This window comes from Algoriphagus lacus (assembly GCF_003583985.1).
GTDB classification, from domain to species: Bacteria; Bacteroidota; Bacteroidia; order Cytophagales; family Cyclobacteriaceae; genus Algoriphagus; species Algoriphagus lacus.
Genome location: NZ_QXML01000013.1, coordinates 1 through 57,671, shown reverse-complemented (window position 1 = coordinate 57,671; position 57,671 = coordinate 1). Strand labels below are relative to the sequence as shown.

Annotated in this window: 37 protein-coding genes and 1 tRNA gene (1 of these 38 running past the window's edge); 23 read left to right on the top strand and 15 right to left on the bottom strand. The window is 45.4% G+C overall.

Translation table 11 applies throughout. From position 1 onward, the window contains the following. Both D0X99_RS18705 and D0X99_RS18700 read right to left on the bottom strand, forming a co-directional pair. On the bottom strand, nucleotides 1-206 hold the start of the coding sequence (locus D0X99_RS18705; RefSeq protein ID WP_119479394.1) for a response regulator. The gene continues 427 nt to the left of window position 1, outside the view; 206 of the gene's 633 nt are visible here — the first part of the coding sequence; its start codon is at nucleotides 204-206; its stop codon lies beyond the left edge, outside the window. Nucleotides 207-212: 6 nt separating this feature from the next. Then, nucleotides 213-1,976 carry a sensor histidine kinase gene (locus tag D0X99_RS18700; protein ID WP_119479393.1) on the bottom strand — a complete coding sequence of 588 codons (1,764 nt, stop codon included), beginning with the start codon at nucleotides 1,974-1,976 and terminating at the stop codon, nucleotides 213-215. Nucleotides 1,977-2,552: 576 nt separating this feature from the next. On the opposite strand from D0X99_RS18700, the gene D0X99_RS18695 reads away from it, so the two are divergent. Further along, a complete protein-coding gene (locus D0X99_RS18695) occupies nucleotides 2,553-4,076 on the top strand; it encodes an arylsulfatase (protein WP_119479392.1) in 1,524 nt (507 codons plus the stop codon). 183 nt (nucleotides 4,077-4,259) lie between these two features. Here the strand turns inward: D0X99_RS18695 and D0X99_RS18690 are convergent, their stop codons facing one another. Further along, entirely contained in the window at nucleotides 4,260-9,611 is a 5,352-nt protein-coding gene (locus tag D0X99_RS18690; RefSeq protein WP_119479391.1) for a CHAT domain-containing protein, read from the bottom strand. Nucleotides 9,612-9,925: 314 nt separating this feature from the next. Between D0X99_RS18690 and D0X99_RS18685 the strand changes: the two genes are divergently transcribed. After that, the gene (locus D0X99_RS18685; RefSeq protein WP_119479390.1) at nucleotides 9,926-10,723 is read left to right on the top strand and encodes a glycerophosphodiester phosphodiesterase; all 798 of its coding nucleotides are present in this window, start codon (nucleotides 9,926-9,928) and stop codon (nucleotides 10,721-10,723) included. Nucleotides 10,724-10,778: 55 nt separating this feature from the next. Here the strand turns inward: D0X99_RS18685 and fahA are convergent, their stop codons facing one another. After that, nucleotides 10,779-12,047: a fumarylacetoacetase gene (gene fahA, locus D0X99_RS18680; RefSeq protein WP_199708157.1), complete on the bottom strand. Its 1,269-nt coding sequence runs from the start codon at nucleotides 12,045-12,047 to the stop codon at nucleotides 10,779-10,781. 170 nt (nucleotides 12,048-12,217) lie between these two features. Between fahA and D0X99_RS18675 the strand changes: the two genes are divergently transcribed. Continuing rightward, a complete protein-coding gene (locus tag D0X99_RS18675; protein ID WP_119479389.1) occupies nucleotides 12,218-14,104 on the top strand; it encodes a CocE/NonD family hydrolase in 1,887 nt (628 codons plus the stop codon). A 215-nt stretch (nucleotides 14,105-14,319) separates the two neighbouring features. Then, the gene (locus tag D0X99_RS18670; protein WP_119479388.1) at nucleotides 14,320-16,953 is read left to right on the top strand and encodes a valine--tRNA ligase; all 2,634 of its coding nucleotides are present in this window, start codon (nucleotides 14,320-14,322) and stop codon (nucleotides 16,951-16,953) included. Between the two features lie 62 nt (nucleotides 16,954-17,015). Here D0X99_RS18670 and D0X99_RS18665 read toward each other — a convergent pair whose 3' ends face one another. From D0X99_RS18665 to D0X99_RS18650, 4 genes are all read right to left on the bottom strand, one after another. Beyond that, the gene (locus tag D0X99_RS18665) at nucleotides 17,016-17,819 is read right to left on the bottom strand and encodes a 3-keto-disaccharide hydrolase (protein ID WP_119479387.1); all 804 of its coding nucleotides are present in this window, start codon (nucleotides 17,817-17,819) and stop codon (nucleotides 17,016-17,018) included. A gap of 69 nt (nucleotides 17,820-17,888) precedes the next feature. Further along, nucleotides 17,889-18,944, bottom strand: a complete 1,056-nt coding sequence (locus D0X99_RS18660) for a M42 family metallopeptidase (protein WP_119479386.1) — start codon at nucleotides 18,942-18,944, stop codon at nucleotides 17,889-17,891. A gap of 98 nt (nucleotides 18,945-19,042) precedes the next feature. Then, nucleotides 19,043-19,486, bottom strand: coding sequence for a hypothetical protein (locus D0X99_RS18655; protein ID WP_158587735.1), 444 nt, complete (start codon nucleotides 19,484-19,486; stop codon nucleotides 19,043-19,045). Nucleotides 19,487-19,733: 247 nt separating this feature from the next. Then, nucleotides 19,734-21,617 (bottom strand): amidophosphoribosyltransferase, encoded by a 1,884-nt coding sequence (locus D0X99_RS18650; RefSeq protein ID WP_119479384.1) that lies wholly within the window; start codon nucleotides 21,615-21,617, stop codon nucleotides 19,734-19,736. Nucleotides 21,618-21,943: 326 nt separating this feature from the next. Here D0X99_RS18650 and D0X99_RS18645 point away from each other — a divergent pair, with 326 nt between their 5' ends. Both D0X99_RS18645 and D0X99_RS18640 read left to right on the top strand, forming a co-directional pair. Beyond that, nucleotides 21,944-22,261, top strand: coding sequence for a hypothetical protein (locus D0X99_RS18645; RefSeq protein WP_119479383.1), 318 nt, complete (start codon nucleotides 21,944-21,946; stop codon nucleotides 22,259-22,261). Between the two features lie 81 nt (nucleotides 22,262-22,342). Next, a complete protein-coding gene (locus D0X99_RS18640) occupies nucleotides 22,343-23,758 on the top strand; it encodes a sigma-54-dependent transcriptional regulator (protein WP_119479382.1) in 1,416 nt (471 codons plus the stop codon). A gap of 2 nt (nucleotides 23,759-23,760) precedes the next feature. On the opposite strand, the gene D0X99_RS18635 is transcribed toward D0X99_RS18640, so the two are convergent. From D0X99_RS18635 to lepA, 6 genes are all read right to left on the bottom strand, one after another. Next, nucleotides 23,761-26,253: an ATP-binding protein gene (locus D0X99_RS18635; protein ID WP_119479381.1), complete on the bottom strand. Its 2,493-nt coding sequence runs from the start codon at nucleotides 26,251-26,253 to the stop codon at nucleotides 23,761-23,763. A 46-nt stretch (nucleotides 26,254-26,299) separates the two neighbouring features. Then, the gene (locus tag D0X99_RS18630; protein WP_119479380.1) at nucleotides 26,300-26,842 is read right to left on the bottom strand and encodes a DsrE family protein; all 543 of its coding nucleotides are present in this window, start codon (nucleotides 26,840-26,842) and stop codon (nucleotides 26,300-26,302) included. 92 nt (nucleotides 26,843-26,934) lie between these two features. After that, a tRNA-Leu gene (locus D0X99_RS18625) sits at nucleotides 26,935-27,018 on the bottom strand. A 77-nt stretch (nucleotides 27,019-27,095) separates the two neighbouring features. Then, a complete protein-coding gene (folD, locus tag D0X99_RS18620) occupies nucleotides 27,096-27,977 on the bottom strand; it encodes a bifunctional methylenetetrahydrofolate dehydrogenase/methenyltetrahydrofolate cyclohydrolase FolD (protein WP_119479379.1) in 882 nt (293 codons plus the stop codon). Nucleotides 27,978-28,052: 75 nt separating this feature from the next. After that, the gene (locus D0X99_RS18615; protein ID WP_119479378.1) at nucleotides 28,053-28,412 is read right to left on the bottom strand and encodes a four helix bundle protein; all 360 of its coding nucleotides are present in this window, start codon (nucleotides 28,410-28,412) and stop codon (nucleotides 28,053-28,055) included. Nucleotides 28,413-28,466: 54 nt separating this feature from the next. Beyond that, nucleotides 28,467-30,254 carry a translation elongation factor 4 gene (lepA, locus tag D0X99_RS18610; RefSeq protein WP_199708155.1) on the bottom strand — a complete coding sequence of 596 codons (1,788 nt, stop codon included), beginning with the start codon at nucleotides 30,252-30,254 and terminating at the stop codon, nucleotides 28,467-28,469. Nucleotides 30,255-30,416: 162 nt separating this feature from the next. Here lepA and D0X99_RS18605 point away from each other — a divergent pair, with 162 nt between their 5' ends. The 16 genes from D0X99_RS18605 to D0X99_RS20630 all read left to right on the top strand — a co-directional run bounded on the left by D0X99_RS18605 (nucleotide 30,417) and on the right by D0X99_RS20630 (nucleotide 55,607). Next, nucleotides 30,417-30,956: a DUF4924 family protein gene (locus D0X99_RS18605; protein WP_119479377.1), complete on the top strand. Its 540-nt coding sequence runs from the start codon at nucleotides 30,417-30,419 to the stop codon at nucleotides 30,954-30,956. A 107-nt stretch (nucleotides 30,957-31,063) separates the two neighbouring features. Next, a complete protein-coding gene (locus tag D0X99_RS18600) occupies nucleotides 31,064-33,625 on the top strand; it encodes a cation-translocating P-type ATPase (RefSeq protein WP_119479376.1) in 2,562 nt (853 codons plus the stop codon). Nucleotides 33,626-33,724: 99 nt separating this feature from the next. Beyond that, nucleotides 33,725-34,102, top strand: a complete 378-nt coding sequence (locus tag D0X99_RS18595) for a GxxExxY protein (RefSeq protein WP_119479375.1) — start codon at nucleotides 33,725-33,727, stop codon at nucleotides 34,100-34,102. 518 nt (nucleotides 34,103-34,620) lie between these two features. Further along, a complete protein-coding gene (locus tag D0X99_RS18590; RefSeq protein WP_119479447.1) occupies nucleotides 34,621-35,922 on the top strand; it encodes an APC family permease in 1,302 nt (433 codons plus the stop codon). 230 nt (nucleotides 35,923-36,152) lie between these two features. Continuing rightward, nucleotides 36,153-37,025 carry a cation diffusion facilitator family transporter gene (locus tag D0X99_RS18580; protein WP_119479373.1) on the top strand — a complete coding sequence of 291 codons (873 nt, stop codon included), beginning with the start codon at nucleotides 36,153-36,155 and terminating at the stop codon, nucleotides 37,023-37,025. Between the two features lie 324 nt (nucleotides 37,026-37,349). Further along, nucleotides 37,350-38,489 (top strand): efflux RND transporter periplasmic adaptor subunit, encoded by a 1,140-nt coding sequence (locus tag D0X99_RS18575; RefSeq protein WP_119479372.1) that lies wholly within the window; start codon nucleotides 37,350-37,352, stop codon nucleotides 38,487-38,489. Nucleotides 38,490-38,525: 36 nt separating this feature from the next. Then, entirely contained in the window at nucleotides 38,526-41,690 is a 3,165-nt protein-coding gene (locus tag D0X99_RS18570; RefSeq protein WP_119479371.1) for an efflux RND transporter permease subunit, read from the top strand. Then, nucleotides 41,690-43,075, top strand: coding sequence for an efflux transporter outer membrane subunit (locus D0X99_RS18565; protein WP_119479370.1), 1,386 nt, complete (start codon nucleotides 41,690-41,692; stop codon nucleotides 43,073-43,075). Before D0X99_RS18570 ends, D0X99_RS18565 begins: the two co-directional genes overlap by 1 nt. Before the next feature lie 373 nt (nucleotides 43,076-43,448). Then, nucleotides 43,449-44,885 (top strand): DUF1254 domain-containing protein, encoded by a 1,437-nt coding sequence (locus D0X99_RS18560; RefSeq protein WP_199708153.1) that lies wholly within the window; start codon nucleotides 43,449-43,451, stop codon nucleotides 44,883-44,885. Nucleotides 44,886-45,573: 688 nt separating this feature from the next. Then, nucleotides 45,574-47,790 carry a helicase HerA domain-containing protein gene (locus D0X99_RS18555; protein ID WP_119479368.1) on the top strand — a complete coding sequence of 739 codons (2,217 nt, stop codon included), beginning with the start codon at nucleotides 45,574-45,576 and terminating at the stop codon, nucleotides 47,788-47,790. 190 nt (nucleotides 47,791-47,980) lie between these two features. Then, complete coding sequence (locus D0X99_RS18550) at nucleotides 47,981-49,435, top strand: class I SAM-dependent DNA methyltransferase (RefSeq protein WP_119479367.1); 1,455 nt, start codon at nucleotides 47,981-47,983, stop codon at nucleotides 49,433-49,435. Beyond that, nucleotides 49,432-50,631: a restriction endonuclease subunit S gene (locus D0X99_RS18545; RefSeq protein ID WP_119479366.1), complete on the top strand. Its 1,200-nt coding sequence runs from the start codon at nucleotides 49,432-49,434 to the stop codon at nucleotides 50,629-50,631. Before D0X99_RS18550 ends, D0X99_RS18545 begins: the two co-directional genes overlap by 4 nt. Then, nucleotides 50,628-52,058: a KAP family P-loop NTPase fold protein gene (locus tag D0X99_RS18540; RefSeq protein ID WP_119479365.1), complete on the top strand. Its 1,431-nt coding sequence runs from the start codon at nucleotides 50,628-50,630 to the stop codon at nucleotides 52,056-52,058. Before D0X99_RS18545 ends, D0X99_RS18540 begins: the two co-directional genes overlap by 4 nt. Nucleotides 52,059-52,063: 5 nt before the next feature. Next, on the top strand, nucleotides 52,064-52,642 hold the full coding sequence (locus D0X99_RS18535) for a four helix bundle suffix domain-containing protein (protein ID WP_119479364.1): 579 nt from the start codon (nucleotides 52,064-52,066) through the stop codon (nucleotides 52,640-52,642). An 80-nt stretch (nucleotides 52,643-52,722) separates the two neighbouring features. Next, entirely contained in the window at nucleotides 52,723-55,140 is a 2,418-nt protein-coding gene (hsdR, locus tag D0X99_RS18530; protein WP_119479446.1) for an EcoAI/FtnUII family type I restriction enzme subunit R, read from the top strand. A 299-nt stretch (nucleotides 55,141-55,439) separates the two neighbouring features. Next, nucleotides 55,440-55,607 (top strand): hypothetical protein, encoded by a 168-nt coding sequence (locus D0X99_RS20630; RefSeq protein ID WP_233553759.1) that lies wholly within the window; start codon nucleotides 55,440-55,442, stop codon nucleotides 55,605-55,607. A 123-nt stretch (nucleotides 55,608-55,730) separates the two neighbouring features. Here D0X99_RS20630 and D0X99_RS18520 read toward each other — a convergent pair whose 3' ends face one another. Beyond that, entirely contained in the window at nucleotides 55,731-56,138 is a 408-nt protein-coding gene (locus D0X99_RS18520) for a helix-turn-helix domain-containing protein (RefSeq protein ID WP_119479362.1), read from the bottom strand. Between the two features lie 1,239 nt (nucleotides 56,139-57,377). On the opposite strand from D0X99_RS18520, the gene D0X99_RS18515 reads away from it, so the two are divergent. Further along, complete coding sequence (locus D0X99_RS18515; protein WP_119479361.1) at nucleotides 57,378-57,638, top strand: hypothetical protein; 261 nt, start codon at nucleotides 57,378-57,380, stop codon at nucleotides 57,636-57,638. The last annotated feature ends 33 nt before the right edge of the window (nucleotides 57,639-57,671 follow it).

Below are 57,671 nucleotides of genomic sequence, written 5' to 3'. Positions count from 1 at the left end.
TCCATGGCTTCAAAGCCATTGAGAACCGGCATAGAAATATCCGTGAGAATTATGTCAGGCTTGGTTTTTTCAAATTCTTCCAGAAGTTCCATTCCATTACCTGCTTCCGCAACAATTTCAAAATTTTCATTTTTACCCAGGAGAGATTTAAACCCCTCGCGAATGAGGGGATGGTCATCGGCTAAAAGCAATTTTATTTTAGCCATAATGCCTCAGGTTGTGGGGATCGGGATATGTACTTCAATACTTGTTCCTTTACTTGATGAATGAATCTCAGTATATCCATCCAGCAAATTTGCTCGTTCGCGAATGTTTCTCAAACCTAATCCATCTTTTTTCAAAACTTCACTTTCAACGAATCCTCTTCCATTATCTTCCACTACCACATAAACTTCATCTTCCTTGTCCAGCACATGCAGACTTACTTTGGTGGCATGAGCATGTTTAACAATATTAGTAAGCGCTTCCTGAACAATGCGAAATAGCGCTATGCTCATTTCAAAAGTAAGTGAGCGATCGATGTCTTTGACATACTGGAAATCCACAGTAATTGAAGAATATTTTTTCACATGATCGCATAAACCCCTTAGGGCTGCTTCCAATCCATAATCAATCAGGGCGTGAGGCATAACATTGTAGGATATGCGCTTCACCTCGTTAACAGTGTTATTGATTTGATTTTTGATTTCTGCTTTCGACTCATTGTCTGCTTCCAAACTATCTACTTGCATTCGAATCACGGTAAGCATCTGGCCCACCCCGTCATGTAGTTCCTGAATGATACGCCGTCGCTCCTTTTCCTGCCCTTGCAACAGCGCTATTGCCTTCTCTCTTTCAAGCTTAGTTTCCTTTTCTCTCAATATCAGCAGTTCATCACGCATATGTAATAAAGCCTGGCCCAACATATCAAAGTCGCTAAGCGTTTTGAAAGATGTTTTAAAATTACCCGAGCCGATTTCCTGTGCAAAATCAGTGGTGCGCTTCAGGCCATCAGTCAGTTCGTTTATTGCTTTGGTGATTTGAATGATCTCATCCGTAGAGGATGTCAGTGGAGTTTGATTTGGAATTATCCCTTTCGATAAGGTGAAAACTATGTTTTTCAATTCTAGAATTGGTCTTGCTATAGCATTCGACAGGAAATAGGTAATCAAAACGATCAAGAGCAAAATAATCAATGTTATTCCAATAAGATAATTTCTCAGTTCAATAATGGGAGCCATGGCCTCATCAAAATCCATTTCTGAAATCAGCATCCAATCCAGCGTCGTGTTTTCAATCTGCCTTTGAACACTCAGCACTTTTTTACCACGATAGTCCGCAATGATATGATCCTTCGACAAACCCTGGAAAGCATTTCGGATTGACTCGGTATCCACTGATATCGTTAGAGGTGGGACATCTGGGAAGAACCTGGATGTGGACCGCAATCGATAATCCCCGGCGACAAAATACGATTCACCTGTGTTGCCCATTCCAGTATTCTCCAACAGAATATCCTGTATTTTTTGGAAATCTTCCTCAACCAATATGCTGCCGACTACCTGATTTTCATCAACGATTGGAATATAGTAATAGAGTAAAGTTTCCTTGGATTCAGAATAGGCAGATGCGTCTATAATTTGAAACAGATTTCCTTTTGTCCCCAAAAGCGATTCCAAAGATTCCTTCGAAAGTGGATAGAGGTTCTTTTCTTTTGTACTGAAAAGGGACTGGAAATTGGTATCGAGGAGGTAGAGATTTTTGAATTCATAAACTTTCAGCAATTCTGAGATTTCCCCAAATTCAGTATTGGTGGATTTGCTTTTATTTTGTGCATCCTGAGCGATGGACTGATAAATTCCCAGAAATTTGTGTTCCAATTCTAACGCCTGAAGATCATTATGTGACCTCCTGAAGTGTTCTTTGATGAGATCGTTTTTTAAGATATTGATGGATGAAAGCTGGTCGATGGTTCGTTGTATTAAAGCATCGCGCATGACGATGTAAAAGCCTGTGGATAAAACTACAAGGACAACCAGGCCAATAGCAGTGTGTGTAAGAAATAATTTAGACGAAATTTTAAGGCTTTTCACTGGGCTTCAAAGAGATTCAATTGTTCAATTTTTAGGCATTTGAAAAGATAGAATTTTAATGATAAGTATCCTAAACGATTCCTTTTCGCCAAAAACAGAGGCCGACACAGGCACTTTGATCCCGGAAGATTGAGATATCGGACAATGAAATAATTCCTAATCCCACCTGAACAAAGGCTAATTCATTGGCTAAAGTGAAAAACCTTAACAGTCGGACACGAATACCGCAAAACAATACAAATCACAAATTTCCATTTCCGTTGTAAAGTGCCTTTTTGTTTGTGGCCAAAAATTTACCGCTGCTGGATATGCTTTTCAGTCCTTTCATGTTTTGAGAATCCGCTATCCCGTCTTCAGCTTTCTTCAAATAAAATGAAGAGACTGCTTTAATAGCGATTTACTTGCAGGGAATAGTGACCCTTGCCGAAAAACCGGGGCATTTGTTTAACTTAAAAGTCAAACCTCCCTACCCTTTAGGCCATGGCTTATTCCGTTTTTACCGCGCTGCTTTGGTTTTTCTTTTCTGCCCTAAAAGAAAAACCAGCAGAAAAACCCAATATTATCCTCATCCTCGCCGATGACTTGGGCTGGTCAGACATTGGCTGCTATGGTAGTGAGGTAGAGACACCCAACCTGGACTGGTTGGCAGAAAATGGGATTCGCTTTACCCAGATGTACAATACTGCCAAATGCAATCCCTCAAGAGCAGCTTTACTCACGGGATTGTATGCCCAGCAAGTCGGGTATGAAGCCACCTATCTTCAGCCCCTCAAGAACGGGATTACTTTTGGGGAACTCCTCCAATCCGCAGGTTATCGAACGCTTTGGGCTGGTAAACATCACGGCGGCGATCATCCCATGGACAGGGGTTTTGACCGATATTTTGGACTGATGGAAGGAGCTTCCAATCATTTCAATCCAGGACCTCAGCGTCAAGGTGAGGCAAAACCCGCTCAAAAAAGACCAGACCGTCCCTTTTACGAAGATCGCACACTTTATCAGCCTTTCTCCGCCCCCCAAGGCTATTACTCCACGGATTATTTCACCAAGTATGCCCTCCAGTGGCTGGAAGAATACAAGAACGAGGAGAATCCTTTTTTCCTTTATTTGGCTTACACTGCTCCCCATGATCCCTTGATGGCCTGGCCCAAAGACATCGAAAAATACAAGGGCAAATATGATGAGGGCTATGAGGTTATCCGGCAAAAACGTTTTGAAAAGCAAAAAGAGCTGAGAATTATCGATGAAAACCAACCGCTGAGTGAAGCAACCCATGTCCCCTGGGCTTCTCTTTCTGATTCTCTCAAGAAAATTGAAGCGCAAAAGATGGAAGTATATGCGGCAATGATCGATCGAATGGATCAAAAAATCGGAGAAATCATCCAAAAACTTCGGGAATTGGGCAAATTGGAAAATACGGTTTTAATTTTTCTTTCTGATAATGGGGCTTCAGCGGAAATGGTGAATCTCCCCGGAGACGGAAAAATCGGGACTGTCGGACAATGGACTTCCCTGGGACAGGATTGGGCCAACGTGGGAAACACCCCACTTCGGCTTTATAAAAACTATTCGTTTGAGGGAGGAATCAAAACTCCTCTGATCATCTCCTGGCCCAAAGGCTTGGCACATCAGAATGAAGTCAATCCCTTCCCTTCACATCTGATCGATATTCTCCCGACACTTGCAGAATTAGCAGGTGCAGAATACCCAACCGAATTTAAGGGAAACCGGGTTCTTCCGACAGAAGGCCAAAGTCTACTGCCGGCGATTCGAGGCCAAAAATCTGTTCGGGAAAAACCCCTCTTTTGGGAATGGTCAGTTGGACGGGCAGTTCGCAAGGGAGACTGGAAACTGGTGACACATGGGAAGGATGCAGATTGGGAATTGTATAACCTAAATGAAGACCCATTTGAAACCCAAAATTTAGCTTCAACCCAGCCCGAAATGATCAAGGAATTGGCAGGCCTTTTTGAGGCTTGGAAAGTAAAAGTAAGTAAACCCTGAACCAGACCTCCGAAGTATCCGATGGGAAGCAACACCACCCTAATTGTCGTTTTAGTGATCCTGGCCGCCCATTTTCTGTTTGGAATCGGGTATTTGCTTTTCAAAATGTCCGGACCTTCTTCAGATAAAAAACAAAAAAGGGAAGAGTAAACCCTTCCCTTTGATTCGCAGTAGGACAAAATCCTATTTTTCAAATTGTTCAAAACCCAGCCTAAGCTTGCTGATTTTTTCCTTGAGTTTTTTGGCAGAAGGTTTTGAAGAAATCTCCAAAACCTTGAGCAAAATATCCAAATGCTCAAACTGTGTTTTCATATGGCCTTTTGCGCCTACCTGTCTGAATACCGTCAGAAAGTCTTCCAAAATCTCTCCGACATCCCCTTTGCCATCCTCCAAAATAAATCGGGCGAAAGCAAGATTGGCCAGGCCAAAAAACTGCCATGGATCTCCCTCTCCGGAACTTTTCTGCTTTTCATTTTTTTCACATTCCTCCAAAAGTCCCAAAAGCCTCTCCTTGGAATCCCCTAATCGCCCGCTCTTGGAAATATAGCTCTCCAGCTTGAGGAGTGAAATCCAATTGATCAGTGAATAATAGTCCAAGTTCCCCATGATCTCAGAAGCCTGGCGGTAGGCTTCCGTGGCACTTTTCAAAGTTATTTCAATTTCGGCTGTATTAGTTCTCGGTAAGACCATCAATCGGCGTTTGTAGGCACTTCCAAGCAGACTCTGACGCTCTGAAGTCACTCCGAAATTCAGAAGGCTTTTCAGTTTGGTTAAGGCCTGATCGATTTCTGCCAGAGCGATTTTCAGACTTTCCTGATCCTGACTGCTTTTGAAAAACACCTCTACGGCATGCTTGCAGGAGATATTGCACCATTTCTCCATGGATCTGAGTGAAAAGACTGCTTGCTCTGATCCAAAAAGCTGTTGGAAGTAAGTAATGGCTTTATCATAATCCCCGATTCTGGAATAGACCTCAGCAAAGTGCTCGGTGATTTTTTCGCTCCAGATGTCTTTTTTCTTCAGGGCAGATTCCAAACCTTCCAGGATTTGTAGCGCTGGAGTACGCTCGATTACTTTTGATACCAGCTGCTGTATCAGATTTTCCAACTCCAGTTCTGCTTCCTCTTTTACCAAGTAATCCCAGGTAGTTGCCGAGCCGTTGTCCGCCTGTGTAATCTGGTAAAAAGGATCCCCATAGCACTGATAAGCTCCCCAGGTATTGGTGTAAGCTTTTGAGGAAGTATGGATTTGCTTTCTGGCTTGCAGCACAGCCTCTCCAAATTTCACTCCCCTAAACATCTCCTGATAAAATCGCTGCGCAAAATCCAATGCCGCTTGGTCATCAACAGCCCATCCGGCTACCACCACCGCCTTTACACCGTTTCGAATCAGTTGCGTACCGATGTTTGCCGCCAGCTTATTTTTTTCCTGATTTTTGGCTGGGGAGTCAGTTTCTACCTTGCCCAAATAACAGCAGTTGACAAAGACCAATTCAGGAACTGTACTCATCTGGGCGATTTCCTGAACGGTAAGAAATGCATCCCGGCCTATCACCACTCCCGTGGATTCCTGTGAATCGGGATTAAATACCCCATGTGCCGCCAGATGGATGATTTTGTATTCACGGGAAAACAGCTCCAACAGGATTCGGGAAGGTGTGCTTTTTATCTGTTTCTTGACATCAAAACCCTTGCTTTGGAGAAAATCAGCAACCATGTTTCCCTCTTTTTCCGCTTGTGGCAATTGAGGCATAAATCCTTCCAAAATCGGGTCTCCGACTACCAGCACTTGGTTTCCGGACACCTTGGTGCTTGATTTCCGATAGCTTGGAGTAGCCATTTGACGGACCATTCCGGAGTTGATGGCAAGTGGATTGGCAATTAGGTCTTCCTGAAGCATTTCCCAAGGAAAAGATGCCGTCACCTCATCCACCACCCAGGAAATGTTGGGTTGGCGCTTGAGCTCCTCCTTGAAATCATACGGCACCAACAGCTCAAACATGGTCTTGGCAATCTCGGGTCTTGCACGGTTTTCCTCCGTCATTTCCTTGAGCAGGGTGTCAAGATTTTTGGTGTTGACTTTGAGAAATTCGACCTTTTGACTTGCTCCGGAGGTTGCAAGAGACATTTTAATTTCCAGCCGATGAGTCTGTTGATTTTCCTCCTGGGAGACGCTGATGCGAGTCCACCAGTCGGTTGAGTTTTCGTAGGGAATCCTCAATCTTCTTCCCGGCTTCAAACTCAGCCCTTTTCCGCTAAGACTTATCTTGAATTCCCCGCTTCGGTCATCCCTGAGACTGTTGACGGTTTTGATTAAGGCGAGCGCCTTATCTTGGTACAATTCGATGATTTCAATTTCCTCAATGGTCCTCAGTCTGCCTTTGTAAGTGGCTTTGATTTTGGCGTTGGCATGCTGGATACCCAACAAAATCGCCCGAATGGAAGAGTCACTGGATAGTCCTCCATAGGAATTGGCGATGGCAATGACCGATATTCCTATTAATTGAGGGTTTTCAACTTGAGATTCGGAAGCTTTGCGATTGAGAATGGTCAAATAGCGGGAAATCCCCTTTTCAACAGAATTCATCAGCTGGAAAGAAGAAAGCTGTCCCGGAACCCCCAATCCAATGAGAACTGCTCCCTGGAATCCCTGTTTTTTCTCCGGAAGGACGATTTGATTACTTCCGATCGGTCCGGGATAAAGCCCTAAATCCCGCAGTTTGGTGAGCTCTCCGTTCATCTGTCCATCGATGACCCGCTCGGAACCCAGGATCGCATCGAGTTCGAAATGCCCTGCCAAAACGGGATATTTTGCAAACTTCAGATCCCCATGGGAAACAGTCACTTTGATTGGAAGCTCTCCTTCCTCCTCGGATTGGGCTGAAATTCCCAAGAGAACGTTTTCAACGTTTTCTTCGCTGAGGTCAAAAATCTCCTCCATTTTTGGAGTCAGTTTTTGCTCTTGTTCACCTCTCAATTTGGGTAACTGATTGGCTAGGCTGGAGGCTTTTCCTGAGTCGAGGATTTCCTCGATCGCACCAAAAATGGAGAGCTGGTTGGACAATCCGCCGTGGGTGACATTGGCGTAATACAGCTGCTTGAGTTGATGAATCTGGGTAGGAATACCGGTCGCCCAAGTGACACTTTCATCTCCCTCCTGAGTACCAAAAAACCGGAGTTTGCCTTCCGAAATTTCAAAAGAGGAAATAGTCACTTTGTCTTTTCGGCTTTGACCGGCGATGTAGAAAACATTGGAGTAATCAATCGATTTGGACTTCTCCACCACCAGTGCCTGGTATTTTCCAAACTGCTCCAACAGCTCCTCGCTGGGAATCGGCCAATTTTTTTGACCAAAAGCCTCCCGCATTGCTTCCCAGGTGGTCCTTTTTGAAAAGTCAGGATCTTCTTCCCTAACCTTGATCGGAAGCAAATTCAATAAGCCCGGAAGTTGGGAAAAGACGCCAAGGAGGTCTGGGAGTGAGTTGGAAATATCAATTTTGGCGAGCAGCTTGATAATATCATCCTGTCCAAAGAGCACAAAAGGAATTCGAAATGATCCTCCCAACGGTGATCCTAAAAACAAAACCCTAAAGCCGGGTGCTGCATTTAATTTTTTCCAGGTCTCCTCGTGGTTGATGATAAAATCGCGGAAAAGAACCCCTCCCATGCTGTGGGCGAGGATTTTGATCGGCTGGCCAAAAGCCATGAGTGATTCGATTTTTTCCTTCAGAATGCCAGCACTATCTACCAGGGACATTCTCCAGTCAAAAGGGAACGTCACCACATCGTATGACTTGTCGAGGAAGTCGGCCAATTTCCCATAGGAAGTTTTGACAAGGGAATGCGCTTTGACCTGTGTATTGTTCTTGGGTTCGTTCTTGAGTCGGGTAAGCTGTCCGTTAAGAAAACGGGCATAATTGATCCAGATCATATCCTCATTGACCGTAAGATTGGAACCCATAATCCCCGGCATAAGAACAACAATTGGTCGCTTTCCTGTGACTTTGTCACGGAAGGTTTTTCCGCCTTCTACCCCAAAGACACCCCGATCCTGATCGGTACGCTTTGCAACATGCAGTGGCAAAAAGCCCGCCCGGGTGCTTGCGGATTTTTCCTGAAGACCCAGAAGGATTTTCTCCTGAATTTCCTGGGTCCCGAAATAGACGATATGATTGATTTTTTGCGATTTATCTATGAACACCGAGGTCTTCCCTTCCTGTCTTGGAGTGCCCCATTTCATGCTTTCAGTATCGACCACCAAGTCATTTTGACCACGGAAAAAGAGCTTTCCGGCCAAAACTACCAAGCCTCTGAACGTCATGCTCAACTCACTGCTTCCTCCAACGACATGAAGAAGACTGCTGACTTTGATTTCTGTACCCTGAAAATTGAGTGCTTTGATAAAGGGGGAGTCAGGGTTCATAGCCTCCAAACCCGGTAGCGCCTCGGGGTTGTTTTTGGAGGTCACTGCCGACATCACCAACTCGCGGAAAGCCTGAAAAGCAGGATTAACTGCCTGACCTGTGACCGTCGCGAGCAGATTGAATGAAATATTGAGAAAATAATCCACCCTTTTGGATGCCAAAGTGGTACCGTTTGCCGGACAGGCCACCCGCACCATGTTTCGGACGATGATTTTTTTGGACAGCATTTCCTGATGAATCTGGTCAATGACTTCCAGATCATCCGTCCTTTTTTCGGTAGTCAACACGCCGATTTCCGCAGGATCAAAACCGCGGTTGTCTGTGGCAAATCGCGCCAATATATCCCCTACCAACCCTCCCCTCGAATGCGTTACCACATCCAGTTCGATCTCTGAAGGGAGCTGCCTTACCAATTCCAGCACATTTTCCAGCGGACTGCAGGTGAGTGTCCGATGCTGAAAAGCCAGGACATTTCCCTCTCCGTAACTTTGAAAGACAGTTTTCCAGGATTGACTTCCCTCCTTATTGTTAAGCTCCGAAAATGATCCCGAGGTGGAGCTTCCGGTTCCATGCAGGAACAGAAGAGCCTTTTTCCCAATTGCTCTTTCTTCCTTTTTGCGGAGCTGGAAATTCTCAGTGCAATGCATCAAAAGCCCGGCACCTTCCTGCACAAAATCCGTAACCCCCTCGACTGTCAGTTGCTTGTTTTCAACTTTCTTGGCCAGAAATGAGACACCTATCTGAATGACGTCTTTTTTCTTTTTGAAGATGGAAAAAAGCTTGATACCTATTCGCTTGACCGCATTCCGATCGGTGGATTCGAGTTCAAGTGAATCAGGAAGGTAGAGTTCATTTTGATTTCCAGACCGGGTCAGCTTTTGGGGGAACAGCTCCTCCAAGGTGTCTTTGTCACCGATCCAGACGGTCTCATCACTTAGGCTGAGTTGAATGATATCTTCGTCTTTAAGCGTGATAGGCGCCACTTCAGGAACATCGCTACGGGTTGGACTTAGAACTTCGTAGGTTTGGACTTCTTCGAAAAAATCAAAGGAATCAGTGGCGTCTAGTTGGGAAGTGGGTCTTCCTCTGAATTTAATCTCAAGGTGGGCCATTACGGGAAAATTTTAAGAAAAAGGTGAACGACAGAATGGTGAAAAGCTGCTCCTAAAAATTCCAAAGAGTAACTGTTTCCAAACAAAAGATAACCAATCAGTAAAATGAAAAAAAATGAAATTGAAATTCACCTTGATCTGCGGTGAGCGAGAATTGAAAAATGGCTTCCTTTCGAACCTTTGAGTGTTTCATTTTCCGATGGCCAGGCTCCTTTGGAAACGAAAAGTCCAAGATGAATTTTTGATGAAATTTTACCCCAGCAGCCTGTCAATCCGGTCAAATTGGATAGTTTTATCTTCCCTAATTCAATGAAATGACAAGAAAATTCATGTACAAACTGGCACCGGGATTATTACTGCTACTTTTAAGCATGGTTAGTTCAATGGCCCAAAATTCCTTTCATTCCAATAAAGTCATCGCCCATCGCGGCGCTTGGAAAGCTCAAGGTCTACCCCAAAACTCCCTTTCATCACTTAAAGAAGCGGTAAGGTTAGGCTGTGAAGGATCGGAATTTGACGTGTGGATGACGGCAGATGAAATTTTGGTGGTCAATCATGATCATGATTTCCAGGGAATAGACATCGAAACCTCCACTTACGAGCGACTTCTGACTAAACAGCTTCCCAATGGAGAAAAAATCCCAACGCTAAAAGAATACCTCACCGAAGGCATGAAGCAAAATGGCACCAAGTTGATTTTGGAGTTTAAGCCATCCAGAATAAGCGTGGAGCGCAGCGAAAAAGTGGGGGAACTATCCGTGAAAACTGTCCAAGAACTAAAAGCTGAAAGATGGGTGGATTACATCACCTTCAGCTATGAGGGTGGCAAAAAAGCCATCGCCACTGATCCAAAAGTGAATGTCGCCTATCTGAACGGAGATAAAACTCCAGCTCAGCTCAAAGAGGATGGTTTTTTTGGGTTTGACTACAATATCCGGGTTCTGAAAAATAAGCCGGAGTGGATCACGGAAGCCCAGCAACTTGGACTGACCACCAACGCATGGACAGTCAACAACGAGGAGGACATGAGGTGGCTATTGGATTTGAAAGTGGATTTTATCACTACCGATGAACCGGAAAAGCTTCTTGAAATCCTGAAAACCAGAAACTGAACTATAATTCTCCAATAACAAAAAGGCCTCAAATTCAGAATTTGAGGCCTTTTTGTTATTTGGCTGGGAGAATTTGTCCGGTAACTTCCCCGAATCCTACCCGGATGCCGTCTTTTTCTGCAAATCCTTTCATGATGACCGTATCGCCATCCTGGATGAACTTTCGCTCTTCTCCATCTTCCAGTTTAACTGCTCGGGTACCTTTCCAGCTGAGCTCAAGCATAGATCCAAAAGAATCTTCCGTTGGCCCGGAAATGGTACCGGAGGCCATCATGTCTCCGACATTGATGTTGCAACCGTTGACCGTATGGTGCGCCAACTGCTGGGCAATATTCCAGTACATGTATTTGAAATTGGAAGCACAGACCTTGGAGGACTTTTTACCCTCAGGCTGAATAAACACCTCCAGATTGATGTCGAAACTGTGGGATTTCCTGCACTTCAGGTAAGGCAAAACCTCAGGCTCCTGCTTGGGGCCCTCTACCCGAAATGGCTCCATTGCTTCCAAAGTCACCACCCATGGAGAAATAGAGGAACCGAAATTTTTTCCCAAAAACGGTCCAAGCGGCACGTATTCCCAGTTTTGAATATCCCTGGCGGACCAATCGTTGAACAGAACAAATCCGAAAATATATTCCTCGGCATCCTCTGTAGACACATAATCTCCCAGCTTGGTCTGTTTGCCGGTGATAAAGGCAAGTTCGAGTTCAAAGTCCAATCTTCTACTAGGTCCAAACTCCGGCATTACCATATCCGGATCCTTGGATTGTCCCTTTGGACGATGAATCGGAGTTCCTGAAACTACAATGGAAGATGCTCTGCCATGATATCCCACCGGCAAATGTCTCCAGTTGGGGAGCAGGGCATTTTCCGGATCACGAAACATTTTGCCCACGTTGGTCGCGTGCTCGATGCTGCTGTAGAAGTCCGTATAATCTCCGATTTTCACCGGAAGAAGCATTTCTGCCTCTTTGCGGTTGACCATGACTTTTCCTCTCGAAGAATGATCCCGGAGTTCGCCGTTTTCAGCCAACAATAATTGCTGCACCCGCTCGCGGATCTTTTTGGTTTGGGTTTTTCCCAAAGCTATCAGCTCATTGAGGGAATCTCTAAGGAAAATTCCTTCTGGAAAAAAGAGATTTGAAAACAAGCCTTCCTGGTCCAAAACACTCAAATCGACGATTTTATCCCCGATGGCTACCCCGATTCTGGGACTGAGTTTTTTACTTTTGAAAATCCCAAAAGGCAAGTTATAAATCGTGAAATCGGAATTCTTTGGTACTTCTACCCAGGTACTCAGGGTGGGAATTGGGCTTACACTCATGTTCAAAAATTATTGAGTCGCAAATCTAGCCTTATCCGTCGAAAGGAAAAATCATATCCTCCTATCTCCTCCTTTGAACCCCACTTTTCTCACAAACCAACAACTTTTATTAAAAATCAAAACCGAATTAAATTTTGTAAGCTAACTTCCCATAGCAAACCCAATTTTCTATGCGATCAATTCTAAGAATTCTTGCCATTTTATTATTTCTGTCAGCTTCTCCCTTGGCTTTTTCCCAAGAGGAAAAACCTGTTTTGGTTCAGCTGGAGGAAGTAGCCATCGTGGACCAAAAAGTCATGATGCCAATGCGTGACGGAGTAAGACTAGCCACGGACATCTATCGGCCCAAAGGAGATCAAAAAGTACCGGTGGTCTTTTCCCGGACTCCCTACAATTTCAACACCTACGGAAACGGGGAAATGAATACCCGAACGCTGGAAACGGCGCTTTCCTGGGTCAAAAAAGGCTATGCCTATGTTGTGCAAAACGAACGGGGCAGATTCTTTTCCGAAGGAGATTGGGATATCTTAGGAACGCCCTTGACTGACAGTTACGATGCATTTGAGTGGATGTCCAAGCAGGCTTGGAGTAATGGTAAAATCGGTTTGTTAGGCTGCTCCTCCACAGCGGAATGGCAAATGGCCGCCGCTTCACTGAAGCATCCGGCACTGGCAGCTTTGGTCCCTCAGGGATACGGTGCGGGAGTTGGCCGGATTGGTCAATTTCAGGAGCAGGGCAACTGGTACCGAGGTGGAGCCGGACAGATGTTGTTTACCGCTTGGCTCTACAGCACTCAGCATGACCCAATGGCTCCAAAACTTCCCGAAGGAATTGCCCAAAAAGATCTGCTCAGACTGCAGCGATTTTACGACATGGCTCCGGAATACCCCCGGGTAGACTGGAAAGAAGGCCTTTCCCACCTTCCGGTAAAGGACATCATTAAAAATGCGAACGGACCGATGGGGATCTATGAGGAAATGATCACCCGAAAGCCCAACGATCCCAAGTGGTATCAGGGCGGATTGTACCACGACGACATGCCTTTTGATACTCCAAGTATGTGGTTTGTCTCATGGTACGACGTGTCCTCCAGCCCGAATATTGCGCTGTACAATCACGCCCGACAAAACGCCATCAGTCAGATGGCCCGTGAAAATCAATACCTGATCATTGCTCCGGTACTGCATTGCTCCTATACGCGTGCCAGTGAAAACACCATCATCGGCGAACGAAGTGTAGGCGATGCGAGATTGAACTATGACGAGATCATCACGGCATGGTTTGACCTCTGGCTGAAGGGAAAGGAAAACAGCACCATCTCCAATATGGCAAAAGTGACCTATTACACCATGGGGAGCAATCAGTGGCAAACCTCGGATGTATGGCCTCCTGCAGAAGCAGTGATGACGCCTTTCTTTTTGGATTCCGAAGGAAAAGCCAACACCCGAAACGGGGATGGAAAGCTGGTAGCCAAAGCGCCAAAAAAAGCCCATCAGGACACCTTCAAATACGATCCGATGAACCCCGTGAACTCCTACGGAGGTAACGTCTGCTGTACCGGTAATGCCGTGCAGGGTGGAGCCTTCGACCAAAGCGAAATGGAATTGAGGGATGATATTCTGGTCTACACCTCTGCACCGTTGGAAGAAGGGGTGGAAGTGTCCGGTTTTATAGAAAGTTACCTTTACCTCTCCTCTGACGTGAAAGACACCGACGTCACCATCAAGCTGATCGACGTGTACCCTGACGGAAAAGCCTACAACCTGGACGAGACCATCCAACGGGTTCGGTATCGCGAAGGCTACGATAAAGAAGTTTGGATGGAAAACGGAAAAGTCTACGAAATCAAAATGACCCCGATGAGCACATCCAACTACTTTGAAAAAGGCCACCGAATCCGCATCGAAGTGAGCAGCTCCAACTTCCCGCGCTTTGACCGAAACATGAATACAGGAGGAAACAATTACGACGAAACCGAAGGAAAAGTAGCGACGAACTCAATCCACCATGGTGGAAAAATGCAAAGCAGGATAGTTCTTCCGATGATCAAGAAATAAAAAAAACTTACCCATCAAAAAGGCCAGCAGCAATGTCGGTCTTTTTTTTGATCCTGAGTTTGACATGAAATCCTTGAATTGAGTTCTTCAAATTGACAAAAACAGGATTTCTGTGGGATGCAGGATTTGCGTTTTCTTAGGTGCAATTCACTTCCTGCACGGCCTTTTCCCCTTTTTTCTGCTATTTTTGCCCCTTCGAAAAAACATACGCACGCATGTCTATTGCCAGCAAATACGATCCGGCGTCTGCCGAGGCCAAATGGTACGCTTACTGGATGGAGCACAAGCTTTTCTCCTCCAAAATTGACCACAGCAAGGAACCTTACACCATAGTCATTCCTCCGCCAAACGTCACTGGCGTGCTCCACATGGGCCACATGCTGAACAATACCATCCAGGACGTACTTATCCGCCGTGCCCGAATGCAGGGAAAAAATGCCTGCTGGGTTCCAGGAACTGACCACGCTTCCATTGCCACCGAAACCAAGGTGGTCAACATGCTTAAAGAACAGGGAATTGACAAAAAATCCATCACCCGGGAGGAATTCCTTAAACATGCCTGGGAGTGGAAAGAAAAATACGGAGGCATCATCCTCGACCAACTGAAAAAACTCGGAGCTTCTTGCGATTGGGACCGGACGGCATTCACCATGGATCCCGGACTCAGCGATGCGGTGATCTCGGTTTTCGTGGATTTGCATAAAAAAGGCAAAATCTACCGCGGCATCCGCATGGTCAACTGGGATCCCAAAGGCCAAACTGCCCTTTCGGATGACGAGGTCATCATGAAGGAAATTGCTTCGAAACTCTACTACATCAAGTATAAAATCGAAGGGACTGAAGATCAATTCCTGACCATCGCAACCACCCGTCCGGAGACGATCATGGCCGACGTGGCCATCTGTATCAATCCTAACGATCCAAGATTTACCCACCTCAAAGGCAAAAAAGCGATCATTCCGCTGATCAACCGCCCCATCCCGATTATCGAGGATGACTACGTGGACATGGAGTTTGGAACAGGCTGCCTCAAAGTAACACCTGCCCACGACATCAATGACTACGAACTCGGGGTCAAACACAAGCTAGAGGTCATTGACATCCTCAATGACAACGGCACTTTGAATGAAAAAGCGCAAATCCTGGTCGGTGAGGATCGATTCATCGCCCGAAAGAAAATCGGAAAACTCCTTGATGAGGCCGGGCAACTAGAGAAAATCGAAGATTACAAATCCAACGTCGGACATTCCGAGCGTACCGATGCGGTGATCGAGCCCAAGCTTTCCCTGCAGTGGTTCCTCAAAATGGAAGACATTACCAAGCCGGCGTTGAGTTCAGTGATGGATGACGTGATCCAACTTCATCCGCCTAAATTCAAAAACATGTACCGGGCTTGGATGGAAAATGTGCGCGACTGGTGCATTTCCCGTCAGCTGTGGTGGGGACACCGGATTCCGGCCTTCTACCTACCCAACGGTGAATACGTGGTTGCAAAAACTGCAGAGGAAGCCTTGGCCCAGGCGAATTCCCAGTTCAACACCAATTTCACTCTTGCCGATCTGAAGCAGGATGAGGATGTGCTGGATACTTGGTTTAGCTCATGGTTGTGGCCGATATCGGTGTTTGATACGGATGTGTTCACTACCGGAAAGCCAAACGAGGAACTGAAGTACTACTACCCGACCAATGACTTGGTGACCGCTCCGGAGATTCTATTCTTCTGGGTTGCCCGAATGATCATTGCGGGCTATGAATATCTGGGTGAAAAACCCTTCAAAAACGTGTATTTGACCGGAATTGTGCGGGACAAACTGGGCCGAAAGATGTCCAAGTCCCTCGGCAATTCTCCCGATCCGCTCGAACTGATTGCACAATATGGTGCGGATGGTGTGCGAACAGGCATGTTGTTCTCCTCTCCTGCCGGAAATGATTTACCCTACGATGACAAGCTGGTGGAGCAGGGCCGAAATTTCGCCAACAAAATCTGGAATGCCTTCCGACTGGTCAAAGGTTGGGAAGTAGATCCTACCTTGGATGGCTCTGCCAATGCTGCCAGCATTGCCTGGTTTGAAAACCGCTTCAACCAAGGCTTGACGGAGATCAACGAACATTTCGAGAAGTTCCGAATCTCGGATGCCCTGATGTCAACTTACAAACTGGTGTGGGATGACTTCTGTGCCTGGTACCTGGAGATGATCAAGCCGGCTTATCAGCACCCGATCGATCAGGCGACTTACGACAAAACGATTGAGATATTCGAAGGCATTTTGAAGATCCTCCATCCGTTTATGCCTTTCATTACCGAGGAGCTTTGGCACCAAATCACCAAAAGATCCGTCGAAGAATCCCTGATTTTGGCTTCCTGGCCAGAGGCAAAAGCCTTTGATCCCAAAATCATCGAGGAAGCTGCACAGGTTTTTGAAGTGGTTTCACAGATCAGAAATCTCCGGGCTTCCAAAGGAATGTCTCCAAAAGAGGCCTTGGCTCTGACCATCAACACCAAGAATCAGGGACTTTATTCCCGATTCGAGTCCGTATTGACCAAGTTGGCCAATCTGTCTTCTTTGAACTTTGCAGACAAAGTGGACAACGCCATGAGTTTTGTGGTCAAGGCTGATGAGTGCTTTATTCCGATGGGTGACTCCATTAACATCGAAGAGGAAAAAGCCAACCTTAAGAAGGAGCTTGAATATGCCCAAGGCTTCCTGGCCTCCGTAATGAAAAAACTCAGCAACGAGCGTTTTGTGGCAGGAGCTCCTGCCCAAGTGCTTGAAATGGAGCGCAAAAAGCAGGCAGATGCCGAAGCCAAGATCAAGGCCTTGGAAGAAAGCCTGGCAAAGCTAGGGTGATCGCAGTCCTTGGCATATACAGTAAAAAATGGGATCCAGAGCCTTTCGACTCTGGATCTTTTTTATAACTCCCTAATCCTAATCTCCCGAAACATTACCCCCTGCCCTTCACTTTGCAGGCCAATATAGCCGGATTTGAGGGGAGTGCCGTCCACTTTAATTGCTGGGTTAAAACGGTTGGCTACCCCGCCACCGATTTGGGGTTTACTGTAAGTCAGGACAGTGTCTCCATTTACCAAATGGTGCACAATCGAGTCCCCATAGACGATTAGTTCTGCCTTCACCCATTCATCCCATTTGAAGGTTGGTGAGGAGGAATTGATGCAGTGGCGAGGGTCAATTTTTCCCTCAAAAACCACATCAGTTCCAGGAGAACACATATTTCCGGTTGGGCGAGCTACTCCTTCTTTCTCCTCCGCATACATCTGATATTCGACTGAAATCGGCCAATCCTGCTCTTTCAAAATCGTCTCCGGCGCCTGGGAATGGAACATAATTCCGGAATTACGGAACGTATAGCCTGGTGCTGTCTCCAGGAATTGGTCGGTAAACCGATACTCCCATTTGAGATGAAAGCTGGAAAAGGGCTTTTCGTAAAACAGGTGTCCAAACCGATTATCAAAATCCCCATAATCTTCATAATCCACGACTATCGCTCCGTCCTTGACCCGAAAGGTATTGGCATAATTGTCCCCAACTTCGTGATGGTGAATCTTGGGTGTCCAACCTGTGAGATCCTTCCCGTTGAACAAAACTTTCCATTCCGACTTGCCTGCATCAATGGAGGCAGGATTTTCCTTGGTTTTCAGAAATGAAAAAACCAGAATCAAAACTAAAAGACAGGAACTAATGAGTGCTTTCTTCATGGTTTTTTTGGGTTGATTTAAAACAACAAACCCTCCAAGAGCAGAGTCATTTGGAGGGTTTGGGAAATATTAATGGCTCCAATCGTAGGTATCGATTTGCTCCAGGCAGGCCTTGAGTAAAGCGATCGAATCGAAAATATCCTTTTTATGGGCCATTTCGATCACCTGATGCAGGTGACGCGTCGGGATGGAAATCGCTCCAGCAATCGCCCCCTGCTTGCCCATGCGCTGCACGCCGGCGGTATCTGTGCCTCCTGCGGTCAGGATTTCCGGTTGCCAGGAAATTGCCTCCTTGGTCGCAGTTTGCTTCATGAATTCCACCATTCGATAATCACAGATCGTACTGGCATCCATGATTTTGATGGCTGATCCTTTGCCGAGTTCGGTCACTTTTTCATAAGGCAAAGCACCCGGTACGTCAAATGCAATCGTAGTATCCAGCGCAATTCCAAAATCCGGATTGATCCCGTGCGCGGCTACATTGGCTCCGCGAAGCCCAACTTCTTCCTGCACGGTAAAAGTCGCATAGACATCGTAGGCGGGATTTTCGAGTTGCTTCAAGGTCTCGATCAGGATAAAGACCGCCACCCGGTTGTCGATGGATTTGCAGTTGACACAATCGCCCATCTCGATCAGTTCGCGGTCACGGGTCACCGGATCGCCAATGGTAATGTACTTTTCAACCTCAGCCTTGGTCATCCCAAGATCAATGAAGAAATCGGTGGTCTTGGGCAGCTTGGCCCGTTCCTCCACCGACATCACGTGAATCGGTTTGCTGCCCATAACTCCAACCAGGTCCTTTTTGCCATGCACAATCACTCGCTGAGCTGTGAGCGTCTTAGGATCAAACCCTCCCAAGGTGTGGAATCTTAAAAATCCCTGTTCATCGATGTGGGTGACAATAAAGCCGATTTCATCCAAATGGGCAGCCACCATAACGCGCTTTCCATCCGGGTTTCGTTTGCCCTTTTTTACTGCAATGACACTGCCCATATTGTCGGTTTTGACTTCATCTGCCAAAGGAGTCACCAGCTCGATGACCAAGTCTCTGACCCGTTTTTCAAAACCCGGTGCCCCGGCGATTTCACAGATTTGCTTTAATAAGGGTACGTTTATTTCGCTCATAGGTAGTGTTCTTCTTTTTTTCGAAAATAGCCATAAAAACAAAACCGGAAGGGATAAATTCCACTTCCGGTTCTGGAAAACCTTTTTAGCCAGTCAACTTATTGTTTCAATTTATAGGTACCATCCTCGCCTTTGATAAATCTAAAAACGGCTTTTGACCGTGGGAATTTCTTCGTCAAAACTGAATCCTGATCTTCTAATACTTGATCAAGATCCGTGGGACTTCTTGAACAAGACGAATAAGCCGTCATATTTCCATTTTCCAAATAAGCAGCTGCAATAATCCAGTCGGCCAGTGCAATTTGTTCCAAATACTCACTATCTAAGTATCCCACTCTGATTTGATCAGAGGTAGTATATGGAGGAATTAGCAAAAGCGTATCCCAAGAACCAGGATTGATTTTAGTGAAATCCACCAAAATCTCATTTTCATTGATTTGCTGATAGGTGTATTCGAATTGCTTCCTTTCCCAGAGTGAGCAGCTGGAAAGAATGGTGATGATAAAAAAAATAAAACCTACTGATTTCAATTTAGCCCTCAAGTCTGATTTGATCTGAAATAATTTTTACTCATAATAAAACAATAGTTCTTTTTGAATTGGTTAGTGATTTTGAAACGAAAAATTTATGGCCGTAAAATTTCTTAGAAAATAAGAATCTGAAAATCTAAAAAAGCAAACTACGTTACATTAAACTTTTGTTAAAAAACCTAAGCTGTTGATTTTCAAATTCAAAAAAAAGGCTGAATGAAACCATTCAGCCACTTATAGAAATCTTAAGTTTCTGGAGTTAATACGCCCTTACCGTCTTGCCTTCCATGTAATTCACAAAGGCCTTGTTGACTACCCGGGTACCGCCTGTAGTCGGATAGTCTCCGGTGAAATACCAGTCGCCTAAGTGGTCGGGAATGCACCTATGAAGGTTATCCACCGTTTGGAAGATCACCTTGACATCAGCCCGGATTTCAGCAGAAGTCACCAGTTCCGCTATTTTATCCGAAATTTCTTCATCTGTAAAGTAGCTGTACACTTCCTTGACATGGTTGTCATTCCCGTGTGGATGGGCAATGCAGGCATCGTACACTTTGTCGAGTACATTGTCCATTTTCCGCTCTTTGAGCAGGGCAATCGCAGCACGGAATGCAATGAATTCTTTCATTCGTGACATGTCAATCCCATAGCAATCCGGGTAGCGGATCTGTGGAGCGGAAGAGACGATTACGATCCGCTTGGGATTCAATTTGTCGAGGGTGGTCAGGATGCTCTTTTCCAAAGTCGTCCCTCTCACCACACTGTCGTCAATCACCACGAGTGTATCCACACCCGGGCGAATCACTTCGTAAGTTGTATCGTACACACTGGCTACCATGGAGTCCCTATCTTCGTCACTGGTGATGAAGGTCCGGAGCTTGACGTCCTTGCTGACCAATTTTTCAACCCGTGGCCTGAAGCTCAGCAACTCATCCAAATCACCCACATGGGGCTTTCCATCGAGTAGAACTTCTTTTCTCTTGGTCACCAGGTATTCATCCAGTCCCTCGATCATACCCAAGAATGCGGTTTCCGCGGTGTTGGGAATGTAAGAGAACACGGTGTTTTTCAGATCAAAATCGATAGCTTTGAGGATCTGAGGAATCAGGGCTTTGCCCAGGTTTTTTCGCTCCTGATAGATTCCCGGATCGGTGCCTCTGGAGAAATAAATCCGCTCGAAGGAACAGGATTTCTTTTCTCTGGCGGGTAAAATCTCCGACTCATCGTAGCTACCGTCTTTGTTGATCACCAAAGCATGTCCCGGTTTGATTTCCTTGATCGCCTTGAAGTCAATGTTGAAAGCAGACTTGATGGCGGGTTTCTCGGAAGCCACCACGATGACTTCATCATCCGCATAATAAAATGCAGGACGGATTCCGGAAGGATCGCGGACCACAAATGCAGACCCGTTGCCAATCATTCCTGCCATGGCATATCCCCCGTCAAAATCCCGGCAGGATCTGCGAAGGATTCGGGCCACATCGAGTTCATTTTCGATGATGTGTGTAAGCTGTTCGTTGGTGTGATTGTGCTTGTATTTGTCGAAAATGCGCTGATTCTCTTCGTCCAAAAAGTGTCCGATTTTTTCCATCACGGTGACGGTATCGGTTTTTTCCTTAGGGTGCTGTCCGAGCTGGACGAGTTTTCCAAAAAGTTCCTCGTTGTTTGTCATGTTGAAGTTGCCGGCCATGACCAGGTTTCGGCTTCTCCAGTTATTCTGCTTGAGGAAAGGGTGGCAGGTTTCGATGCTGTTTTCCCCGTGGGTTCCGTAGCGAAGGTGGCCTAGCCAAACTTCACCCGAGAATGCGATATGTTCTTTAAGCCATTCCCCGTCACTGAGGGCATCATGGCCGCCAAGTTTTTTGGCCTTTTTGTACTTCTTGTTGATCTTATCGAAGATGTCGTTGACCGCTGAAGTTTCTATCGAGCGGTACCTACTGATGTATCGGGTTCCCGGCTTGGTGTTGATCTTGATGTTTGCAACTCCGGCACCGTCTTGTCCTCGGTTGATCTGCTTTTGCATCAGGACATAGAGTCGGTTGGCTGCAAATGAGGCGGTTCCGTACTTGTCGATGTAATATTGAGTGGGTTTGCGGAGCCTGATCATGGCTATTCCGCACTCATGTTTTATAGCATCACTCATGGAGAAGGGCGAAGGTTCTTTGGAGACTTCAAAGGTAAGTGATTTCAAAAGATTTATTCCCGATAAAAAGTTCTCTTTGGAAGAATTATCTATGGCTGACCGATCATTTATGAATCAGGGCATTTGATTGGAGATTTTTCAATTTCTGAGCCTCAAGCTGGGGAGATCTTCCCCAGTTTTCCCGGTTGTATTTTTCAAAAAATAGCTTCAGAATCAAAAAAACCGCATTGGCATGGCCTATGCAACAGGATAAATCAATCGGAAAACAAATTTCCGAAATCAGAATCCGGACTCTGATAGTATTCTAAACCAAAAATTTTAACACCATGAAAAAGTCGTTTTTAATTACTGCGATTTTGGCAGCAGGAGCTGTCATCGCCACACCATCTATCGCTGGAGTAACCACTGATCCAATTGAGTTTTCAATTCAGGAAGAGAAAGTTCAGATCAAACCTGATGATCTGCCTACACCGGTTAAAACAGCCATTACTCAAGACGAATCCCTCAAAACAGCTACTGTAACGGGAGCCTGGAAAATCACCAAATCCGATGGATCAGTTCACTTCATGGTAAGCTTTGACAAAGGTCAGGGTGAGAAAATGGACCAAACTTATGACGCTGAAGGAAAAAAAATAAAGGAGTAAGTTGCTAAATCCCCTTTAATTAAAAGCGCCGGACACTTGTCTGGTGCTTTTTTTGTAACCCATTGTAAAAACTCCCCAAGCATGGCCCGCATCGTATTAGTAGAGGATGATTTGACCTTTTCCCGAATCGTAAAAACCTTCTTGGAAAAAAACGGATTCACGGTTCAAACCTCAACCAAAGTAAAAGAAGCGCAAACGATTCTAGGCAACGAGAAATTTGACCTTCTGATCGCTGATTTTAGGCTTCCGGATGGTACAGGCATGGAACTCCTTCAATGGGCAAAAGGGAAATTCCCCCAGTTACAGGTAATCCTGATCACCAATTATTCCGACATCCGGATCGCCATCAAAGCGATGAAGCTGGGAGCATTCGAATACATCACCAAACCCATCAACCCAGACGAATTATTGGCGACCGTTCGGGAGTCCTTAGCCCAAAAGGTTCAAGTCCAACCGTCCCCAAGTGACCAATCCTCTGAAAAAATCGAGTACATCAAGTCAACTTCCCCATCACCTTATGTAATCGGAGATTCCCTGGAAGCCCAAAAACTTGAAAAGCACATCCAATTAGTGGCTCCAACCGATCTAAGCGTGCTGGTACTGGGTGAAACGGGCACCGGCAAAGAATTGATTTCAAAGCGAATCCATGAACTTTCAGGGAGAAAAAACGGGCCTTTTATTGCCATAGACTGCGGTGCTCTCCCAAAAGAATTGGCCGGATCTGAGCTTTTTGGCCACGTAAAAGGAGCTTTTACCGGAGCCTTGGATAATAAAACGGGGCATTTTGAATCTGCCAGCGGAGGCACCATCTTTTTGGATGAGGTGGGAAACTTGAGTTATGATGTTCAAATCCAGCTGTTAAGAGCAATTCAGGAACGGAAAATCCGAAAAATAGGAGGCAATAAAGAAATCGAAATCGACGTCCGGATCATCGCCGCCACGAATGAAAACCTGCTCTCCCAGGCAGGCGATGGGATTTTTCGGGAAGATCTGTATCACCGGCTCAATGAATTTACCCTTCATGCCACCCCCTTGAGAAACCGGAAAGCCGATCTGGAACAATTCGTAAAGGGCTTTTTGGCGGAAAGCAATCAAAGGCTTTCCAAGTCCGTCCAAGGCCTCCAGACCGATGTTTGGGAGGTTTTTTACCATTACGATTGGCCAGGAAATCTCCGTGAACTCCGAAACATCATCAAAAGAGCTGTTTTGCTGAGTCAGGGAAATCTGATCGAAACAGATGCTCTACCTGCGGAGCTGGTCAATTTTCAATCCCATGAAAGCCCATTTCAGGTACCTGCAGACTATCACTCTCCCCTTCCGGCCCGCGGAAATTCATTTTCTGCTGGAGATTACAAATCTCAATTTCAGGAACAGGAAAAAGAACTTATCCAAAAAGTCCTGCAGGACACCCGGTTCAATAAATCCAAGACTGCCAAAATCCTGAAAATGGATCGTAAAACACTGTACAGTAAAATGGAAAAATACGGACTGGAGTAAAATCAGACTGACTGGCCTAATCTTTCAGACAAAGCATTCAATGTTTCTCTGGCCTTTTCGTCGAGGATTTTCAGCGTTTCTTGAATCCCGGTTTTGGAATTGATTTTCAAATTTCTTTCCACCTTTCTGGCCAAAGGCCCTGCGGGACTTTTGATTTGCCCCAATCGGCTGCCCAATTGATGGCAAATCTCAAAAACCATTTCCCACCGGTTGTTCAGCCTGGCTTTCTTTAATTTTTGAAGGTCAGACTCTGTATCCCGGATCAAGTCCCGGAGAATCTCCTGAAGTAACTCCTCATCTCCCATGCAAAACTTTTCCAAATCGTTAAGTTGATAGGGAAGCGAAAAGTCATCTTCACCGCGGGCTTCTCTGCTTTTCGTCACCCTGATCCGATCCGGGAAGAATTTACCAAGCCTCGCTGCCAGAGAATTTTCCTGAAAGGGTTTCAAAATAAAATCTGCGAATCCAAAGGTCAGAAGCTTTTCTCTTTCCTCGATAAAAACATTCGCCGTCATTGCCAGCACAGGTAACTCTTTAAACTGAGGAATGAATTTGAGTTTTTGAACCACATCGAAACCGGAAAACTCAGGCATCTGAATATCTATCAGTGCCAAATCAAACTCTGCCGGTACAAACTCATCCCTGAAAGCCACTCCTCCAGGATACGAGACAACTTGGGCCCCGAAGTAATTCAGCACCGTCTCGAGGTACCTCAACCCTGCCCGGTCATCGTCCACCAACAGCAGAGTTAGCCCTGTCAAATCAATCGTTTGATCAGCTTCATCCGATTTTGTCCACTCTGGAATTTCGGTGGCTTCCACTGGAATCTTGATGCGCATCACCGTTCCCTTACCAAGCTCACTTTCGGCTTCCAATTTTCCCTTCATGAGATTGACCATTCGTTGAACTATCGCCAGGCCAAGTCCCGTTCCCCCAAATTTTCTCGAAATCGAGGTATCTGCCTGATCAAATTCCTGAAAAACCTTTTCCAATTCCTGAGGTCTCATTCCGATTCCGGAGTCCTTAACTTCCACGGTCAGGTGCCCTGAAACCCAGCGAACCCGCACCTCAATTCCACCTTCCTTGGTGAATTTGAAAGCATTGCTAAGCAGATTGTTCAGGACTTGCTTGAGTCTCAGCTCGTCCCCGATCAGCCATAACCCATCCGGTAATTCCAAAACCCAGTCAAATCTGAGTTTCTTCTCTGAAGCACTCAGTTCAAACAGATTTTGAATCGAGCCAAACAGCGCAATCGGGTCAAAGGGATGCTTTTCCAGTTTGAGTTTGCCGGCTTCCAGTTTTGAAAAATCAAGAATGTCATCCACAATTTCCACCAAAGTATCCGATGCAAATCCGATCATTTGGAGGTGCGATTGCTGATCCGGATTGAGCTCGGTTTTTTCCAACACGGTCCGATATCCCTGAATCACATGGAGAGGATTTCGAATCTCGTGGCTCATATTGGCCAAAAACTCCTGCTTGGAGCGGGCCAATTCTTCGGATTTTTGACGGGAAACTTCCAGATCTTCCTGGTAACGCTGATTGATGCGGATTTCGCGAAGGATCGAAAAAATTAACACAAGTGTACCCAAAACTGCCAGCACAATCACAATAATCAGGAAAAAGGTGACGTCAAAAACCAACCCAGAAGCTTGTTGACTTTGTTCGTTGGAAACTTTGATTGCCTGACTTTGCAGATTTCCGACGAGGGTTTGAATTGTCGTACTCAGTGCCGCCTGTTTTTGGAAGAGATCGGTTTCGATTCTGGCAAGTTCCTGTCGCTGGGCTGTTTCTTCCCTGTAAATCCTACCCATGATTTTTCCCAAAGAATACAGGACACTGTCGGGACTTTGTGCACGGACCGGTTGGTTTCCCGAAGAATTTTGCTTTTGGAATTCAAGGAGGTATTTGAATATGCGATCCTCATCGGGATTTACAATTCCCGATTGGCGCTCAAGGTTAGCCTGTGTCTGTTTCTGAAGTTCATTGGTGAGAAAACTTTTGGGATTTAGCTCCCGCAAGGGTTCAAGTTCGAGTGCAGCCGCTCTTCGCTGAATGCCGATTTCAAGTCTTCGAAGTGCTTCCTGAGAAAAATTTCTAATCTCCAGGTTTTTTTTGACTTCATACAGATCCACATATCCATTGATGAGGAGAGCGAGGTTTTTTCGAATGGTTTGAATAGTTCCTCTCTCCAATGAATCAGTTGACAGGGTGTCTAATTGATTCAGTTTGCTTTCCAAGTCAAGAATTGTGGAATCTTTGATCCGCACATCTCCCAGAAGACTTTCAGTTCTGGTAATTCGAAAAATCTCCGTCTGAAGCGAATTGAGTAAATCTAGTTTTTGGTTGGGTTGAGCGAGCTGCTCAACCGAGGCTACCAGTCGATTGAGTGTAATATAAGTAAGCCCAGCCACCGCGATCAAAAAAAACGTGGCTGCAAAAAAACCTAGGACGACCTTTCGGCCTGTGTATGATATTGATTTTAAGGGCTTCATCAAGTCAGGATGAGCCCATTAATAACCAATATCTATTCCAAGCTTATCAGAACTTCAATAAAATGTACCCTTGTGGGACATAGGTAGTGATGGTAGTGAGGGCAGAATGTGCAACTCTTACACCTGGCCAAAGGTCTGAGGTCTTCAGGTTACGGGCGATCAAAGACTGACCACAAACCATAACATCAGCCCCTGCTGCCTTTAATGCTTCGAAAACCTTGAGGTTTGGATTCTCCACTTCGAATCGCTTTTTGTAATTCTCATCATTGAGCAAGGCAAAAATACCTCCACCATGGAGGATCACTTTTACTTTCAATCTATCCTTGGTCACACCGGCTAATCCATGAAGATTCATCATTCTGGCGACATTGTCCACAAATCGGGAAATCTGCTTGTTGTCCTCGGAAGGGGATGTCAAATCCACCAGGATCTTGTATTCCAGAGTGCCATCTGGACGTTCAGTCGCGTCGGGAATTTCATAAATCCCACCAAAACCTTTGACAATCGGGAACTGAGGCGTCTGTGCCTGAACTTGAAATGCAAGTGAGAAAAAAAGAACAAAAAGCGCAGTGCTGAGAAGATTTTTCATAGAAGGGGTATTTATCAGAAAAGTAAGGAAAATTCCACCTTCAAAAAGTCCATTAATCAAAAAAGCCTAACCGATTTCTCGATTAGGCTTTGTGCGCATGAGAAGATTCGAACTTCCACACCCGAACGGGCACCACCCCCTCAAAGTGGCGTGTCTACCAGTTTCACCACATGCGCGTTTAGGGTCTGCAAAAGTAGAAATCCAAGCCAATCGAAGCAAACCTGATTAGGGATTTCTTTACTTTTTTTCAGTTTTATCCAAAAACCTTCTTTTCGGCGGATTGAAGCGTATTGTAAAGCAGAGCGGCAATGGTCATGGGTCCAACTCCACCCGGCACAGGGGTAATCGCAGAAGCCAAAGGTGCCACTTCGTCAAACTTAACATCACCGATTAATCTGAATCCGGACTTTTTGCTTGGATCCTCGATTCGGTGAATTCCCACATCAATCACAACGGCACCGGGTTTCACCATGTCGGCAGTAACAAATTCCGGCTTTCCGATCGCCACGATCAGAATATCAGCGGTACGGCAGATTTCTGCCAGGTTTTGTGTTTTGGAGTGGGTCAAAGTCACAGTAGCATTTCCGGGATATCCGTTTCTTGCCATCAAAATACTCATCGGACTACCTACGATATGACTTCGGCCAATGACTACACAATGTTTTCCTGAAGTTTCAATTTGGTATCGCTTGAGCAACTCGACAATTCCATAAGGAGTGGCTGCGACATAAGCCGGCCAATTGAGTGTCATTCGTCCTACATTGGCTGGGGTGAATCCATCCACATCTTTTTCAGGCTTAATCTTGTTGGTGACTTTGTCCACGGAGATGTGCTTGGGAAGCGGAAGCTGAACGATCAGTCCGTCGATATCCGGATTTTCATTGATGTCTTCCACTACTTTGAGGAGTTCCTCCTCAGAAACCGACGAATCAAGACGAACCAGTGTCGATTGGAAACCCACCTCTTCGCATGCCTTCACCTTTGCTCCGACGTATGTCTGACTCGCTCCATCATTTCCCACCAAGACCGCAGCCAGATGAGGAGTTTTTCCTCCTTCGGCTTTGATTTCTGCTACCCGGGCAGCGATTTCATTTTTAATATCTTGGGAGGTTTTTTTACCGTCTATTAGAATCATTCTGATTTTTTTTCTCTTTATGTCAAAATTAAGAAGTACGAGATACGAAATACGGCCCCACACCTATTCAATTCATCATCTATATTTTGATCGTGCTGTTTTCAAACTTGCGACAAAAATCGAAATCAATTCGTTGATCTCTTTATTGAGTCTGACAAAATCATCATCAAGGGATGAATCTTGATTAAATTTTTGAAGAAGTTCTAAAAAGAACTCGTTTTCATCTGCCTCTTCCTCTACAATTTTTAATTTGTTTATAAAATCAGCATTTGATTTAGCTCTCATGGCTGCCCTATAATTGGCAGCAATTGAACTTGAACATCTTAACAACTGATTCACGTAATTATTAAACTCACGAGAGTGAGGGATTTTAGAACAAAGAAGCCAAACATCAATAGCGAATTTTTTGGTTCGGTCTTTTAATGCTTGGCTCATTTTAAAATTTCAGTTATGAAGTTCTTTAGATCCCGTACTTCGTACTTCGTATTTCTAATCTAGTTTAAGAACCGCCATAAACGCCTCCTGAGGGATCTCCACGTTACCGACTTGTCTCATTCGCTTCTTGCCTTTTTTCTGCTTTTCGAGGAGTTTTCGCTTTCGGGAAATATCACCACCATAGCACTTCGCCAATACGTTTTTACGGAGCGCTTTCACCGTTTCTCTGGCGATGATTTTTTGACCGATGGCCGCCTGAATCGCAATTTCAAACATCTGACGCGGCACCAATTCCTTCAGCTTTTCGCAAAGACGCTTGCCCCAGTCGTAGGCCTTGTCCCGGTGAACAATAGCTGAGAGCGCATCCACTGGTTCGCCGTTGAGCATAATATCCAAACGGACCATGTGAGAAGGCTGGAATCCTTTCATCTCGTAATCGAGGGAGGCATAGCCTCTGGAAATTGTCTTCAGACGATCAAAGAAATCAAAAACGATCTCTGCCAAAGGCATGTCAAAATGCAGCTCCACCCGATCGGAAGTCAGGTAAACCTGGTTTTTAATCTGGCCTCTCTTGTCCATACACAACTGGATTACCGGACCAACATACTCTGCAGCTGTGATAATGGAAGCCTTCACAAAAGGCTCCTCAATGTGCTTGTATCGTGTCGGATCAGGCATGTCGGATGGCGCATTGATCACCTGATATTCATCATTGGTCATCAGGGCGCGGAACTGCACCGAAGGCACTGTCGTGATCACGGTCATGTCAAATTCCCGCTCCAGACGCTCCTGCACAATCTCCATGTGGAGCATGCCGAGGAAACCGCAACGGAATCCAAAGCCCAACGCGGCAGAAGTCTCAGGTTCCCATACTAAGGAAGCATCATTGAGCTGAAGCTTTTCCATGGAGGCCCGAAGCTCTTCGAACTCGGTGGTATCCACCGGATAAATCCCCGCAAAAACCATCGGTTTGACATTTTCAAATCCTTTAATGGCTTCCGAACATGGGTTTTTGACATGGGTAATGGTATCACCGACGGCCACTTCTTTGGCAACTTTGATCCCGGAAATGAGGTAACCCACATTCCCTGCACTCATGGTTTGCTGAGGAATCTGATTGATTCCCAAAATGCCGATTTCATCCGCAAAGTATTCTCTGCCGGTATTGACAAATTTGATTTTGTCACCCTTGTTGATCGTCCCGTTGAAGATTCGGAAGATTACTTCCACACCACGAAAGGAGTTGAACTGGGAGTCAAAAATCATGGCCTGAAGGGGTGCGGATGGATCACCTTTTGGAGGTGGAACCCGCTCGATCACTGCGGCAAGGATGTCGGTAATTCCGATTCCTTCCTTACCTGAAGCCAATACGATATCCTCCCGCTTACAACCCAACAGGTCTATCACCTCGTCGGCAACTACCTCAGGATCTGCTCCGGGAAGGTCAATTTTATTCAATACTGGAATGATTTCCAGATCATGCCCCATGGCGAGGTACAGGTTGGAAATGGTCTGAGCCTCCACGCCCTGAGAAGCATCCACGATCAAAAGGGCGCCTTCACAGGCAGCAATCGAGCGGGAAACCTCATAGGAAAAATCCACGTGGCCCGGAGTATCAATCAGGTTGAGGGTGTATTCTTCGCCTTTGTAGGTGTACTTCATCTGGATCGCGTGAGACTTGATCGTGATGCCACGCTCCCGCTCCAGATCCATATCGTCCAACAACTGGTTTTGCATTTCCCGGTCCGAAACCGTGTTGGTAGTCTGCAATAACCTATCCGCCAATGTACTCTTCCCATGGTCGATATGGGCGATGATACAGAAATTTCTAATGTTTTTCATAGCTATTCGTGCCGCAAAAGTAGGAAAAAAGAAGCTTTGATCGACAGGCAATTTGAAATACACTTAGCAACCGGAATTTGATCCAATGCTAGGCGTAATTCAAAGATCTTCACCGCTATCTTTTTTCAATTCCTACCTTTGCTTTTCAAATAACCCGATTCCATGAAATCTGTTGCCGAAAAGAAAAAATCACAAAACATCGGAGAATACCTGATCTACATGTACCAAATGGAGGATCTGATTCGGTCCTATCAGGGAAATATGGAGGAAATCAGGCAATATGTGATTGCCCATTATCCGGTTTCGGATGAAGAAAAAGCAGAAATCACCCGCTGGTTTGAAGAGCTTCTGGACAAGATGACCGAACAGGAAATCCTGGAAAAAGGGCACCTCAAGGAACTCCGGGATTTGGTGGATAATTTGGCCAATCTGCATTGGGGCCTTTTGAAGAGCGACAGGACTTACTTCGAAACCTACACCAAAGCCAAGCCTTTTATCCTGGAAGCAATCCTCGCAGTCAACGGAGAAAATCCCGGAAATGAAATCCAGATCTGCATTAACGGCGTCTATGGCCTATTGCTTTGCCGACTGCTGGGCAAAAAAGTCGAAGATGCTCAGATCAAAGCCGCGGAGGCTTTCGGGGAGGTGCTGAGCCTTCTGAATTTCAACTTTCAGCAGCGGATTTTTTTGTCGCCCAATTAAGGCAGTCGGTTCTTGATTATGAACTGTAAAAAAATCCTATCTCGAACTTTCTTCCCCATTTTCCTCGCTTTTTCATTGTATTTTAAGGCATCTTAAATGCCTAATCCATGCCTTTTTATCAGGATTCCATCTCTTCCCTTTTTCAGCAATTCGATTCCGGAATCCCTGGCATAAGCAATTCCGAAGCTGAAAAGCGCATCCGAGAGTTTGGACCCAATGCCCTGCAGGAGAAAAAGAAAAAACCAGCCTGGATTCTCTTTCTGGCCCAGTTTAAGGATTTTATGATCCTGATTTTAGCCGCTGCGGCGATCATATCAGGAATAGTGGGCGACCTGACAGACACCCTTATCATTTTAGTCATTATTGTACTCAACGCCGTTTTGGGCTTTGTGCAGGAATACCGGGCCGAAAAAGCCATGGAATCCCTGAAAAAACTGACTGAAACCCATACCAAAGTCATTCGGGATGGGCAAACCCTTACAGTACAATCCAAGGCTCTCGTTCCCGGCGATGTAGTCCTGTTGGAAGCTGGAAATATGGTCCCTGCGGACATTCGCCTGATTGATACTTTTTCACTGAAAATCGATGAATCCTCCCTTACCGGAGAATCTGTTCCGGTCGACAAGATATCCGAACCGATTTTGAAGGAAAACCTTTCACCTGGTGATCAACTGAACATGGCTTTCAAAGGAACTCTGGTTACCAATGGCCGGGCAACAGGTCTGGTCTTAGCTACCGGGATGAAAACCGAGATCGGAAAAATCGCCAACCTGCTTCAGGAAGCAACTCCCGTAACCCCCTTGCAGCAACGGATGCAGCGATTTGGAAAAGTGATTTCCTATCTGGTTTTGGGCATTTGTGGATTGCTGTTTTTGGCAGGATTGGCCCGGGGTGAGGATATTTTTCAGGTTTTGCTGCTTTCAGTCAGCTTGGCTGTTGCCGCCATTCCTGAGGCATTACCAGCTCTGATTACCATTGCACTTTCCCTTGGTGCGGGGAGATTAGCCAAAAAGAAGGCCTTGATCCGCAAGCTCCCTGCGGTGGAAAGCCTGGGCTCGGTCACCTATATCTGCACGGATAAAACCGGTACGCTGACCCAAAACAAAATGACCGTGGTCAGTTTGGATTCGGATTTCCTGAACAGCTTTTCATCCGAATTCTCCAACCTTCAGCTTGGCTTGGGACTATGTCATGATGTGCATTTGGATAAAAAGGGAAAGCCTGAAGGAGAAGCCACCGAACTGGCTTTGGTGGAGCGACTTCTGAAGGAACTTTCGGTAGAAAAGTATTCTCAATTGGCTAAAAAATTCCCGAGAATCGGCGAAATCCCGTTTGATTCCACCCGAAAGCGGATGAGTACACTTCACCAATTCGGGGACCAGGTTCTGGTGCTTTGCAAAGGAGCCTCTGAATCCATTTCAGGGATTTTGAAGGTTAAAACAATTGCGGAGGAGGTTTCGCTGTCTTCCGAAAAATGGGGAGAAAAAGGAGAGCGGGTTTTGGCTTTCGCTGGAAAATTAATCCCCAAACTTCCAGCTGAATCCGAATGGGCCAGCCTGGAAGCCGAGCTGGAATACTTCGGAAAAGTCGGCATGATCGACCCGCCACGGGAAACTGTGAAAACCTCCATTCAAGAATGTAAAACTGCTGGAATCAAACCTGTGATGATCACCGGGGATCATCACGCTACCGCCAAAGCCATCGCAGAAGAAGTGGGAATCTGGAAACCAGGTGATCTGGTGCTGACCGGAGCCGAACTTGCCGATCTGAATGACGAAGATTTTGCCAAGCAGGTCGAAAAAGTCAGCGTCTATGCCCGTGTGGCACCGGATCAAAAACTGCGAATCGTACAGACCCTTCAACTCAAAGGACACTACGTGGCTATGACTGGCGACGGAGTCAATGATGCTCCTTCGCTCAAAGCTGCCAACATCGGAGTGGCGATGGGGATAGCTGGCACGGATGTGAGCAAAGAGGCTGCTCATTTGATTTTGTTGGATGACAACTTTTCGACGATTGTGAGGGCGGTCAAAGAAGGTCGAAGGATCTTTGACAATATCCGAAAGTTTATCAAGTACATCATGACCTGCAACGGGGCCGAGATCTGGACAATCGGTTTGGCTCCTTTCTTAGGTTTTCCAAACCCCCTGTTGCCCATTCATATCCTGTGGATCAATTTGGTGACAGACGGACTTCCAGCCTTGGCCTTGGCTGGGGAAAGACCTGAAAAAGACCTGATGGACCGTCCTCCACGTCCTCCAAAACAGAGTCTTTTCGCCGAAGGGGTGGGCTATCACATCATTTGGGTAGGCATGTTGATGGCAGGAGTGACACTTTTTACCCAATATTGGGCGATCCGACAGGGCTGGCACTGGCAGACGATGGTATTTTCGGTGTTGGCATTTTCCCAGCTCGGCCACGTGATGGCAGTGAGAAGTGACCGTACATTTCTTTTCCGGCAGGGATTGTTGAGCAATAAGCCCCTATTGATCTCTGTGGGATTGACGATGCTTCTTCAGCTTGGAGTGATCTATTTGCCAATGTTCAATAATATTTTTAAAACCCAGCCACTTGATCTGATGGAGTTGCTGTTCTGCATAGGGATGGCCCTGATTGTCTTCCATGCGGTGGAAATGGAAAAACTTGTGAGGAGGATTATAAAAAAATAGCTCACAGATTCCACAGATTTCCACAGATGATCAATTGAGTCAACTATTTATTTATTAATTTTTTATAAATTTAAACACAATCAATTTTTCAACATACTAATGGAAATCAACGACTTAACTTTTAAAATCAGGGGAGCAGCGTTTACTGTTCACAATGAATTGGGTCCAGGTCTTCTTGAAAGCGTATATGAGGCAGCTTTGGCATTTGAACTAATTAACTTAGGATTAAAAGTCCAAAGTCAAGTTCCTCTACCTGTCCAGTACAAAAATGTGAATTTGGAACTAGGCTTTAGAATTGACCTTTTAGTAGAAGAAAAAATCATTATTGAAATCAAATCCGTCGAAGCCATCCACGATGTGCATAAAAAACAACTGTTGACTTATTTAAAGCTTTCGGAGAGAAAAGTTGGCTTACTTATCAATTTCAATTCCCTCAAACTTGTTGAAAAAGAGAGTATTGTCAGAATAATAAACTGAGACAGCACCTATTTTACTCACAGATTCCACAGAACTACACAGATGATTTAATTTCTGAATTTGGAGTTTCTCATCCCTTTCAGGTTTGACTTTTCAGAGTCCCACTTAAACAGTGATTCTCTAAATTCTTTATCTGTGATCATCTGTGCCATCTGTGAGAAGTAAATTTTAGCTCACAGATTCCACAGATCTACACAGATGATTTAATTCCTGAATTTGGAGTTTCTCATCCCTTTTGGGTTTGACTTTCCGGAGCCTCACTTCACCAGTGATTCTTTGAATTCTTTATCCGTGGTCATCTGTGAGAAGTGAGTTTTTAGCTCACAGATTCCACAGATCTACACAGATGATTTAATTCCTGAATTTGGAGCCCCTCGTTCCATTTGGGTTTAGCTTTCTGGAGTCAAACAAGCACCACAAAGACGGTGAATTCTTTATCTGTGGCCATCCGTGCCATCTGTGAGAGACTTTTTTCAAAATTCAATTATCTTCCATTTTTTGTTTCACCCAACTATAACATGTCAGACGCCCAAAACCCAACAGAAACGCAGGAAAAACTCCCCCGTAACCTCGGCCTTTGGGGCGTTTGGATGCTGGTAGTAAACGGTCTGATCGGAGCCGGAATTTTTGGACTTCCAAGCGGGGCAGCCGCTCTAGCCGGAGAGTATAGCGTACTGATTTATGCGTTTTGTGCTCTTTTGATTCTGCCGGTGATTCTCTGTTTTGCGGAATTGGGAAGTTACTTCCGGGGAACCGGCGGTCCGGTCCGGTATGGTACTTTGGCATTTGGACCATTCATAGGTTTTCAGGGAGGCTGGTTGTATTACCTAGCCCGTTTGATTTCCTTTTCCGCCAATACGGTACTTCTCACAGACAGCATCGCGTATTTTCTACCGATAGCAGGAGAAAGCACCGGACGGCTTATTTCATTAGCTCTGATTTGTATTGGCCTCAGCGTGATCAATGTCTTGGGTTCAGTGGAATCAATCCGGTCTATGACGGTCTTCACGATCATCAAATTTGCGGTTTTGATCCTGCTTCCTGTGGGAGGATTTATCATTTTGGGCGCTGAGGTGATTCCAAGATTTGATTCACCGGTTCCCCCGTTTTCAGATTTGGGAAGTGCAGCATTGCTGTTGATTTATGCCTTTGTGGGTTTTGAGGGAGCGGTGGTACCCGCTGGAGAAGCCAAGCGCCCTGAGCGGGACATGCCTTTGGGATTGCTGTTGGGACTGGGAGTAGTAGCCGTATTATACATGCTCATTCAATTGGTTACCCAGGTGGCTGTTCCAAATTTGGCAGATTCCAAAACCCCGTTGTTGGATGCATCTGCGGCACTTTTTGGAAGTAGCGGTGCGGTAATTTTGATGATTGGGGTAGTTGCATCCGTTTTGGCTAATTTGATTGGGGCCATGTTTTCCTCCACCCGACTGACCTATGCGCTTTCACTGGAAAAGTCCCTCCCTGCTTGGTTTGGAGCAGTTCATCCAAAATTTCTCACCCCTGCCAATTCAGTGATTTTCTTTGGGATTTCCGCGTTTCTGCTTTCAGCCTTTGGCTCCTTTACCGTGTTGGCAGCGATGACTGTCTTGTCTCGGCTTTTCCTGTATATCATGAGTTGCGCAGCGATTCCAAAGCTCCGACCTCAATTCCGGGGACAGGGAAAATTCATTCTTCCAGGCGGTTTTGCAATTCCTGCGTTGGGAATACTAGCATGTCTTTGGCTGATGCTTCAGGTCAGTGAGCGGTCAATCTGGATGACGGCTATTTTTATTGCGATCGGGACTGGCCTGTATTGGCTTGGGAAAAGGCAGAGTTGATGTTGGATTTCGGATTTCAGATTTCAGATTTCAGATTTGGATCAAATCATATTTCAATATTCAACATTCGATGTTCGGAGTTCTTTTTGTTCGACATTCGATATTCGATATTCGATATTCATTATTTAAATCATTTAATGATTCCGGGTTCTTCAATTTTGAAATAATATCGAACACCGAATAATGAAAATTGACCCGTTTTCTACCTCCATTATCTCTACTTTTACTTTATGTCTACTTCCAATCTCGCAATCCGAACCGTTATTTTCAGCATGTTGGGAAGTGCGGGTTTGGCTGCAATCAAGTTTGCGGCGGGAATTTTTGGCAACTCCTACGCACTGATCGCTGACGGGATTGAGTCGACCGTGGATATTTTCTCTTCATTTTTGATTTTGCTTGGGCTCAACTATGCCGCCAGACCTGCCGATGAAAACCATCCTTATGGACATGGAAAAGCTGAACCCCTGATTACGTTTTTGGTGGTGGTCTTTTTGGTGGTATCGGCCTTTCTGATCGGGTGGCAATCCATCCAAAACATCCGAACGCCACATGCCCTTCCTGAATCCTGGACCCTTTGGGTGCTGGCGGGAATTATACTTTGGAAGGAAATCACCTTTCAGATCGTGATGCAGCGAAGCAAAAAACTCAAAAGCTCCTCGCTCAAAGCAGAAGCCTGGCATCATCGGTCCGATGCTATTACCTCTGTGGCCGCTTTTATCGGGATCTCGATTGCCTTATTTGGCGGAAAGGGCTTTGAAGTTGCGGACGATTACGCTGCCTTAATCGCCTGTGGCTTTATTCTGTACAATTGCTACGGTATTTTCCGTCCGGCATTGGGGGAAGTGATGGACGAAAACAACCACGATGAGTTGATGGAAGAAATCCGCAGTGTGGCCCTTACAGTAAGCGGTGTGGAAGGGACAGAAAAATGCTTTATCCGCAAAGCCGGCATGAAGTACCATGTTGATCTGCATGCCAAAGTTCTGGGCAACCTGAGCGTAACCGAAGGCCATAACATCGCTCATCAGCTCAAAGACACCCTACGAAAAGAAATCCCCCAACTGGGACATGTCCTGATTCACATTGAGCCCTTTTCAAAGTAAAAACGTCAACGTTCAAAAATGATTTTTTTGGGGTTTTGGTGATTTTTTTTCTATTCTAAACCTTTCAAAAAACTGATTTACAACAGCTTGAACCCAGCCAATGCGCGCTTGGTCCTATTTCTTTCAAATTTTGTCCTTCAATCAACTTAAGACCTGATTTTTCTCAGGTTTTTTGTTGGAATAATTCTCAACTTTTGAAGGTAATATGTTCCAGAAAAGTCTGAATTTTTAAAAAATCCAAAAACTGATTCTTTCAATTCGGACAAATTCAAATCAGATAGAAAGAAATTAACCGAGACATTTTCCCCGCCAAATCATAATCCTATGCAATTACTCTTTAAAGTCAGAAACCAAGTTTTAGGTTTTTTATCACTCGTTGTCCTGCTTTCGGCCTGTAAGGAAGAAGCAGTCACGGTGGTACCACCCGTACAGGTGAATGTGGTAAAAGCAGTTCAAAGTGACGTCCCCTTGTATGAAGAGTTTGTGGCCCAAGTCTATGGTAAATCGGATGTCGATATCCGAGCCCGTGTAGAAGGCTGGGTAACCTCTGTGAATTTCAAGGAAGGTTCGGTCGTCAAAAAAGGAGACCTCCTCTACACCATCGATGACATCGAATACAAAAACCGGGTAGACCGTCAGGCAAGCGAAGTGACCCGCGCCCAGACCGAACTGGTCCGTGCGGAGAGCGAATTGAGCCGGGTGCGTCCTCTGACCGAAATGAACGCCCTGAGCAAAAAGGATCTGGACAATGCAGTGGCGGAATTCGAAGCTGCAAAAGCCCATGTGGCATCCACCCGATCCATGCTCGAGAATGCAAGAGTGGAATTGGGCTATACCCGAGTCACGGCACCTTTTGACGGAATCGTGGGTATCTCCAACGTACGGGTCGGAGACTATGTAAGCCGTGCCGGTGGCACTTCAGTTCTAACCACCATTTCCAGCGTCGATGGAGTGAGAGTTCGGTTCCAAATCAGCGAACGCGAATATTTGAGAATTGCTCAGCTGACACCGGAAGAACTTGCAGGTGCACGAAGAAGTGTGGAACTGATTTTGGCTGACGGAACGACTTTTTCTGAAAAAGGTGAAATAGATTTTGCAAACCGTGAAATCGATCCAAAAACAGGTACACTGACCATTGAAGCATCCTTCCCAAATCCCAACGGCCTGCTTCGTCCGGGACTATTTGTAAAAACAAGGGTATTGCTAAAAACTGCCGCAGCTGCAGTTTTGATTCCTCAGCGGGCGGTATTTCAGCTTCAAAATCTAAATCAGGTTTTTACGGTATCTGATTCCAGCACACTGAAGGCAACCACCGTGGTCGCAGGGCAAAAAGTCGGAGACGCCTGGATTATTACCGAGGGTCTGAAACCAGGTGACCGTGTAGCAATTTTGGGTTCGGCTGGCCTTGCTGCCAATGCCAAAGTCGAAGTAGTCGAGCAAGCCTGGACTCCGAAAGGCAACTAATCCGAATCTTTTCCCACTAATTTTCTCCCTAACGATATGAGTGAGTTTTTCATAAGAAGGCCCATAGTCGCCATGGTGATCTCGATTTTGATGATCATCATGGGTTTGATTACCCTGGGCGGAATCCCGATTTCCAAGTACCCGGACATCACGCCTCCGATGGTCCAGGTGACGACTACCTTCACCGGAGCAAACGCCGTCAACGTGGAGCAAGCCGTGGCTACTCCGATCGAGCAGCAGGTAAACGGTGTGGAGGAAATGCTCTACATGAAATCCATCAATGCAGCCGATGGATCGCTGACCCTTCAGGTGTCCTTTGAGGTAGGCACAGACTTAGACAACGCCAACATGCTTACCCAAAACAGGGTATCTCAGGCGAGTGCAAAAATGCCCTTGGAAGTGAAAAACTTCGGGGTGACCACCAAAAAGTCCCTGGTATTCCCGCTGATGCTGGTGTCCCTTTCCTCTCCCAATCAAACCTACGACGCGTCTTTCCTAAACAACTATGCCAACATTAACATCGTCGATCAGCTCAAGCGGGTCAAAGGTGTCGGTGATGTGATTCTCTTCGGCGGGGCTGATTATTCCATGCGAATCTGGCTCGATCCTGACCAACTGACCAAACTCGATCTGACCGTAAACGACGTGTCCAATGCCGTCAAAAAGCAAAACGCGATTTCTCCTGGCGGTAAATTCGGTGCACCTCCCTCCCCCGCCGGTGTGGAGTACACCTATACCGTTACACTTCAGGAGCGATTGGTTACCGAAGAGGAATTTGGAGACATCATTGTCAAATCGGATGAAAAAGGATCCATCGTTCGCTTGAAGGACATTGCCCGGATCGAACTCGGTTTGGACAATTACAACTCCTCCAGCCGACTGAATACCAAAGCGGCATCCACCATTGTGGTGTACCAGATGCCGGGATCCAACGCACTGGAAGTGGCCGAATCGATTGAAACTGCTGTGGCAGATCTGGAAAAATACTTTCCGGACGACTTGAAATATGACATTTCTCTGAATACCACCCGTGCGGTTTCAGTGGGTATTGAGGAAATCATCCATACCCTCTTTGAAGCGGTTGCGCTGGTTATCATCGTGGTATTCCTATTCCTTCAGGACTGGAGAGCGACCCTGATTCCCTTGCTGACCGTTCCGGTTTCCCTGATCGGTACCTTCATCATCTTCCCGATGCTGGGATTTTCAGTCAACGTACTCTCACTCCTGGGGCTAGTCCTCGCCATAGGTTTGGTCGTCGATGACGCGATTGTGGTGGTGGAAGCGGTAATGCATAACATCGAGCATGGCATGAAACCGAAAGAAGCTACCCAAAAAGCCATGAAGGAAGTGGGCGGACCGGTAGTGGCGATTGCCTTGATCCTTGCGGCGGTGTTCGTTCCGGTGGCTTTTGCCGGAGGCATCACAGGCCGACTCTATCAGCAGTTTGCGATTACGATTGCGATCTCGGTATTGTTCTCCGCCTTCAACGCATTGACACTGAGCCCAGCGCTTTCCGCAATTATTCTTAAGCCTAAAAAAGAATCCAAAGGATTGCTTCAACGCTTCTTCAACGCTTTCAATCGGGGCTTTGACAAGTTTACCTTGGGTTACACCGGAATTGCCGGTGCCGTAGCCAAAAAATCCATCCGATCCCTGATCATCATCGGTTTTGTGGTGGGTGGAATCCTGTTACTCAACGGAGGAATTCCCGGAGGCTTTGTTCCGGAGGAAGATGAAGGTTACTTCATGGTGAATATCCAACTTCCTGATGCCGCGTCGTTGGAGCGCTCCGATGAAGTGGCCAAAAAAGTGGAAGCAATTCTTGGTCAGCATGAAGAAATTGAATTTTCTACCATGGTATTGGGATACAGCTTGCTCAATCAGTCTTTTTCCACAAGCAATGCCTTTGTGTTTGTGTCGCTCAAACCATGGGATGAACGAACCAAAACAGCCAAACAGCTCATTCAGGAGACTAATTTGGCTTTGAGGAGTACGGTAACGGAAGCTTCTGCGATGTCATTTGGCCCGCCTCCGATTGAAGGATTGGGTACCTCGGCCGGTTTCACGCTTCAGCTTCAGGACCGATCCGGAAATTCTCCCCAATACCTGGACGAGCAGGCTCAGGCATTCATAGCCGAAGCCCGGAAACGTCCTGAAATCGGAAACATTTACACCCTATACCGATCCAATGTCCCTCAGAAAAAGATCGTGATCGATTTCGACAAAGTCGAAAAACTGGGCATTGACCTGAGTGAGGTGACGAGTACCATTTCCACCTATTTGGGAAGTGCCTACGTCAACGACTTCAACCGATTTGGACGTCAGTATAAAGTTTTCGTGCAGGCTGAAGGCAAAAACCGCCTGGAACCTGATGACCTGGCCAAATTCTATGTCCGAAGCAAAGCCGGAGAAATTATCCCGCTGAGTACCATCACTACGGTCGAAGATAATTACGGTCCTTCCTATACCAACCGATTCAACATGTACCGTGCTGCGGAAATTTCCGGCGCACCGAAGGAAGGATACAGTTCCACCGATGCACTCCGTGCCTTGGAAGAAGTCGCGGCGGGAATGCCAAAGGAAATCGGGTACTCTTGGAGCAACATGTCCTATCAGGAAAAAGCTGCCGAAGGTACCGGGGGCACCATGTTCCTAATGGCCTTGGTCTTCGTATTCCTGATTTTGGCAGCACAGTATGAAAGCTGGACGCTACCCTTCTCCGTACTGCTGGGCGTACCGGCTGCGATATTGGGAGCATTCCTCGGATTGTGGCTGGGAGGACTCTGGAGCGTCAGTTATGTGAACAACGTTTTTGCCCAGATCGGACTCGTGATGCTAATCGGCTTGACCGCCAAAAACGCGATCCTGATCGTGGAATTTGCAAAAATGCTCCACGAGGAGCAGGGCAAATCGCTTTATGATGCAGCCATGGAATCCGCCAAACTCCGACTCCGTCCGATTCTGATGACATCCTTCGCCTTTATGCTCGGGGTAGTTCCCTTGCTCACTGCCTCCGGTGCCGGTGCCGAAGCCCGAAAAGTGATGGGAATGGCCGTTTTCAGCGGAACCTTGATTGCGACGATCATCGGGGTCATCGTGGTTCCCGGACTCTATGTGCTGATTGAAAGTATCGGGGGAAAGAAAAAGAAACCAACGCCTCCTGCTTCACCTGCTGTTTCACCTTCTGAACCGACTCATTGATGAAAAAGTTAATCATACCGATCGTTTTTCTGTTGGTTCTTACCGGTTGTGCCGTCGGACCAAAGTACTCCAGACCGGAAACCGTTGAATCAAAAACACCGACAGGGTATACATTTGCGCTTACTGACGCCGACTCCATTACCAATCTCAAGTGGTGGGACGTATATCAGGATACCGCTTTGCAGTCCCTCATCCAATACGCCCTGGATTCCAACCTGAACCTGCTGACGGCAGTGGCCCGGGTAGAGGAAGCCCAGGCTATTTTGGGCTACAACAAAGCCAATCTTGGACCTGCCTTTGGGGTGGCAGCCGGAGCACGAGCTACTGATTTCAGACAGCAGGCTTCGGAAGCAGGAGTAGGGTTTAACACCAACTCGTACTCTGTGTTGGGCAATGTTTCCTGGGAGATTGACATCTGGGGAAAACTCAGACATGCCAACAGGGCCGCCTATGCCGAATTGCTGGCTACGGAAGAAAACCGCAAATCGATCTACATCAGTTTGGTGGCACAGCTTGCCGAACTGTATTTCAATCTGCGGGGCTTGGATGAGCGCTACAAAATCACCCAGCGAACCTACGAAACCCGTCTGGAATACCTGAGAATCATCAACCTCCGCTTTGAAAAAGGGGAAGTGTCCGAACTGGACAAACTGCAGGCCGAGCAGATCGCCGCAGATTCCAAGGCACAACTCTACAGCTTGGAGCGGGGAATTATCTTCGTCGAAAATGCAATCAATATCCTGAGCGGCAGGCCCTACTCCCCTATCCGCAGGGGATTGCAAAACGATCAGCAGCAGCTTCCTTTGGAAATCCCAAGCGGACTTCCTTCCGAACTCCTGACCCGAAGACCGGACATCCAGCAGGCCGAACAACTCCTGATAGCCCAAACCGAACGGATCGGAGTGGCTGTGGCAATGCGGTTTCCATCCTTGAGTTTGACCGGATTTTTGGGAGTCGCCAGCCCGGATATCTCCAAGCTCTTTGTGCCGGGCGCGGGTTTGGCTTCTGTTACGGGTCAGTTGGCAGCCCCGCTGTTCCAGTTTGGACAAAACAAGCGACGGGTGGAAGCCGAGCGGGCCCGGGCCAAGCAATATGCCTTTCAGTATGAGCAGACCGTAATTGAAGCCTTTGCCGAGGTGGAAAACTCCCTGGCGGAGATCCGGACCTATACCAATGAATATGACGCGAGAAAGCAACAGGTCGCCGCTACGGAGAAATCCCTGATGCTGTCCAAAGCGCTGTATGACAACGGCTATACTTCCTTCCTGCAAGTGTTGGATGCTGAGCGCGAACTCTACTACTCCGAATTTGAAAAATCCCTGGCATTGGAAAACCAGTTGATTTCCTCCGTAAGGCTGTACAAGGCGCTTGGGGGAGGTTGGTGAACCCTGTCAGGCTGAGCACTGGAGCTACGGGAGTAGCGTATATCGAAGCGCGATGGTGAAAGAGTTGGAAGACCGAAGACGGGAGACCGATGCTTCGACAAGCTCAACACAAGTTTCGGATTTCGGTGGTCTAGAATATAAATAGTAAAAGAGCCGGGGGAGAAATCCCATCGCCCAAGTGAGTGTCTTCACTTTCTTGAAAAATTCAAAATATAGTTCTGAATCAGAAGATATAATTAAGCCCTCCATCTAATTAAAAATAAACATGAAAAAGAACACTAATCAATCGATTTATGTGTTTTTATTCCTTTCGATAATAGGACTCGCATTCAGGTGTGCACCTAAAACTCCGGAAGAAAAAACCACAACCCCAGTGCAGTCATACAAAATGACTACAAAAATTCCTGAGGGAATTGCTATTCCGGATCAGATTGACTCCCGCATTGGAACGCTCAACTTTTTCGATGGATTTCCCGACAGTGCAACCGTCGATAAGTTGTATGATAACCTTGACTTTCAAAGGGCTGTTCAGGCCTACCTGCTTGGGTTGGCACCGGTAAGCCAGTATGCCAATCGAAAAGGTATTCTGGAAGTTGGCCCGGCAAATTTAACCGTGCCCATTTTTGAGGACATCATGAATGCCCGCTCTCTTTTCCTTACCCCTAACAACAATACCCCCTATACCTGGTTTTGGCTCGATCTGAAAGACGGACCTCTGGTTATGGAGATACCGCCAAGAGTCCTTGGGTTGATAGATGATATGTGGTACAAATTTGTGACGGATTTGGGATTTATGGGACCTGATAAAGGTGAAGGTGGCAAGTACCTGCTGCTTCCGCCAAATTACAAAGGCGAAATTCCTAAAGGCTACCATGTAGTGCAAAGTCCTACTTACAGCATTTGGGTTGCCTGGAGAACCTTCCTTGTCGATGGAGACACCAAACCAGAGGTGGATAATGTCAAAAAGCTCACCAAGATCTATCCCCTTTCTCAAACAGGCAATCCGCCTTCGCTGAATTTTGTGAATGTTTCTGACAAGGATTTCAATTCCATAGCACCGGCTGATTATACCTTTTGGGAATACCTTGATAAGGTAGTCCAGGAAGAACCTACCGAGACCGTTAACCCAGTTACATTGGGCTATTGGGCGTCCATTGGTATTCGCAAAGGTCAACCTTTTAATCCTGACGAAAGGATGAAGAAGATTTTAACTGAAGCTGCTTTGGTTGGTGATGCCACCGCACGTGCCGTTTCCTATAAATCAAGAGAAAAGGACGCCTATTTTTATCCAAACAGTGCATGGTGCAATCCAATGAATGCAAGTGGATACACTTTTGAAAAAGATGGAGTAAGCCTGTTGGACATGAATACCTTCTTCTTCTTTTACGCAACGGGTATCACCCCTGCGATGGATTCAAAGGTTGTTGGGCAGGGTTCTCAGTACATGGCCGCGTTTGTTGACTCCAAAGGCAAGGGACTCGACGGTGGAAAAAATTATAAACTCCACCTCCCTCCCAATATTCCGGTAGCCAATTTCTGGTCTGTGATTTTGTACGACAATCAGACCCGTTCCATGCTTCAAAATGACCAAAAGTGGCCGGCCGTCACCAGTCAGTCTAAGGAAACCCTTATTAACCCTGATGGGTCTGTGGATATCTATTTCGGCCCAAAACCTCCTGAGGGAAAAGAAAACAACTGGGTACAGACCATTCCGGGAAAAGGTTGGAATACGCTTTTACGAATTTATGGTCCATTGCAGCCTTGGTTTGATAAGACCTGGAGGCCAGGTGAGATTGAAGAAGTAAAGTAAAAGGCAATACTTGTTAACAGGATAAAACCTTGCAGGAGATCAAGCAGGGCTGGATTTGAGGATAAAGAGCAAAAGAGCCGAGGGAGAAATCCTTCGGCTCTTTTGGTTTACAATCGATTCACCAAAAAATGAGAGGACAGAATCCTGAATACTCCAATTAGAATTGGGAGATGCCGATTGACGTCGTTAGACTCCCCCTTTTCCCGATAGCTATCGGGAGGGGCAAGGGGGATTTTTAAATAATTAAAATAAACGGTTCCGGTTAGTGGAGACCTGCCTTCGGACAGGCAGGCACAAACCGGGGCGAAAGAGCCGGGGGAGAAATCCAACCGCCAAAGTAAGTGTCTTCACTTACTTGAATGATTCAAAAAACGGTTCCGGTTAGTGGAGACCTGCCTTCGGACAGGCAGGCACAAACCGGGGCAAAAGAGCCGGGGGAGAAATCCTTCGGCTCTTTTTTTTACTTGAAATCATAAAAATACCCAGTACTGGGTATTGTGAAAAGAAGGATTTAGGCCGTTATTGAAAAAGAAAATTCAGCCGAAAGGTGTACAAAGGCAGTCAAATCAGGCTGATAGGTGGACTAAAGGTGCATGAATAGGCGAGTTAGTGGCAACCCTATGGCGACAAACCAAACAAGAAAAATCGAGCTCCAAAAGAAAATTACAATGACTAAAACACGGACGAAATGCAATTAAATATCAAACAGCGATTTTCAGTTGTTGCAATATACATCGGCTTAATTTTAGGTATCGGCTACTACTTTTCTAATGACTGGCAATTTCTTATTGACACAAATAACAATTTAAACGCAGTTCTAATTGCTACAGGACTTGCACTAATTTTAAGTGTTTACATAACCGAGCCTTACTTTTCAAAACCAGTTGACGTAATTACAAGGTGGGTAGCAATATTTCTATTTCTAATCGGACTGAACAGCAAACAGTGTTTATCTCTTTCAAAATATTGGTATATCGCTTGTGCTGTTTTTACAGGGTTAGGCTTACTATTAATATTTTTGCATGGCTTCAAGAAATTTGAAAAACAGCAACGCATTGCAGTTGACATCATTTGCAAAATTTCAAGACCAGAAATTGTTTTTACGCTACTCTATTTTGACATTGTTGTTTCATTCTTTCGTTATGACCAGAAAGAGTATCCTATTCTAATTGGCTTTGGTTTTTTACTCGCTGTAAACAAACCCATTGTTTGGTTTGTGAATTTTATTTCCACTCAATTTAAAAATATAACTTCAACTACAGATGCTGCAAAATTCATAGGGCAAGTAATTGGACATGAAAGCACAGACCTATACAAAGTTGAACTTCAAAGTGACAATCCATTTAGACAAAAGGAATTGAAAGGTAGCTTGGTGTATCTTGAAAATATCACAAACGGGGTTGCTGGGATTGTTCTAAGTGAACGAATATTGTTAGGAAAAAAATGGTTAGAGATTTTATCCCTACGGGATGAAGAACAAAACCTCATTTCCTTCAACATAAAAACACTCATGCCACTCACAGGAGAAAAATCTATTTTCTCAAAAACCAACGCAGTCTATCTATTAAATATTGACGCTTTGGAAGAAGATGTTAGAAATGCAATCAATTCAAATAAAGTAAAGGCAAATTTTAAAAATTTAATAGGTTATGTATGGGAAGGCTCAACCATAAACAAAATAAAATTCAACAAACTTTTCTCAGATGAGCTTCAAAAGGAAAGAGGAATTGGAGAAGGAAGTATAATTCAAACTGAAATTGCAAACGAAGAAGTATTGTATCAAATAATTGATGCAAGAACGGACGAAGAAAGCTTAGAATTTAAGGACACACATGGTTTCACAATTGGAACAGCTCAAAAATTAGGTAGATATGTTGCAGTATCAAACGAACTTAATACAGTTAAATGGTTACCTGAAATTTACACTCCAATTTTTTTACTTGACCCTTTGAATGTTGCTTATGATAGTAACAACTTCATTGGCAAATTACCAAACACTAATTATGGCATACCAATAAAAACTCCCCACGAACTTGTAACTCACAATACCGCTATTCTTGGCATTCTCGGAATTGGTAAATCCTGTCTAACATTTGAATTACTTCAAAAATTACTTTCAACAACAGACGTTAAGATCTTCTGTATTGATTTGACAAATCAATATTCGAGGGAATTGCCAAAATATGTTTCGCCAACTTTAATTCAAATTGATTTTGTTCCAGCAACTTTAGCATCCTTAAAAGCAGGAAACGCAACTGGAGTTCCTGCAAACCCAGCTACTTGGGGAAATGAAGCATTGTATAAGACAACGATTGATACAGAGATTGATGCTTTTATAGCATCTGACAAAAGAGTTATCACGATAAATCCAGACATGCACAATGTTTCAAGACCAGGTAGTCAATTTAATATTACTCACAAAATTGATTTAACACCAGCTGAGAAAGTAAGATTGATTTCAGAAAGGTTAATAGTTAAAGCAAGTTTATTAGGCGAAACATCAGAAGCAAGGTTTCTCATTGTATTCGAGGAAGCACACTCTCTTGTCCCGGAATGGAATTCAATTGCAAATGAAGGCGACAAAAACGCAACGAACGGAACGGCAAAAGTTATCCTTCAAGGAAGAAAATATGGTTTAGGTTCATTTGTTGTTACTCAAAGGACAGCAAATATTAGTAAGAGCATTTTAAATCAGTGCAACACCATTTTTGCAATGAGAGTTTTTGACGACACGGGTAAACAATTTTTAGAAAACTATATTGGCTCTGACTATTCAAACCTTTTGCCGACACTTGAAGAACGGCATTGTATTGCAATTGGAAAGGCACTAAAACTAAAGCAACCAGTAATTCTTGAACTAAACGACATGAATGAAATTATTTTACCACCAGTTGTAATTCCTTAAAAGCAAACCCCCGCCTCTGCGTAGTCTATTGTCTTTCATGGTTGAGGTTCGTTGGACGCTGGGTGTAATTTGTAATTACACCCTAATATTCTTTGGAATTTGCAATTCCATTTCCGCACTTCCACTAAACCAAACCCCCATTTTTCCCCAAGATTGATAACTTTACCCCTCCCAAAAACTAGTACCCCTAATGTTCGAACAAACCTTTAAAAACGTAGATGATATACTCCACAAGGATGCGGGCTGTGGCTCGGAACTGGATTATGTGGAGCAGACTTCTTGGATTCTTTTTCTTAAATACCTCGACGATCTCGAGCAGGATCGCGCTACGGCCGCCGAACTCGAAGGCAAAGTCTATCAACCCATTATCACCGGAGAGTACCAATGGAACACCTGGGCAGCACCCAAGCTTCCCTCCGGCGAACTCGACCATCATCGGGCCCAATCCGGGGATGACCTCAATCATTTTGTCAACAACAAACTCTGGCCTTACCTCCGCAGCTTCAAGCTCTCTGCCCAAAGTCCCGACACCATCGAATACAAAATCGGGGAGATCTTCTCCGAACTGAAAAACCGCATCCAAAGCGGGTACAACCTCCGGGAAGTGATCAATCTGATCGATTCCCTGCGCTTCCGCACCTATGCCGAAAAGCACGAAATGTCCCATCTCTACGAAGGAAAGATCAAAAACATGGGCAATGCTGGCCGCAACGGGGGAGAATACTACACCCCCCGTCCTCTGATCACTTCAATCATCAAAGTCGTCAATCCTCAGATTGGGGAGACGGTCTATGATGGAGCTGCCGGGTCTGCGGGCTTCCTCTGCGAGGCGTTTGATTACATGAGATCGAGGAAGACGCTGACTTCTGCGGAGTCCGAAATCCTCCAAAAGCGAACCTTCTACGGCAAGGAAAAGAAATCCCTGGCCTACATCATCGGGATCATGAACATGATCCTGCACGGGGTTGAGGCGCCCAATATCATCCATACCAACACGCTGGCGGAAAACCTGTCCGATATTCAGGAAAAAGACCGCTACGACGTGGTGCTGGCCAATCCGCCCTTTGGGGGGAAGGAACGCGCCGAGGTGCAGGAAAACTTTCCGATTCGTACGGGTGAGACGGCCTCGCTTTTCCTGCAGCATTTTATCAAAATCCTGCGGGCAGGAGGTCGGGCCGGGATCGTGATCAAAAACACCTTCCTTAGCAATACCGACAATGCCACTGTCGCCCTGAGAAAGCAACTGCTCGAGACCTGCAACCTGCATACCGTCCTCGACCTGCCCGGGGGCACCTTCACCGGTGCTGGGGTCAAGACCGTCGTCCTCTTCTTCGAAAAAGGCAAACCCACCCAAAAAGTCTGGTTCTACCAACTGAACCTCGACCGCAACCTGGGCAAGACCAACCCGCTCAATGAAAACGATCTGGCGGAGTTTGTGGAATTGCAAAAAACCTTCGCCGATAGTCCCAATTCCTGGAGTGTAGACGTACGGTCACTGAGCGGAGCCGAAGTGGATCTCTCCGTCAAAAACCCCAACAAAAAAGAGGAAACCGCCCTGCGCTCACCACAAGCTATTCTGGAAGAAATGAAAGCCTTGGACGAGGAGAGTGCGGAGATTTTAAACTCAATTTTGGAGTTGCTATGAAAAATTGGGGGAAAACGAAATTAGGTGATGTATGTAGTTTTGTGCGAGGACCTTTTGGGGGTAGTTTAAAGAAGAATATTTTTAAGACTGAAGGTTGCGCAGTATACGAACAACAACATGCTATTTATGACCAATTTGATGACATAAGATATTTCATTGATGAAGTTAAATTCAATGAAATGAAACGCTTTGAATTAAAGTCAGGTGATTTAATTATGAGTTGTTCAGGGACAATGGGCAAAGTTGCAATTGTTCCTGAAAACATTCAAAAGGGAATAATTAATCAGGCTTTATTAAAATTAACTCCATCTAAAAAAATTTCAACCGTTTTTTTAAAGCTCTGGATGCAGAGTGAGAATTTTCAAGAGAGTTTAAAGGAATATTCAGGTGGTGCAGCAATTCAGAATGTGGCTTCTGTTGCAATTTTAAAGCAAATTGAAATCCCCCTTCCCCCTCTCCCCGAACAACAACGCATTGTTTCCATCTTGGATGAAGCCTTTGCAGCGATAGCCAAGGCAAAAGCCAATGCCGAACAAAACCTCAAAAACGCCAAAGAACTCTTTGAAAGCTATTTGCAGGGGGTGTTTAAGGAAAAAGGTGATGGTTGGGTAGAAAAAACACTAGGGGAAATAGGAAGTCCAAAAATGTGCAAGAGAATTTTCAAGGAGCAAACAACAGCCACTGGAGATATTCCATTTTACAAAATTGGAACTTTTGGTAAAGAACCAGATGCGTTTATTTCAAAAGAAATTTTTGATGAATTCCGATCAAAGTATTCATTCCCAAAAAAAGGCGATGTTTTAATTTCTGCATCAGGAACAATAGGTAGGCGTGTGAGATATGATGGAGAGCCCGCATATTTCCAAGATTCAAATATTGTTTGGATAGATAATGATGAGAAACAAGTTCTGAATGATTACCTATTCGTTATTTATGAATTTTGTAACTGGTCTCCTTCAAAAGGAGCTACAATTTCAAGGCTCTATAATAGTGACCTTACTAGTGTCAAAATCACGTTCCCCAAATCAAAAGAAGAACAAAAAGCCATCCTATACCAATTAGATACCCTGCGTGCCGAGACGCAGAAGCTGGAAGCGCTGTATCAGAAGAAGATCGCTGACTTGGAGGAGTTGAAGAAGAGTATCCTGCAGAAGGCGTTTAGTGGGGAGTTAGGAGGAAGAGATGTTGAGGTATGATTTCTTCCAGACACTACCATCTTCAAGATCCCAATCCACTAAATCCTTTTGAAAAATGTGAATTGGGCAGAGAAAAGTATGCTAAAATCCTCACCTCAATTATGGAGAATTATGCGGATGGATTTGTTTTAGCACTGAATAATAAATGGGGAGAAGGTAAGACGGAGTTTATCCGGATGTGGAAAGTCTATCTCGAAATGGAGGAACGGAAGTTTCAAACCATTTATTTCAACGCTTGGGAGCATGATTTCAATCGTGAACCGCTGACAGCGTTACTTTCTGAATTAAAGGAATTGAAAATCGGAAAGGATAAGAATTTTAAATCTATGGTTAAGTATGGAGCAAGATTTTCGAAAGCACTTGTGCCTACCGTTCTTTCGGCATTCCTAGAAAAGCATATCGACTCCAAAACCATCAAAGAAGCCTTTAATGAACTATCCGAGGAAGCTGTTCAAGTATTTGAAGAGGAAGTCAATGGATATGCTAACAAGAAAAAGGGGCTGGAAGAGTTCAAAAAGGAACTAGAAACCTATGTCTCCGAAATGGAAAAGCCCTTGGTGTTTTTCATCGATGAATTGGATCGTTGCAATCCAAAATATGCTGTCGAGTTTTTAGAAATAATCAAGCATTTTTTTTCAGTTCCTGGGATTGTCTTCGTCCTTTCAATTGACAAGGGAAATTTGATTAATTCTATCAAGGGCTATTTTGGAAGTTCAGAAATAAATGGAAATGAATATCTAAGGCGATTTATTGATTTGGAGTATTCTTTACCTTCACCGGTTCTCAATGATTACATTCATTACATGTTTCAAAAGACTGGAATGAGAGAATTTTTAAGTGCAGAAAACAGAAGATTAGACCAAAAACTCTCTGATGAAAATATTACTTTTTATGATCTGGCTTATTCATTTCTCAATAATTCGGAAGTTAACCTACGTCAAATCGAAAAAATCCTTTCTCATTGTTCGATAATTTTAAAAACATTTTCTGTTAGAAATTATACGTTTCCCAATGCCCTATTGACTCTTTTATTTATCAAGTTTATAAAGCCCGATTTTTATAATTTAATAAAAGACAGTAGGCTAAATTTTCAAGACTTTATTGATGAGTTATTTGATTTTGTAAGCCCAAAAATTAAAAAAGGAAAAGACCTTAATTTTGGTTACATCGAATCCCTTCTACTAGTCCTATACAAGAATAATGTTGCTAATAAAGAATTAGACCTATGGGAGAAGTCGGAAGGAAAAGAACAACAAGAAAAAAAGCTGAAAGTCACGCCTAAGCTTTATCGTAAGAAATTAATTTCTGATTATTCCTTTGAATATTTCATTGAATTTAATGAAAAACACTACCCAAAAGGTGGTGAACTGCATTTGGATTACTTCATTTCTAGAATTGAGTTAATGCACGAATTACAGAGGAGTTAAAGTCGATGAATGACCAAGAAAAAAATACCGAAGGATTTATCCCCGCACATGGAGGGTATCGGCATCTGTTTAGCTATCAGAAGGCTGAGATCGTCTACGACGGGACGGTATATTTCACGAATCGCTTTTTCAATAAATACGACCGGACAGTGGGTCAGATGGTGCAGGCCGCCCGCAGTGGCAAGCAGAATATCGCCGAGGGCAGCATGGCCTCTGCTACCTCCAAGGAAATGGAAATCAAGCTCACGAATGTCGCCAGGGCCAGTTTGGAAGAGTTGCAGATCGACTACGAGGATTTTCTCAGGACCCGCAAGCTTCCCATCTGGGAAAAGAATCACCGCCTTGTGGCTCGCGTTCGCGAGCTGAACAAAAGCACCCCCACTCCTAGCTACGAGACCTTCCAGAAAGCCATCGAGCACGAGGACCCGGAGATCTGTGCGAATGTGATGATTACGTTGATAAAAATTTGTACTTATTTGTTGAATCAACAAATCAAAAAATTAGAAATTGCTTTTGTCAAAGAGGGGGGATTGAGAGAGCGGATGACCAGAGCAAGAATCGAGGAAAGGAAAAAGAAACCATAGCTTTTTGGGACTTGTGGGACATTTGGGACCTCGTCCCAAGAGTCCCAAATGTCCCAGGTAGAGAAAAAAAAATAAACCTCATGAACGAATCCGAAACCCGCGCCGAACTCATCGACCCCAAGCTCAGGGAAGCTGGCTGGGGTGTGGTCGAGGGCTCCAAGGTCCTGCGTGAGTACAAGATCACCGCAGGAAAAATCCAGGTGGGCGGGCGAGGCAAAAAACAAATCGCAGACTACGTCCTGGTCTACAAAGGCACCAAGCTGGCTGTGATCGAAGCCAAAAGTGCAAATCAGGAAGTTGGTGAAGGCGTCATGCAGGCCAAGCAGTATGCCGAGAAACTGAAACTGGCTACTACTTACTCGAGCAATGGACGACAGATCTACCAAATCTGCATGGAGACTGGAGCAGAAGGGTTAGCGGATGATTTTTTAAGCCCCGAACAACTTTGGGAAAAGACCTTTCCGGCAAAGCCTGCAGAACTACAGGAAGACTTTTCGGAACAATGGAGAGCACGTTTTGCATCAGTTCCTTTTGAGGACAAATCCGGTTCATGGGAGCTTCGCTACTATCAGGAAATCGCCGTGGCCAAGACCCTCGAGGCCGTGGCAAAGCAAAAAGACCGGGTATTGCTGACCTTGGCCACAGGCACCGGGAAAACAGCCATCTCCTTTCAGATTGCATGGAAGCTGTTTCAGACTCGCTGGAATCTTCAGGATCGTAATAAATCGCCCGGTCAGGCCAGCAGAAGACCACGCGTCTTGTTTTTGGCCGATCGGAATATCCTCGCTAATCAGGCTTACAATTCCTTTTCGGCTTTTCCGGAAGACGCCTTGGTCAGAATCAAGCCCGACGCGATCAAGAAGAACGGAAGGGTACCGACCAATGGGAGTTTGTTCTTTACCATTTTCCAGACCTTCATGTCCGGAACGGGTGCGGATGGCAAACCTTCTCCTTACTTTGGAGCCTATCCCCCCGATTATTTTGACCTGATCATCATCGATGAGTGTCACCGAGGCGGGGCTCAGGATGAGAGCAATTGGCGGGCAATTCTGGAATACTTTGCTCCGGCAGTGCAAATGGGTTTGACTGCCACGCCCAAGCGCAAAGACAATGTGGACACCTATCGGTATTTTGGAGAGCCCGTCTACGTCTATTCCCTGAAAGAGGGAATCAATGATGGATTTTTGACTCCATTCAAGGTAAAGCGGGTTCAGACCACGCTGGACGATTACATCTACACTTCTGACGATGAATTGCTGGAAGGCGAAATTGAAGCAGGAAAGCGGTACGAGGAGAAGGATTTTAACCGAACCATTGAGATCGTGGAGCGGGAGCGAAAACGCGTCCAAATCTTTTTGGCTGACTGTGGACCAAAAGAAAAAGCGATTGTGTTTTGCGCCAATCAGGCCCACGCGGCTTTGGTTCGGGATCTGATCAATCAGGAAAGCAAAACCAAAGATCCGTTCTATTGCGTGCGGGTGACTGCCAACGATGGGGAAGAAGGAGAGCGGCAATTGCGGGAATTTCAGGACAATGAAAAAACTATCCCTACCATTCTGACTACCTCACAGAAACTTTCCACGGGAGTGGATGCCCGCAACGTTCGGAACATTGTGTTGATGCGCCCTGTGAATTCCATGATAGAATTTAAGCAAATCGTAGGGCGAGGCACCCGCGTGTATGATGGAAAAGAGTTTTTCACCATTTATGACTATGTCAATGCCTACCAGCATTTTGCCGACCCGGAGTGGGATGGAGATCCTGCTGAGCCGGATGAGATAATTGGAGAACCCCAACCGCCTACTCCATGCACCGAATGTGGAAAGGTAGTTTGCGAGTGTGTGAAAGAACCTGCAGCTCCCTGCATTGTCTGTGGTGAGTCACCTTGTATTTGTGAGAAAAAACCCAAAAAGGTAAAGGTGAAGCTGGCTCGGGGAAAGGATCGGCAAATCCAACACATGATGTCCACCTCCTTTTGGAGTGCAGACGGCAAACCTATTTCTGCGGAGGAGTTTTTAAATGACCTGTTTGGAGAATTGCCCAAGCTTTTCCGGAACGAGGGAGAATTGCGTTCCATTTGGAGCAATCCGGTGACCCGCAGGACCTTGTTGGAAAAACTGGATGAATTGGGTTTTCCAAAGAGTGATTTGATCACCTTACAAAAGCTGGTCAACATGGAAAAGAGTGACCTTTTTGATGTATTGGAGTACGTATTCAACGGAGATTACATAGCCAAATCCCGGGAAGAGCGGGCAAAATTAGCCCAACAAACCATCGTCCCCTTGCTTTCTGCCAATCAAAAAGACTTTATCGATTTTGTGTTGGAAAAGTATGTGGAAGCCGGCATCGATGAATTGGACGATTCCAAACTCAAAACCCTGATTGAAAACAAGTACCAGAGTTTGCCCGACGGACTTAGCATGCTAGGAAATGCCGGGGAGGTTAGGAAGCTGTTTATTGAGTTTCAGCAGTATTTGTATCAGGATGTGGTGGCTTAAATTTGAGTTAGACCTCGCCAAACATATACGAGCGAAACCCTATCTCCAAACCCATCCCAAACACCAATAGCTTCGCCATTTCTCACCACTTTACCTTTTCAGTACTAGAAGTCAATACCATTATGACCCAAAGACCGAACATTCTGATCATTTGTGGGAAAAACAAAAGGCGCAGCAGAACTGGAGAATTTATTTTTAAAAATGATTCACGGTTTAATGTCCGATCTGCGGGACTAAGCCCAAAAAGTGACAGGAAAATTTCTGAGGGGGATTTAAATTGGTCTGATTTGGTATATGTCATGGAAACCGAACATCGAACCAAAATCAGGGATCTGTATGGTCATTTGGATTTACCTGCTATCGAGGTCCTTCATGTTCCGGATGAGTATGAGTTTATGGATGAAGAGCTCGTTGATCTTCTTACTGAGAGAATTAACCAATCGCTTCAGTCTGCTTTTGGTATTTGATCGGCTCACTGATTCATGAGCAAGCTCCTTGAAATTTGCAAGTTCGAGGCCTTCTTCTAGAGTTTGTAATCCGACAACTCCTACCCTTTCTCCGGCAATAATTCCAAAATTCGATTCAACCCACTACTTCTCCTTGATCAGCCTTTCCAGTCGCTCCATCATCTCATCCTTTTCCTTTAGCATACGCTCATAAAGGGCGATTTTTTCTTCGTGAAACCTGATAATTTGATCCAAAGGATTAATGGATGAATTGTAAAAAACAGATGCAGGTTGATTGCAATGGTCGAATGTATTCGAGATAATATTAATCGCCTGCTCCTCATCAAAATTCTTAAAAGCTTCCACCGGAATCCTTAAAATCTCACCCACCTGCCGAAGTAGCTCCTCCTCCACTTCTTCCTTTTGCTCCAGCAGGCTGATCTTCTTCTGGGACCAGTCTTCTCCGAGTTCCTGAGCCAGGGCTTCCTGCTTGATGCCCATCATCTCTCTGAATCGCTTGATATTCCGGCCGTGGTGGATTTTTTCGTTCATTGTCTGAAGTATTAGAAAGGGAAATTAGGAAAATCTCCCCAAAGTCCTTGGACTAAATTATTCCTTAGTACTGATTCCAGCAAGGGAATCGGGGTTTTGCTTGATTTATCCGGACAAAAAGTGTCGGGTACCGTCATTGCACCGTGGTGCGATAGCCTTTCTCCTTAGCTCTGAGATCAGCAGGAGAATCGGCGGGACGAGTCATTTTTTCTGGACAAAATTTGTCTGCTTCCGTCATTAAGTCCGAAACGACGTTTGAGTTCACCCTGCTAGCACAGAATATTAATCGGATAGGCGCGAGGGTAGGATTTGCCAGCGAGCCGGCGTTCGGCCTTGTGCGGTAAGGACCGAGCGTTAAGAATTAGTTCAGTGAACTGATTTAGCGAGGGGCCAGCTTGCAGGGCGGGGCAAATCTTGATTTTTTCGTTCTTTTTTATCAAGAAAAAAGAACAAAGAAATGAAAAGCCTCAAAAGATTGCTTCGGGGCTTTCGTCACTGCGAGGAGGCAGGGAGCGAAGCAGTCTTTTTTATTTGATACTGCCCTTGAAAGATCGCTTCAGTCGCGGATAGATTGGAAATTAAGAAAAAACAAATCCTTTGCTCCTTCGCGATGACGGAAACGTCATTGCGAGGAGGCACGACGAAGCAATCCTATGCTTACTAAAGGATTGCTTCGGGATCGCAAGACTGAAAAACAACCTGATAATCAAAACAAGATCCCTCGCAATGACGCTACTTTTCGTCATTGCCCCGTGGATCGATAGCCTTTCTCCTTAGCACTGAGATCTGCAAGAGAATCGGCGGGACGGGTCATTTTTCCTGGACAAAATGTGTCTGCTTCCGTCATTAAGTCCAAAACAACGTTTGAGTTCACTCTCCTAGCACAGAATATTAATCGGATAGACGCGCGGGGAAGGACAAACCGTAAAGAAACAGCCCACTGGGCTGTTTTAGGTTTGGGCCAGCCTGCAGGGTGGGCAGCGAGACCCCCGCGCCTTTCTGATTGATGATTTGTGCTCAGCTGGCGAAACATTACTTAATATCACCCTTTGAAGAATGGGTGTAGGTGACACCAACCTGTCATGGCCATTTTGTATATGCCGGAATTTTTAGGACTCGCAATGACGCGAGACACAACCCGAATATTTTATTCCTCTTCTTTTCTAATTCATCCCCACATGGAATGGGACAGAAGTCCCGATTCATCCAATTTTCCGGCGAACAAAATCAGGAAAAATCATGCGTTTCGTATACCTCTCCAATTTCAACCAATCAGCCATCTCCTTTGAGGGCATCTTGATTGTCAGCTATGGCACTGATTCAAGCGGGTGCTCCGATCTCCTACTCCAGGCTATCGAAATGAACAGAAGACTTGTCGCCGCAATTTCTTCAGAGTGGGAATCAGAAAACCAATGCCTGGAACATGTCTCCCGGCTAATCGAGGAATGCATGAAATTGGAACTCACGGTCGCTGAAAATCTTAAAACCAGACAGCCATGAACCCATTGACCTCCATTCCAGGAAAAGAACTCC

Coding starts and splice junctions, on each gene's coding strand:
- D0X99_RS18570 (WP_119479371.1), top strand. CDS start 38,526: ATGAGTGAGTTTTTCATAAGAAGGCCCATAGTCGCCATGGTGATCTCG.
- D0X99_RS18675 (WP_119479389.1), top strand. CDS start 12,218: ATGCGATCAATTCTAAGAATTCTTGCCATTTTATTATTTCTGTCAGCT.
- D0X99_RS18630 (WP_119479380.1), bottom strand. CDS start 26,842: ATGAAAAATCTTCTCAGCACTGCGCTTTTTGTTCTTTTTTTCTCACTT.
- D0X99_RS18550 (WP_119479367.1), top strand. CDS start 47,981: ATGTTCGAACAAACCTTTAAAAACGTAGATGATATACTCCACAAGGAT.
- D0X99_RS18670 (WP_119479388.1), top strand. CDS start 14,320: ATGTCTATTGCCAGCAAATACGATCCGGCGTCTGCCGAGGCCAAATGG.
- D0X99_RS18650 (WP_119479384.1), bottom strand. CDS start 21,617: ATGAGTGATGCTATAAAACATGAGTGCGGAATAGCCATGATCAGGCTC.
- D0X99_RS18575 (WP_119479372.1), top strand. CDS start 37,350: ATGCAATTACTCTTTAAAGTCAGAAACCAAGTTTTAGGTTTTTTATCA.
- D0X99_RS18695 (WP_119479392.1), top strand. CDS start 2,553: ATGGCTTATTCCGTTTTTACCGCGCTGCTTTGGTTTTTCTTTTCTGCC.
- D0X99_RS18645 (WP_119479383.1), top strand. CDS start 21,944: ATGAAAAAGTCGTTTTTAATTACTGCGATTTTGGCAGCAGGAGCTGTC.
- fahA (WP_199708157.1), bottom strand. CDS start 12,047: ATGAGTGTAAGCCCAATTCCCACCCTGAGTACCTGGGTAGAAGTACCA.
- D0X99_RS18535 (WP_119479364.1), top strand. CDS start 52,064: ATGAATGACCAAGAAAAAAATACCGAAGGATTTATCCCCGCACATGGA.
- D0X99_RS18615 (WP_119479378.1), bottom strand. CDS start 28,412: ATGAGCCAAGCATTAAAAGACCGAACCAAAAAATTCGCTATTGATGTT.
- D0X99_RS18580 (WP_119479373.1), top strand. CDS start 36,153: ATGTCTACTTCCAATCTCGCAATCCGAACCGTTATTTTCAGCATGTTG.
- D0X99_RS18690 (WP_119479391.1), bottom strand. CDS start 9,611: ATGGCCCACCTTGAGATTAAATTCAGAGGAAGACCCACTTCCCAACTA.
- lepA (WP_199708155.1), bottom strand. CDS start 30,254: ATGAAAAACATTAGAAATTTCTGTATCATCGCCCATATCGACCATGGG.
- hsdR (WP_119479446.1), top strand. CDS start 52,723: ATGAACGAATCCGAAACCCGCGCCGAACTCATCGACCCCAAGCTCAGG.
- D0X99_RS18635 (WP_119479381.1), bottom strand. CDS start 26,253: ATGAAGCCCTTAAAATCAATATCATACACAGGCCGAAAGGTCGTCCTA.
- D0X99_RS18555 (WP_119479368.1), top strand. CDS start 45,574: ATGCAATTAAATATCAAACAGCGATTTTCAGTTGTTGCAATATACATC.
- D0X99_RS18590 (WP_119479447.1), top strand. CDS start 34,621: ATGTCAGACGCCCAAAACCCAACAGAAACGCAGGAAAAACTCCCCCGT.
- D0X99_RS18600 (WP_119479376.1), top strand. CDS start 31,064: ATGCCTTTTTATCAGGATTCCATCTCTTCCCTTTTTCAGCAATTCGAT.
- folD (WP_119479379.1), bottom strand. CDS start 27,977: ATGATTCTAATAGACGGTAAAAAAACCTCCCAAGATATTAAAAATGAA.
- D0X99_RS18660 (WP_119479386.1), bottom strand. CDS start 18,944: ATGAGCGAAATAAACGTACCCTTATTAAAGCAAATCTGTGAAATCGCC.
- D0X99_RS18700 (WP_119479393.1), bottom strand. CDS start 1,976: ATGCGCGATGCTTTAATACAACGAACCATCGACCAGCTTTCATCCATC.
- D0X99_RS18565 (WP_119479370.1), top strand. CDS start 41,690: ATGAAAAAGTTAATCATACCGATCGTTTTTCTGTTGGTTCTTACCGGT.
- D0X99_RS18545 (WP_119479366.1), top strand. CDS start 49,432: ATGAAAAATTGGGGGAAAACGAAATTAGGTGATGTATGTAGTTTTGTG.
- D0X99_RS18605 (WP_119479377.1), top strand. CDS start 30,417: ATGAAATCTGTTGCCGAAAAGAAAAAATCACAAAACATCGGAGAATAC.
- D0X99_RS18685 (WP_119479390.1), top strand. CDS start 9,926: ATGACAAGAAAATTCATGTACAAACTGGCACCGGGATTATTACTGCTA.
- D0X99_RS18595 (WP_119479375.1), top strand. CDS start 33,725: ATGGAAATCAACGACTTAACTTTTAAAATCAGGGGAGCAGCGTTTACT.
- D0X99_RS18665 (WP_119479387.1), bottom strand. CDS start 17,819: ATGAAGAAAGCACTCATTAGTTCCTGTCTTTTAGTTTTGATTCTGGTT.
- D0X99_RS18520 (WP_119479362.1), bottom strand. CDS start 56,138: ATGAACGAAAAAATCCACCACGGCCGGAATATCAAGCGATTCAGAGAG.
- D0X99_RS18515 (WP_119479361.1), top strand. CDS start 57,378: ATGCGTTTCGTATACCTCTCCAATTTCAACCAATCAGCCATCTCCTTT.
- D0X99_RS18540 (WP_119479365.1), top strand. CDS start 50,628: ATGATTTCTTCCAGACACTACCATCTTCAAGATCCCAATCCACTAAAT.
- D0X99_RS20630 (WP_233553759.1), top strand. CDS start 55,440: ATGGAAACCGAACATCGAACCAAAATCAGGGATCTGTATGGTCATTTG.
- D0X99_RS18640 (WP_119479382.1), top strand. CDS start 22,343: ATGGCCCGCATCGTATTAGTAGAGGATGATTTGACCTTTTCCCGAATC.